Origin of the sequence: Streptomyces albus subsp. albus, from assembly GCF_000725885.1 — a bacterium.
Taxonomy (GTDB): Bacteria; Actinomycetota; Actinomycetes; order Streptomycetales; family Streptomycetaceae; genus Streptomyces; species Streptomyces albus.
Genome location: NZ_JODR01000010.1, coordinates 170,854 through 225,966 on the forward strand (window position 1 = coordinate 170,854; position 55,113 = coordinate 225,966).

Sequence of the window (55,113 nt, forward strand, 5' to 3'; positions counted from 1 at the left end):
TGGTCGATCCGGACGACCCCCGCCGGTCGAGCCGCCCGGTGGAGGGCACGTTCCGTACGGCACCCGCACGCCGGCACGGCGTACGGTTCCTGTGGTCGGGCGATCTGGCGGGACAGGGCTGGGGCATCAACCCGGACCGGGGCGGCTACCCGATCTTCGACCGGATGCGGAGCCTGGACCCGGATTTCTACCTCAACAGCGGCGACGCCATCTATGCCGACTCCCCCATCCAGGAGCGGGTGACGCTGCCGGACGGCAGTGTGTGGCGGAACGTGACGACGGAGGAGAAGTCGAAGGTCGCCGAGACGCTGGCGGAGTTCCGCGGCAACTTCCGCTACAACCTGCTGGACCAGAAGCTGCGCCGGTTCAACGCGCAGGTGCCGTGGATCGCGCAGTGGGACGACCACGAGGTGCTCAACAACTGGTATCCGGGCGAGATCCTGGACGACGACCGGTACACCGTCAAGGACGTCTCCACCCTCGCGGCGCGCTCCCTGCGGGCGTTCAGCGAGTACTTCCCCATCAGCACCCTGCCGCCGAAGGACGAGGAGGGCCGGGTCTACCGGGTGGTGCGGCACGGTCCGCTGCTGGACCTGTTCGTGCTGGACATGCGCACCTACCGCAACGCCAACTCACCGGGCCGGCAGCCGGACGACACCCGGGGCATCCTCGGCCGACGGCAACTGGGGTTGCTCAAGCGGGAGTTGAGCCGCTCGCGCGCGGTGTGGAAGGTCATCGCCGCGGACATGCCGCTGGGGCTGGTCGTCACGGACGGGAAGACGGATTTCGAGGCTGTCGCACAGGGCGACCCCGGCGCGCCGCTGGGCCGGGAGCTCCAGATCGCCGAGCTGCTGCGGCACATCAAGCACCGCCGGATCACCGGCACGCTGTGGCTGACGGCGGACGTGCACTACACCTGCGCGCAGCGCTACGACCCGGACCGGGCGGCCTTCAAGGACTTCGCGCCGTTCTGGGAGTTCGTCTCCGGGCCGCTGAACGCGGGCGGTTTCGCCGCGCTGAAACTGGACGGCACCTTCGGCCCGGAGCAGAAGTTCGTCAAGGCCCCCACCCGGGCCAACACCCCTCCCACGGAAGGGGGACAGTACTTCGGCCAGGTGGACATCGACGGCACCAGCGGCGAGCTGACGGTACGCCTGCGGGAGGAGAGCGGCAGGGTGCTCTTCACGCAGGTGCTCCAGCCCGGAAGGGTCGGCCAGTAGCGGGGTCCGCGCTCTGAACGGGTCCCCTCCCGGGCGGGAGGGAGGGGGTCCTCGTCGTGTCCACGTTCCGCTCGATGTCGGCTGCGGTTGCCCGCCGCTCCATCGTTCCCGGGCGCCGTCATGCCCGCCAGGCGAAGCCGGAACCACCGGATGGGTTCTCCTCTGCCCCGGTGCTGCCCGGCCGCGGCCCGACCGTCCTCGACCGCCGGGGAACCACCCCCGCTTCGATGCCGGGGAATCACCCCCGCTTCGACGAAGGGGTCGCCTCCGCGGAGAGACGGGGCCCGGCCGCCGGTGGTGCGGACCGCAAACGGGCGGATCCGGGACAGGGCCCGGGGCCCCGCGTACCCGGCGCCGGGCCGTCGCGGGGATACTGCCGGGCGTGACCAGCGAGCACTCCCGCGGCCCCGCCTTCACCTACTCCCCCGTCGGGCAGACCGCCCACCGGGTGACGCCGCCCGGGTTCAGCGGGCTGCGGGTGTGCACCGAGCTGGGGTCGGGGCCCGGCGTGTTCGCGGCGGCGTCCCGGGCGCTGCTGGAGTGGCGGATGCACCGTGCCATGGGCGTACGGATGACGTCCGACGCCGCGCGGGCCGCCCCCGGGGTGCGGGTGACGGTCGGGCTCGGTGTGGGCCGGCTGCGGGTGGAGGGACCGTGCCGGGTGGTGTGGACGGTCGAGGAGGAGCGCCGCGCCGGGTGGGCGTACGGCACCCTCGCGGGACATCCCGAGCACGGCGAGGAGGCGTTCTTGGTGGAGCACGCGCACGACGGGCGGGTCCGGCTGACGGTGTGGGCGTACAGCAGGCCCGCGGCGTGGTGGGCCCGGGCCGCCGGTCCCCTGGTGCCGGTCTTCCAGCGGCTGTACGCGCACCGGTGCGGACAGGTGCTGCGCCGGCTGGCGCGCGGCTGAGTCCGTCCGGGGAGCGCAGCCGCGCCCCGCAACATGACCGAAACCGGATGTTTGACCTCCAGGTGCTCCTTTTACGCACCTGTCACGCGACGTTCGTGGCCAGGCAACGCCGGTCCGCGAGGGTGGCGGTATGGCTGACGACGCTGCCGCGAAGACGACCCGCCCCTCGACCGTGGTGCCCCGCCCCCTGCGCCGGGCGGTGCTGGCCGCCCGGACGAGGTGGCAGGCCTGCCGCCCCCACGGCACGCCCGGCGCGCCGCTGCCGCCCGCCGGACCGGACCCGGACGCCGGCCGCCCCACCGGGCAGCCCGGCCCGGCCGCCGCGACAGCCCTGTGGCGGGTGCGTACCACCGTGCGGGAGGAACCGGGTTCCCTCGCCCGGGTGTGCGCGGCGCTGGCGGCCGGCCAGGTGGACATCCTCGCGCTCCAGACCCACCCCCTGGGCGACCGCACCGTCGACGAGTTCCTGCTGCGCACCCCGGCGTCCCTGGCACCGGACGAGCTGCGGCGGATGCTCACCGCCGCGGGCGGCAGCGCCACCTGGGCCGAACGCGCAGACGCACACGATCTGGTGGACACCCCCACCCGGGTCCTCGGGCTGGCGGCCCGCACCGCCGTCGACAGCGCGGAACTCCCCCTCGCGCTGCGCCGGTTGCTGGGGCGCTGCACCATCCGCTCGGTGCCCGGGGACACTCCACAGGCAGGCACACTGGAGGGTACGTCGCTGCGTCTGCCCGACCCCGCCGGAGGAGAGATCGTCGTGGAACGGCACCATGTGCCCTTCACCCCCACCGAGTACGCGCGCGCCCAGGCGCTGGTCGAACTGGACGCCCGGCTGGGCCGGCGCGCTCCCCGGGACCGGGACGCGCTGCTGCTGCCCGCCGGACAGCCGGTGACGATCCGCCGCGCCGGCGAGGAGGACCTGGAGGCGGCGCTCGCCATGCACTCCCGCTGCTCGCAGCGGACCCTCGGCAGCCGCTACCACGGCCCCGTCAAGGACGCCGACGGCTATCTGCGGCACCTGCTCTCCCCCCGCTTCGGCCGCACTCTCGCCGTGGAGTCGGCCGCCGGCGAACTGGTCGCCCTCGGCCATCTGCTGTGGGACGGCGACGAGACGGAGGCGGCCCTGCTGGTCGAGGACGCCTGGCAGCGGCGCGGCATCGGCTCCGAGCTGCTGCGGCGGCTGACCGGTATGGCGCGGGAGGCCGGCAGCGAGAGCGTCTACGCGGTCACGCAGGCGTCCAACACCGGAATGGTCGCGACCATGCGCGGCCTGGGCCTGCCCCTCGACTACCAGGTGGAGGAGGGCACCCTGGTGGTGACCGCCACCCTGACGCCGGCCGCCGTGGCACCCCACTGACCCGCGCACGCCCCGGCCCGCACACGGCCCGGGCCGCCCGGCGTGTCCGCGGCCTGTTCGCTGCGGGCGTTGCCGCCCGGCTGACGACGAGGGGCCCCGCGTACGAGGATGGGGCCCATGTCCGATGCGAACACCTCAGCGTCCAACGGTCCCCTGCCCCGCCAGGTGGCCGACACCTATGTCGACGCCCTCGTCGACCTCGACCCGATCACCGGCACATACCTCGGCGTGCCGGAGAGCCACGGGAAGCTGCCCGACTTCTCCCCGGGCGGGCAGGAGGCGCTGGCCACCCTGTGCCGCACCACTCTGGAGGAGCTGGCCGCGGCCGAGGCACGGCCCGGCGGGGAGCGGGACGAGGAGCGGCGCTGCGCACGGCTGCTCCGCGAGCGGCTGACCGCGGAGCTGGCCGTCCACGAAGCGGGCGAGGGGCTGCGTGCCGTCAGCAACCTCAGCTCCCCGCTGCACTCGGTGCGGAGCATCTTCACGGTCATGCCGTCCGAGACGGAGGAGGACTGGGAGAAGGTCGCCGCGCGGATGCGGGCCATGCCGGTGGCGCTCGACGGCTACCGGGCGTCACTGGCCGAGGGGCTGTCCCGGAAGCTGTACGCGGGCCCCCGCCAGGTGTCCACGGTTCTGGGGCAGCTCGCCGAGTGGCTCGGCGAGAGCGAGGGCGCCGACCGGCGCGGCTGGTTCGCGCAGTTCGCCGCCGAGGGGCCCGAGGCGCTCCGCACCGAACTGGAGGGCGCCGCGGCGGAGGCCACCCGCGCCCTGGGCGAGCTGCGCGACTGGCTGCGCGACGTGTACGCGCCCGGTGTCACCGGCGCCCCAGAGACGGTGGGCCGCGAGCGGTACGCGCGCTGGGCACGCTACTGGAACGGCGCCGACCTCGACCTGGACGAGGCCTACCACTACGGCTGGGAGGAGTACCACCGGCTGCTGGCCGAGATGCGCACCGAGGCGGAGAAGATTCTGCCCGGCGCGAAGACGCCCTGGGAGGCGCTGCGCCACCTCGACACCCACGGCGAGGCCGTCGAGGGCGTCGAAGAGGTGCGGGTGTGGCTCCAGGGGCTGATGGACCAGGCGATCTCCGAGCTGGACGGCACCCACTTCGAACTGTCCGAGCAGGTGCGCCGCGTGGAGTCGCGGATCGCACCGCCCGGCAGCGCGGCGGCGCCCTACTACACCCAGCCGTCGCTGGACTTCTCCCGCCCGGGCCGCACCTGGCTGCCCACCATGGGCGAGACCCGCTTCCCGGTCTACGACCTGGTCACCACGTGGTACCACGAGGGTGTGCCGGGCCACCATCTCCAGCTGGCCCAGTGGACGTACGTCGCGGACAAGCTCTCCCGCTACCAGACGACGGTCGGCATGGTCAGCGCCAACGCCGAGGGCTGGGCGCTGTACGCGGAGCGGCTGATGGACGAGCTGGGCTACCTGACGACGGCCGAGCGGCGGCTGGGCTATCTGGACGCCCAGATGATGCGGGCGACCCGGGTCATCGTGGACATCGGCATGCATCTGGAGCTGGAGATCCCCGCCGATTCCCCGTTCCACCCCGGTGAGCGGTGGACCCCCGAGCTGGCGCAGGAGTTCTTCGGGATGCACAGCGGCCGGCCCGCGGACTTCGTGGAGAGCGAACTGGTGCGGTACCTGGGCATGCCGGGCCAGGCCATCGGCTACAAGCTGGGCGAGCGTGCCTGGCTGGAGGGCCGGGCGGCGGCCCGGCGGGCCCACGGCGCGGCGTTCGACGCGAAAGCGTGGCACATGGCCGCGCTCTCCCTCGGCTCCCTCGGCCTCGACGACCTGGTGGCCGAACTCTCCGCCCTCTGAGGGCCACTCTCCCGGGGAACGAGGGGGTGGGTGCCTCGTTCCCCGGGGCGGGAGGGCCCGACCGGCTCAGGCCGCGGCGGGCGCCGTGTGGTGGCGGAGCGCGGAGCCGGCGCGGGACTTGACGATCTCCAACTGGGTGGGGACGCGCTGCCGCAGATCGGCGACGTGGCTGACGATGCCGACGCAGCGGTCCCGCTCCCGGAGGGAGTCGAGCACGTCCAGCACCTCGTCCAGCGTCTGCTCGTCCAGGCTGCCGAAGCCCTCGTCGATGAACAGGGTCTCCAGCCGGGTGCCGCCGGCCTCCTCCGTCACCACATCGGCCAGGCCGAGCGCGAGGGCGAGGGAGGCGAAGAAGGTCTCACCGCCCGAGAGGGTGGCGGTGTCCCGTTCGGCGCCCGTCCAGGCGTCCACGACGTGCAGCCCCAGCCCGGATCTGCCGCGCCCGGAGGCCCGTTCGTCGGAGTGCACCAGCGTGTAGCGGCCCGAGGACATCCGGGCGAGCCGGGCGGAGGCGGCTGCGGCGACCTGTTCGAGACGGGCCGCCAGCACATACGACTCCAGCCGCATACGGCGTTCGTTCTCCGCGGAGGTGCCCGCGGTCAGGGCCGCCAGCCGGGCCACCCGGTCGTACTCCTCGCGCAGCGGCGCGAGGCGCAGCGCGCGCTCGCGGGCCCGCTCGCCCAGCTCGGTGAGCGCCGCCACCCGCTGCCGTGCCGCGTGCTGCTGCGTCTCGGCCGTGCGCAGGCGCTGCTCGGCGGCCTCGGCCGCCGCCCGCGCGGCCTCCGGTTCGGCCTCCGGCAGCCGCGCCGCGGCGGCCAGCGCGGGATCGGCCAGTTCTTCCCGTACGGCGGCCTCCTCGGCCTGCCGCCGTTCCAGCCGCCCGCGCAGCTGGCGCTGTTCGGCCTCGGGCACGACGGCCGCCGCGGCGTCGTCGGGCGAGGCGAAACCCGCGCGCTGGGCGGCCTCGGCCAGGTGCGTTTCGGCTTCCGCGAGCCGTACGGCCGCGCCCTGTGCCGTCTGCGCCGCCTCGGCGGCCTGCGACAGCAGCGTGATGCGGCGCTCCAGCCGGGTGCAGCGGGCGGCGACGCTGGGCGCGTCGCCCCTGGCGCGGTCGAGCCGTTCGGTGAGGGACGTCAGTTCGCGGTGGAGGGCTTCACGGGTGGAGGCGCGGGCGGCGGCGCGCCGCTCGGCTTCCTGACGGACGGTACGGCGCTCTTCGTACTCGCGTTCGGCCGCGGCCAGGGCCTCGTGCGCCGCATGGGCGGCACCCGCCTGGGCGTGGGCACGGGCGTGCTCGTCCTCCAGCCGCTGGACGGCAGCGGCGAGCGCCTCGGTGCTGCTGCCTCCGGCGTCCGCCTGGCCCGCGGCCTCCCCTTCGCCGGATCGCGCCCGGTCTTCGCCGGATCGCGCGCCGTCTCCCGCCTCCCCTGCGGCGGCTTCGACTGCTGCCTCGGCGTGGCCGGCGCGGAGGGCGGCGAGCCGCTCCTCCGCCGCCTGCCTGCGCTCTCCGGCTTCCTGGGCGGCGGCGGCAGCGGCTTCCTCGGCGGCACGGTCGACGTGATCGGCCTCCTCCCTGGCCGGCGCGGGGTGCTGCTCGGAGCCGCAGACGGCGCAGGGTTTCCCGTCCGCCAGGTCGGCCGCGAGTTCTGCGGCGATGCCGCGCAGCCGCCTCTCGCGCAGGGACAGCCAGTGCTCCTTCGCCTCCGTCGCCTCCTCACGGGCGTGCTGGAGCTGGGCTGTCGCGCTGTCGATCTCCGCGGCCAGCCGGTCGCGGCGGCGGGCGGCCTGGAGGCGGGCACGCGCGGGGTGCAGCAGCCCGGCGAGGCGCTCGGCGCGCATGGCCGCGTCCTGCGTCTCGGCCACGCGCCGTTCCAGCGCGTGGTGCTGCTCCTCCCAGCCGGCCAGCCACTCCTGCGTCTCGTGCAGCAGTTCCTCGTCGGCGTGGGAGTCCGCGTCGAGGCGGCGCAGCTCGGACTCGATCCCCGCGAGCCGGGGCTCCTCCTCGCGGGCGGCGCGCAGAGCGCCGAGCTCCTGCCGCATGTCGCCCTCCGCGGCGGCCAGTTGCGCGTGGCCGGCCGTACGGAGGTGATCGGGCAGGGCGGCGCGGGCCTGCTCCTCCGCTGCCTGGGCACGGGCGTGCTCCTCGCGGGCGGACCGGTGCAGTCGCAGGGCCGGTGCGACGGCTTCGGCGGCCTGCGCCCGCTCCAGCCGCCGGCGCAGGGCGTCGTGTGCGGCCTGCTCGGCTTCGAGCGCGTCGGCGCGGGCCCGGGCGCGCGCGTGCCGCTCCTGGGCACGGGCGAGTTCCCGGGCCTCCTCCAGCTTCCGGACGGCGTCGATGTGCTGTTCGCGCGCCGTCTCGGCGGCCAGCGCCGCGGAGGCGGACCGTTCGTGCGCGTAGCCGCGGGCCTGCGCAGCCCAGGCCAGTACGGCGTCGGCGAGGCCGGGGTCGCCGGGGGCGAGGCGGGGGCGCGCCGCCCCGTCGGTGTCCCGCGGGCGTCCGGCCGCGGTGGCGCGGGCGCTCCCGCGGGTGGCGCGCTTGCCGTCGGCCGCCGCCCCTGGACGCTGGCCGGGGAGCGTCCCGGCACCGGGCCCCGGCGCCGGGTCCCCTTCGGGGGTGTCGGCCGGCCCCTCCCCCAGTTCCGCCGGGTCGTCGCCGACCGCCTGCCGCATCCGGTGGGCGAGGGCCAGCAGTTCCTCGTCGGCCGTCACGACCTGCTGCTGGGCGCTCTTGCGCATGCGTGCCAGCTCTTCCTCCACGGCCGCGAACCGGCCGGTGTCGAAGAGCCGGCCGAGGAGTTTGGCCCGGTCCTCGGCCCCGGCGCGCAGGAACCGCGCGAAGTCGCCCTGCGGGAGGAGGACGACCTGGCAGAACTGGTCCTTGCTCATGCCGAGTGCCTGGCCGATCTCCTCACCGATCTCCTGGTGGGAACGGCTGAGGCCCTGCCACTGCCCGGTCGCCGGATCCCAGGCGCGCAGCTCGCAGCGGGCCCGCTCGCGGGTGAGCCCGGTGCCGCGTGCCTTGGGACGCATCTGCTCGGGCGAGCGGGTGATCTCCAGTCGCCGCCCGGCGACGGTGAGTTCGAGGACGACCTGGGTGAGGGTGCCGGGTGCCGCGTGGTCGCTGCGCAGCGTGCCGCCGGGCTGCTGGCGGGCGCCGGGCACACTGCCGTAGAGGGCGAAGCAGACGGCGTCCAGCACGGAGGTCTTGCCCGCTCCGGTGGGGCCGTGCAGCAGGAAGAGCCCGCCGGAGGAGAGGGCGTCGAAGTCGACGGTGTGGGTGCCGCCGAAGGGGCCGAAGGCGGTGAGGGTGAGGGTGTGCAGTCTCATCGGACCGCCTCCTGCCCGGCGGGTCCGGCGGCCGGCGCATCGGCGGTCCGGGCGGATGCCGGCGTACGGGGCGCTGCCACGGGCGTGTGCGGTTCGGTCTCGGCGACGCGTACGGCGTCGAGTGCCCGGCCGAGCATGTCGCGTTCCTCGGGGGCCGCGGCCCGTCCGGGGCGGACGTGGCCGACGAAGTCCTCCGCGATCTGCCGGTCGGTGCGGTTGCGCAGCCGAACGGCGTAGGAACGCCGGTCGTCGGTCTCCTCCCGTTCCGGCGCGAAGACGAGGCTGACGATGTGCGGGAAGCGCTTCTCCAGCCGGGCCATGGGGTCGTGCGGGCGGGCCGGGTCGGTGAGGGTCGCCTCCACCCAGGAATCGGTGTGCTCCTCGTGGGCGGGGTCGGTGAGCAGTTCGTCGAGGGTGCCGCTCAGCCGGGCGAGGGGCCGGGGGACGGGACAGTGCAGCCGTTCGGCGGTGACGCCGCCGTCGGGCGCGAGGTCGACCAGCCACATCGACTTGGGGTGCCCGGCCTCGGAGAAGGAGTAGGCGAGCGGGGTGCCCGAGTAGCGCACCCGCTCGGTGATGGTCTGGCAGTTGTGCAGGTGCCCGAGGGCGGCGTAGTGGACGCCGTCGAAGACGGAGACGGGCACGGAGGCGACACCGCCCACGGTGATGTCCCGTTCGCTGTCGGAGGCCGCGGCGCCGGTGACGAAGGCGTGTGCCAGCACGACGGCGCGGGTGCCGGCGGGTCTGGCGGCGAGGTCGGCACGGACGCGGTCCATGGCGGCGCCGAGGACGGCGGTGTGGCTGCCGCCGGTGGCGCCGAGGGTCTGCCGCACGAGTGCGGGCTCCAGGTAGGGGATGCCGTAGACGGCGACCTCACCGCCCCTCTCGTCCGGCAGCAGCACGGGCGTGCCGCACGCGCCCGGGTCGGTGCGCAGATGGACACCGGCGCGGTCCATGAGTGCGGCGCCGACGCCCAGCCGGCGGGGCGAGTCGTGGTTGCCGGAGATCATGACGGTGGGCACGGCGCGTTCCGCGAGGCGGTGCAGCGCGTGGTCGAACATCTCGACGGCGGCCAGGGAGGGCACCGCCCGGTCGTAGATGTCACCGGCGACGAGCACGGCGTCCACCGCGCGTTCCTCGACGGTGGCGACCAGATGGTCGAGGAAGGCGCGCTGGGCGTCCAGGAGGCTCACGCGATGGAAGCTCCGGCCCAGATGCCAGTCCGAGGTGTGCAGCAGACGCATGGTCAACGACCTTAAGGCCCGCCACTGACAGCCGGTTGCGGCCCCCGGGCCGCACCGTCCCCGCCGCACCCACCCGGCACGGCACGCGGCCGGACCGGTGGCCGGTGGTTGGTGGCCGGGCTGCCGACCGGTGGCCCGGCCGGTAGCCGGGCCGGTGGCTGGTGGCCGTCAGACGGTGCCGAACGCCTCGCCGCCCAGCTCCAGCCGCGCCTCCCCGGACGTCGCGTCGGCGAGCCAGCCGCGGAAGGCGGGCACGTCGGCGTCGGGCAGTCCCAGCTCGATGGTGACCTCGGCGCCGTAGCGCACGTCGCGCACCTGGCGTCCGGTGGCGCGCAGGTCGTTCTCCAGCCGGCCGGCCCGCTGGTGCCCGACCGTGACGGTCACCAGCCGGAAGCGGCGCCGGGTCACGGTGCCGAGGGCGTCCAGCGCCTCGCCGACGACGCCGCCGTAGGCGCGGATCAGCCCGCCGGCGCCGAGCTTCACACCGCCGAAGTAGCGGGTGACGACGGCGGCCACGTAGCGCACCTCGCGGCGCAGCAGCATCTGGAGCATGGGCACCCCGGCGGTGCCGCCCGGTTCGCCGTCGTCGCTGGCCTTCTGGATGCCCGCGTCGGCGCCGATGACGTACGCCCAGCAGTTGTGGTTGGCCCCGGGGTGCTCGGCGCGGATGCGGGCGACGAACGCCTGGGCGTCGGCCTCGGTGGCCGCGGGGGCGAGTGCGCACAGGAAGCGGGAGCGGTTGATCTCGGTCTCGTGCACGCCTTCGGCGGCGACGGTCACGTACTCCACGGGTCCGGTGGGCTGGTCCTGCTGCATCCCGCCACCCTATGGCCCCGGCGACGGGAATCCGCGCGGGGTGGTGACGGTTGCCCCTGGCAGTGGGCCACAGCCGGCAGTGGTCCGCAGGAGACGGCACGAGGAGACGGATGATGTACGGCGACCCGGCGACGGTGCGCGAGATCCTGACGCGGCTGGGCGACACCTGGGCGGTGGTGGGGCTGTCCACGAACACGTCGCGGCCGGCCTACGGGGTGGCCGAGGTGCTCCAGCGGTACGGGAAGCGGATCGTTCCGGTGCACCCGAAGGCGGAGACGGTCCACGGGGAGCGCGGCTACGCGAGCCTGGCCGAGATCCCTTTCCCGGTGGACGTGGTGGACGTCTTCGTCAACTCGGCCCTGGCGGGTCAGGTGGCCGACGAGGCGGTGGCGGTGGGCGCCGAGGCGGTCTGGTTCCAGCTGGGCGTGGTGGACGAGGCGGCGTACGCACGCACCACGGCGGCCGGGCTCAGCATGGTGATGGACCGCTGTCCGGCGATCGAGATCCCCCGGCTGGGGCGCGGCGGAGTGGGCTAGCGTCCAGTGCATGGCTGATACACGGACCGCGCGGGTGCGCCGGGCGACGGCGCGGGACGCGGAGGAGATCGTCCGGCTGCGCAGGCTGATGTTCACGGCGATGAACGGCACGGACGAGCCCGGCGACTGGGAACGGGAAGCCGTACGGGTGGCCCGGCGGCAGCTGGCACAGGAGCCGTCCCCGCTGCTCGCGCTGGTGGTGGACGGCGAGCGGACGGGGCTGGCGGCGTGCGCGGTGGGCAGGGTCGAGGAGCGGCTGCCCGCGCCGGGACATCCGAGCGGCCTGTTCGGTTTCGTGTTCAACGTGTGCACGGACGAGGCGTACCGCGGGCGGGGATACGCGCGGGCGGCGACGGAGGCGCTGCTGGCGGAGTTCGCGCGCCGCGGCGTCACGCGCGTGGATCTGCACGCGACGCCGGAGGCGGAGGCGATGTACCGGTCCCTGGGCTTCGCGGAGCACTCCATCGCGCTGTCGCTGGACGTGAGCGGTCAGCGCCGCCCGCACGGCTGAGCCGGCCCGTCCCCCGTTCCGCGCCGCGTGCCGGGGCCCAACCCCTAGATCCGCTGGCCGAGCTCTTCGACGACCTCGGCGCCGGGCAGCGTGGCCAGCGCCTTGCCCGGCAGGATCAGCTTGCCGCGGCGGCTGCCGCTGCCGACGAGGACCCAGGGCAGTTCGGCGACGGCGGCGTCGATCAGCAGCGGCCAGTCGCCGGGCAGTCCGACGGGCGTGATCCCGCCGTACTCCATGCCGGTCTCGCTCACGGCCGTCTCGTGCGGCGCGAACGAGACCTTCCGCGCGCCGAGTTCGCGCCGGGCCGCGCCGTTGACGTCGAGCCGGCAGGAGGAGAGGACCACACCGGCGGCCAGGGTGCGCTCCCCGCCGCGCTTGGCGGAGATGACGACGCAGTTCGCCGAGGTCTCCAGGAGGTCCTTGCCGTAGGTCTCGACGAAGACGGCGGTGTCCGCCTTCTCCGGGTCGGTCTCGACGTACAGCAGCTGGTCGGCGGGTACGGGGCCCGCCCAGCCGCGGACGGCCGCGGCGACGGGTGCGGTGAGCCGGTCCAGAACCTCGGGGGCCGGCCAGGCGTTGTCGAAGTCTCCGATGGGTGCTCGCATGCGGGCACTTTAGCCACTCGCGCGGCGGTCGTCAGCGCGGCTCGGGAACCGAGACGGCCATGGTCATCTCCACGGGTTCGGTGCCGTCGTTGCGGTAACCGTGCGGGACGTGGGAGGAGAAGCACGCGGAGGTGCCGGCGGGCACGGTGTGGTCACTGCCGTCCACCTGAAGGGTGAGGGTGCCGGTCGCGACGTGGACGAGTTCGGTGGTGCCGGCCGGGTGCGGGTCGGAGAGGCTGGCGTCGCCGGGCATCAGCCGCCAGTGCCACAGCTCCAGCGGCCCGGGTGCCTCGGTGCCCGCCAGCAGGGTGCTGTGGCTGCCGGACTCGGTGGACCACAGCCGGATGGCCTGCTCGGGCGGCACCAGTCGGACCTGCGGCCCCTGCTCGTGGTCGAGCAGGGAGGTGATGCTCACCCCGAGCGCGTCACCGATCTTGACGACGGTGCCGACGCTGGGGTTGGTGCGCGCCTGCTCGATCTGGATGAGCATGCCCCGGCTGACCCCCGCCCGTGCGGCGAGCGCGTCCAGGGTGAAGCCCCGTTCGGCACGCAGGTGTCTGAGGTTGCGGGCAAGGGCCTGGGTGAGCTGGTCGAGGTCCGTCACGGCGTTCCGCACCATCCAAAATAATCAATGACAGAGTGCACTGTGGTGAACTACGGTGTGCTGCACTTGACCGTTCACCACACTGTACTGCGAGGGTTCACGAGATGACCGCTGTGTTCGCGCTGGCCACCAGTCTCCTGTGGGGGCTGGCCGATTTCGGGGGCGGCATGCTGAGCAAACGCCTGCGCGAGCTGACCGTTGTCGTCGTCTCCCAGGGCGCCGCCTGCCTGGTGCTCGGCGGCATCGTGCTGGGCACCGGCGCCTGGAGCGAACTGGACGCCCGGCTGCTGTGGTGCGCCGTGGCGGCGGGCGCCATCGGACCGGTGTCGATGCTGTGCTTCTACCGGGCGCTGGCCGTCGGACCGATGGGGGTGGTCTCCCCCGTCGCCACCCTCGGCAGCGTGGCGGTGCCCGTCGCCGTCGGCATGGTGCTGCACGGCGAGCGGCCCGGCCTGATCCAGGCGGCCGGCAGCCTCGTCGCGGTCACCGGCGTCGTACTCGCCGGCGGCATCGGCGGCGGGGGCGCACCGGTACGGCAGCGGACGATCCTGCTGACGCTGGTGGCCGCCTTCGGCTTCGGCGCCACGATGAGCCTCGTCGCCGAAGCGTCCATGACGGTCACCGGCCTGTTCCTCACCCTGTTCGTGCAACGGCTGGTCAACGTCGTCGTCGGCGGCGGCGCCCTGTTCGTCTCGGCACGGCGCGGCACCCCCGCCCTGCCCGAGGCGGGGATGCGCGCCGTGTGGGGCTCGCTGCCCGCCCTCGCGTTCGTCGGGCTGGCCGACGTCGCCGCCAACGGCACCTACGCGGTGGCCGCCCAGCACGGTCCGGTCACCGTCGCCGCCGTACTCGCCTCCCTGTACCCGGTGGTCACCGCACTGGCCGCGCGCGGCGTCCTGCGGGAGCGGTTGCAGGGCCTCCAGACGGCCGGCGCGGGGCTCGCGCTGCTCGGCACGGTGCTGCTGGCCTCGGGATGACGGCCGGTGCCCGGTCCTCACCCCTCGCCGCCCGGCTGCTGGGGCAGTTCGGCCAGCGCGAGCAGTTCCTGCGGAGTGACCCCCTCGGGGACGGGCACCGGCGGCGGGGTGCGCAGCGGCGGCTGCCACCCCTTCTCGGGGTCGAGCCGGCGCACCACCTTCGCGGGCGCTCCGGCCACCACCGCGTGGTCGGGCACCCGGCCCCGCACCACGGCGCCGGCCGCCACCACGACGTTCCGGCCCAGTGTCGCCCCCGGCAGGACGACCGCTCCGGCACCGATCCAGCTGCCCGGCCCGATCTCCACGGGCGCGGTGCGCGGCCACTGCTTGCCGACGGGGCGGGCCGGATCGTCGTAGGAGTGGTTCGTGGAGGTGATGTACACGTACGGGCCGCAGAAGACGTCGTCTCCGACCTCCACCCGGGTGTCCGCGATGATGTGGCTCCCGCGGCCCAGCACCACGCCGTTGCCGAGCCGCAGCACGGTGTCGGGACCCAGGTCCAGGTCCGGCATCATCCCCGCGGTCAGCGTGACGTCCTGGCCGATGACGCAGTGGTCGCCCAGCTCGATCCACGGGGTGCCGAAGACCGTGCCCTGCGGGAAGGCCAGCCTGGTGCCGGTACCGATACGGCGGAAGGCGTACGGGCCCGGGCGCCGCGCGGTGACGGCGCCGGCGCTCTGGACCCGCCGCCAGATGCCGTGCAGGGCGCGGGAGCTGAGGGACGAGAACGTGTTCCTGAGGGATGGCACGCGGTCACGGTAGCGCCCGCGGCGTCCGCCGCTCCCGGTGAGGTTCCTCACGAGTAGCTTCCGGGCCCGCGCCCGGGGCGCACTGCCCGCCGTGCGTCAGGAACCGCCGTGCGTCAGGAAGTGGCGGGCCGGCCGTCCGTGGACGCCTCGCGGTGCCGCTGGGCGAGTTCCATATAGGCGAGTGCGTTCAGGCGCACGCCCTCGCGTTCCTCGTCGGTCAGCTCGCGCCGCACCTTGCCGGGCACGCCCGCGACGAGGGAGCCGGGCGGCACGACCATGCCCTGCGGCACCAGTGTCTGGGCCGCCACGAGGGAGCCGGCGCCGATGTGGGCGCCGTTGAGGACGGTGGCGCCCATCCCGATGAGGACGTCGTCCTCGACGGTGCAGCCGTGCAGCACCGCGTTGTGGCCCACGGTCACCCGCGCCCCGACGGTGACGGGAAAGCCGGGATCGCCGTGGACGGTGCAGTTGTCCTGCACATTGCTGTCCTCACCCAGCACGATGGGCCCCGCGTCGGCGCGCAGCACCGCGCCGTACCACAGGCTCGAACCGGCGGCCATGGTCACCTCACCGGCGACGACGGAGGCCGGCGCGCGGAAGGCGCCCGCGTCCAGCCGGGGCGCGTGTCCGCCGACGGTGACGACCAGTCCTTGTGCTGTCATTGCCGCGCTCCGCTTCCGCGCCCTTCGTCCGGGGCGCTGTCCGTCGTCCGACGCGCTGTTCGACCGGTTCGTACGGGCCGTACCGCCCGCCGCCTCAATCCCCGGCGGGTGCGGGGGCCGGCCCCTCCTCCTGGGCGGCCACCCCGGCCGGTGCCGGGCCGCGCCCCGCCCCGTCGGCCGGCGGGACGACCGTCGCGGAGTCCGCCGCGGAGTCCGCCGCCGCGTGAGCCGTCTCCGTCTCCTCGGAGGCCGCCGCCTTCCCCGCCCGGCGCTTGACGATCACCATGGAGGCGAGACCGATCAGCACGGCGGCGACCAGGCCCAGCCAGGAGAACCGCTTGAGCCAGGCCTCGGCCACGATGCCGACGTAGTAGATGACGGCGGTGGTGCCGCCGGCCCAGACGACACCGCCCAGCACGTTCGCGGTCAGGAACTTCCAGTAGGGCATCTTGAGCACCCCGGCCAGCGGCCCGGCGAAGATGCGCAGCAGTGCGATGAAGCGGCCGAAGAAGACCGCCCACATGCCCCACCGCTGGAAGGACCGCTCGGCCGTCGCCACATGGCTGGGCCCGAAGTGCTTGGGGAACTTCCGGCCCAGCCATTCCAGCAGGGGCTTGCCGCCCTTGCGGCCGATGCCGTAGCCGATGGAGTCGCCGATGATGGCACCGGCCGTGGCCGAGGCCCCCAGGACGACCGGGTCGATGTGGCCCTGCTGGGAGGCCAGCAGCGCGGAGCTGACCAGCACGATCTCGCCGGGGAGCGGGATGCCCAGGCTCTCCAGGCCGATGACGACCCCCACCAGGAGGTACACGCTGACGGCCGGGACGCTCTCCAGCCACTCCTGGATGTGCAACTACGGCTTCCTCTCACGGCATTCGGGCTCGGTCTCGGAAGCCTACTCGACATGCCGCGCAGGTGTGCGCACGGGCCGCTGCGGGCCGGCCGGGGCCTCAGTCGTTGGGCCGCAGGGTCCACACGATGGTCATCTCGCTGGTGACGACGCCGTCGGGGCGGGTGAGGGTGACCTTCACCGGGAATTCGGGGCGCTCCCCGCGGTCCAGTTCGGCGACCACCTCGGCGGCCGGGCGGCCCAGCCGGGCGGTGGCGGTGACGACGCCTTTGGCGATCTTCTTGAAGTCCAGTTCCACGTGCACCGGCAGTGGCACCGCACGGGAGAGCTGGTCGGCGAAGGCGGCGAGGGTGATCGCGCCGCTGGCCGATTCGGCGAGCGTGAACATGGCACCCGCGTGCGGGCCGCCGACGTGGTTGTGGAACGCGCTCTGATCGGGCAGGGCGACGACGACCCGTTCGGGCGAGGTCTCCAGGTACTCCAGGTTGAGGGTGCGCGCCATCGGCACGGCGGCCGTCATCATCGCGCCGATGTCCGGCTGTGACTCTGTCGTCATGCCCGCACGTTACCACCCAGTAACCGGAGTGGGGAGGGCCCCTCTTTCCCGCTTCCTTCCCGCTTCCTTCCCGCTTCGGCCGCAGTCGTGTAGCGGGTCCGTACCGATCCACGGACGGCCGTGGCCGGGGCACCGGACGCACCATAGGGTTATCGGCCATGTGGCCAGGACAGCAGCAGCCCGGGGGCGAGCAGAACCCTCAACAGCCCAACCCGTACCAGCAGCCGGGTTATCAGCAGCCGAACCCGTACCAGCAGCCCGGGTACGGACAGCAGCCGACAGGCGGGCAACCGGGATACGGGGAGCAGCCCGCGGCTCAGCAGCCCGGGTACGGACAGCAGCCGACGGGTGGTCAGCCCGGGTACGGACAGCCGGCGGCGGGGCAGCAGCCCGGGTACGGACAGCAGCAGCCGGCGGGCGGGCAGCCGGGTCAGCCCCCGTTCCCGTACGGCCAGCAGCCCGGCGGCCCCGGCCCGTCCGGGCAGTGGGGCCCGGCGGGGGTGCCGGGCAGCCCGCAGTCGCCCAAGGGCGGGGGCGGCGGTGGCCGGAAGAAGACGGTCGTCATCTCCGTCGTCGCGGCCGTCGCGGTGGTCGCCGCCGCGGTGACGGGCTTCGCCGTGTTCGGCGGCGGTGACGACGACGGGAAGAAGACGAAGGCCGACAAGTCGACGTCGCCCGACGTCGGGAAGAAGTCCCCGGAGCCGGAGAAGTCCGGCGGGACCGAGCCGGGCGGCGGCGGTGCAGAGAAGGACTCGAAGGACCCGTCCGAGCCGGTGGTCAAGGGCTGGCAGACCGTGACCAACCCCAAGTGGTACTCCGCCTTCGACGTGCCCAAGTCCGAGGACTGGACGGTCCGCTCCCCCGGCACCATCACCGGTTTCGAGGACGACAAGGGCAAGGTCCTGGTCGCCATGTCGGCCCCCGCCTACTACAAGGACAACTGGTGCAAGGAGTCCAGCCGGGCCGCCGTCGGCACCAAGGGCGGCCAGGGTTCCAAGAGCACCAAGGAGGCCGCGAAGATAGCGGCGGGCAACTTCGCCATCGCCGGCTTCGACCAGAAGCGGAAGGGCACCCTCAAGGTCTCCGAGGCCAAGCCCTTCGAGAACAAGCACGGCATCAAGGGCCACACCTCGACCGCCACCGTCAGCGGAGTGCCGACCGACGACAAGTGCGCGCCCAGCGCGGGCAAGGTGGTCACGGCCTCGTGGATCAACAGCAACGGTGACCTGGCGATCTGGGTCCTCTACACCGACGCGGGCGTCAAGGACGAGGTGCCGGACGCCACCATCAAGAAGATCATGGGCAGCCTGCGCAACTACGAGTCGTCCGGCGACCAGAACGAGCCCCGCGGCTGACCCGTCCCGCCCCGGCGGACAACCGGAACCCGGACGACCGGAACGACGGCGCCTTCAGCCGATGCCGAAGGCGCCGTCGGGCGGTTCGGGGGACGGCACGGCCGAGGCGTCCCCCACCGGGGAGGCACCGCGCAGAAAACGGTCCAGGGCGCTGCCGTGCTCGACCCGCGCCGGGAACGGGTCGGCCGAACAGCGCCGGGCCAGCTCCTCCAGCGGCGGCTCCCGGCGGGAGGCCAGCAGCACCACGTTCCCGAACCGCCTGCCCCGCAGCACGGCGGGCTCCGCGACGATCGCCACGTACGGGAAGACCTCGGCGAAGGTCGCCAGCTGCGAGGCGAGGAAGCGGAACGGGGCGGCATCGGCCAGATTGGCCGCGTAGACGCCGTCCGTCCGCAGCACCCGCGCCGCCTGCCGAGCGTACGGCAGAGTGGTCAGATGCGCCGGGATGCGCGACCCGCTGTACACATCCGCCAGCAGCACATCGGCACTGCCGTCCGCGGCTTCCTCCAGGGCGGCCCGCCCGTCGGCCGCCACCACCGTGACACCGGCCCCCTCCGGCAGCGGCAGCACTTCCGTGACGAAAGCGGTCAGTTCCGCGTCCGGTTCGGCCACGTACTGCCGGGACCCGGGCCGGCTCGCCGCGACGTAGCGCGGCAGGGCGAGTGCCCCGCCACCCAGGTGCAGTACGTCCAGCGGGGCACCGGCCGGTGCCGCGGCGTCCAGCAGATGGCCGACCCGGCGCGCGTACTCGAACTCCAGATGTTCCGGCTCGTCCAGATCGACGTACGACTGGGGCGCGCCCTCCACCGTCAGCAGCCAGGCCCGTTCGCGGTCGATGTCCGGTATCAGCCGGGCCTCGCCGCCCCGGACGGCTCTGATGCGGGGTATCCGCTCCCCGCCGGCCTCGGTGTCCACCGCCCCATTGTGCGGGTACGGCGGCGCGGGCGGGGACAGCCCCGTGAGGATCACCCGGCGTGACTGCGCGGGCCCGGGTGTCCCCGCTCGCACTCGGGCAGCGGTACGTACGTGTCGACGGCGTCCAGCAGCGCGTCGATGGTGCCTCGCCAGCGCGGTTCGCCCGCCAGGGCGCGGCCGGCGGAGACCCGTACGGCGGGCAGCGTCTCGCCGTTGTGGCCGTGCGCCGTCAGCAGCGTCCGCACCTCGGCCTCCACCCTTTCCGTCAGTACGTCGTGGCCCTCGTCCGCCATGGTGAGGGCCACGACGAGCGGGGCGAGGCCGATCCTGCGGGCGAGGGCGACGTGCTCGACGGTGCCGGGCCGCACCCCCTCCAGGACGGAGACGGCCAGCACCGCACCATCCAGCCGGTCCGTGGCACGGGCCGGATCGAGCACCGTGTAGCGGCGGGTGTCGGTGGCGCACCGGAATCGTCGTGGGAGGCCCGACAGCGCGGGGGACGGCACCGGATCGCCGGGAACCGGCCCGGCCGGGCCGCCGCCGGCGCCGCGGGGCACCGAGAGCGCGCGGGCGAGCGTCGTCTTGCCGTGCCCCTGATGGCCCAGCGTGCCGATGGTCAGATGCGGAACGGGGTGCGGATGCGCGGACATGGGTGCCCTCCTGGACCGGTTCGGGACGTGAAAAGGCGGGACCCCTGAGGAAGACCGACCCTTCCCCGTGGGGTCCTCGGTCAGCCCGGGAAGGGTCGGCGTCGGCGGTCGGCGGCGCCACGGGGAACAGGGCGGGCGGACGTGCCCGGGATCAGGAAGACGGCAGCCGGGGGCCCGGCCGCGACCACGGCCGGAACGGGATGGGGGGACTGCCGGAGCACCGACCGATCATCCCCCGCCAACTGCTGCCCGTCGAACGGTTTTCGGCAGCGCCGCCCGCCCGGCCCCGCCCGCCGGCTCCGTCGCAGGTGGAAGCCGGGATGACCGGCAGAAGAACACCTCGTCGCACCGGTACCTTTCGGGCTTTCCGTACGACTTCGAACGGCGGAAGGACCGGTTCGTCGGTTACGCTCCCAGCGTGCCCGTCCCCGCCACGCAGCCAGACGGACTCCCCGGCCGTCTCGCCCAGACAGTGCTCTCCCCCTGGTGCCGCCTCGCCCTCCTCGCCCTGCTGTTGTGCGGCGCGGCCACGGCGATGCTGCTGTACGAGCCCCAGCGGCTGCTCGCCCACGGCTGGCCGCCGCAGTGGGGCGGAGGGACAGCCGTCGCCCTCTTCGGTGCGGCCTACGGCCTGTGCACGGCGGCGTTCGTACCGCGCCCCGTCCTCAACGTCGCGGCCGGCGTGCTCTTCGGCGCCCAGGCCGGTACGTTCTCGGCCACCGTGGGCACGGTGATCGGCGCGGGCATCGCCTTCGGACTGGGCCGGCTGCTGGGCCAGGACGCGCTGCGCACCCTGGTGCGCGGCCGGTGGATGGCCGCCGCCGACCGGCAGTTGAGCAGGCACGGTTTCCGCTCGATGCTGGTGATCCGGCTGCTGCCGGGGGTCCCCTTCGCGGCCTCCAACTACGGCGCCGCCGTCTCCCGGATGCGCTGGAGCGCCTTTCTGGGCGCGACCGCGCTGGGCTCTCTGCCCAACACCGCCGCGTACGTGATCGCGGGCTCCAGCGCCGCGACCCCGACCTCGCCGGTCTTCCTCGCCTCGTTCGGCTTCATCGCGCTCTCCGGGCTGGCAGGGGCCGTCTTCGCCTGGCGCAAGCGGGCGCAACTGCGCGGCGCGGGGCGACGGACGGAGCCGGCCGTATGCCACGGGTGCGGCTCACCGGCCTGCGGGCGGCCCGTCCCCGCCGTCCGCGAGCGCGCGCTGACCGCCCGCGGCGCCGCGGACCGCAGATGACACCGACCACCACACAGGACGAGCCCCTCCGCGATGTCTTGGTTTGAATCCTTCGTCCTCGGCCTCGTGCAGGGGCTGACCGAATTCCTCCCGATCTCCTCCAGCGCCCACCTGCGTCTGGTGGCGGCGTTCGCCGGCTGGAAGGACCCGGGGGCGGCGTTCACCGCGGTCACCCAGATCGGTACCGAGGCGGCTGTCCTCATCTTCTTCCGCAAGGACATCGGCCGCATCCTGGCGGCGTGGTTCCGCTCCCTCCACAACCGTGAGGCGCGGCACGACCCCGACGCGCGTATGGGCTGGCTGGTGATCGTCGGCTCCGTACCGATCGGCGTGCTGGGACTGGCCTTCAAGGACCAGATCGAGGGGCCGTTCCGCGATCTGCGGCTGATCGCCACGACACTGATCGTGCTCGGCGTCATCCTCGGCATCGCCGACCGGATGGCCGCGCGGCAGACGAAGGGCGGCCGGCACCGGGTCCGGCGGGAACCCAAGTCACTCGAACAGCTGACTGTGCGGGACGGGCTCCTCTACGGCTGCGCCCAGGCCCTGGCACTGGTGCCCGGCGTCTCCCGTTCGGGCGCCACCATCAGCGGCGGCCTTTTCATGGGGTACCGCCGGGAGGCGGCTGCCCGTTACTCCTTCCTGCTGGCGGTGCCCGCCGTACTCGCCTCGGGTCTCTTCGAGCTCATGGACATCGGCGAGGGCCATGTCGCCTGGGGGCCCACCCTGTTCGCCACCGCACTGGCGTTCGTCGTGGCCTACATGGTCATCGCATGGTTCATGCGCTTCATCTCGACCCGCAGCTTCATGCCGTTCGTCCTCTACCGCATCGCCCTGGGCGTGGCCCTGTTCGCGCTGGTGGCCGCCGGAGTCCTGGACCCCGACGCGGGCCCGACCGGCGGATGAGCGCGCATTCGCGCCCCTCCTCCATGCCGCGGCGCTGTCCCGACGACGCAGGTCCGGCGGTCTCACGAACCTGAGCGGCACGCCGCACAAGGCGGGCGCCGGGGCCCGGCCTCACTACGGGGAGGGATGCGGCGGTGGTGCCGTCACCCGTCGCGCGCAGCGAGCCGTGCGGCGATCTCCTCGTCGGCGACGGCGATGGCGGCGTCGGCCCGCTGATACCAGATCTCACGCCGCGCCGGGGCCAGCCCTGCCCACGGATGGCGCTCGGCGCTGTGGCCGAGGGTGCTGTACAGGGCCCTCGCGTACCGCTCGCGGCGGGCGTCCTGGTCGGTCACTCGGGGGATCCTCCGTGTCGTGTCGTCACCGCGGACCGGTGGCGGCCGGGCCGCGCATCCGGGGCCGCCGGCCCGGGTGCAGGCTACATCGGTCACTGGGGAACGCATTGGGCGCGGGCCGCCACCCCGTCGCCGGGGCTCAGCCGATCCCGCGGGTCCGCGCGTTGGCCAGCAGGGCTTCGACACCGGCGAGGTCGAACGGGGTGAGGCGGCCGGCCTCAGCCGCGCGGTAGCCGCCGTTCGGGCTGCACATCAGGGGTCTGACCCCCGCGCTCGTGGTGACGCACTCGTACGCCGCCGCGGTGCCGTCGCCGTCCAGATCGCGATTGGGATGGTCCAGTCCCAGCGCGTGCAGCAGTTCGTGCGTCACGGTGTTGGCCAGGACGTGGGGTTCGATGTGGTACGTGCCGTCGAAGTACTCGCTGTCGATGGCCACGAGCCCGCCGCGGCCCAGTCCCCGGGGCTGGTGGGGGCAGGGAGCGCCCTGGCTCCAGCCGGGGGTGCCGGTCGGCCGGTACATCTCGGTGAACTGGATGTGGTAGGCCGGGCCGCACCTGCGCGGGTCGCCCGGCTCGACACCGCCGATCCGCAACCGGAGGCCCACCGCGGCGAGCTGCCGTACGGCCGTGCCGAGGTAGGGCGCGTACCGCTCACGTATCGCCTCGGTCCGGAAGGTGACCGTGTAGGTCCTGACGGGTGACACGCTGGTGATGCCGACGATCTCGGCGGCCTTCCAGCCCTCCCCCTCGGTCCGCACGCCGGCGGCGCCCGCCTGGGAGGTGGTCAGGACCGTCGCGGTGGCCACGGCCAGGGCGATGGCGGTCAGCGGTCTGCGCACGGGGACTCCTTGTTCAGTTGTGGGGGGTCACGCCGTGTGGACGTGCTGCGTCTGGGTTTTCACCAGTCAGACACACGAACGCACGGAATGGTTACCTCCTCAACCGCGTTTTTCCCGGCCCCGGGCGGCGCGCTCCTGCGCGCGGCGGCGGCGCAGCACCACCAGATCGACGGCGGCCCCCAGCGCCAGCAGCCCGCAGACCGCCGCCAGCACGCTCAGCGCCCGGTCGCTCGGGGAGTCGTGCGGACCGGAGGCGGTGGCCCACCAGGCGAGCGCCGCCGCCGCGGCGGCGAAGAAGGGCAACCCGACGGACGAGAGCAGGGTGCGCAGCCACAGGTCGCTGCGTGCGGTGACCGGTTCCGTACCGGAGCGGGGGCGGCGGTGGCCGGGGTCGTCGTCCCGGTGCGGGCCGGTGCTGGGGGGCTGGGACACGGGATCGCCTTTCGCCGGGTGGGCCTTCGCGCGAGGGGCCTGTGCACCATGGTGGCCACCGCGCCGGGTGAGGGCGTCGACGACGCGCCAGATCCGTGCGGCAGGCGGGGGCTGTCACAGCCCCGGCAGCGGGTCCTGTTCGACGTCGCGCACGGGCGGCGGCGGGGCGGTGCGCAGCGCTAGCTTGTGCCGGCAGTCCGGGCCCAGGCCCCACAGTCGGGAGGCGCGGTCGCGCAGCGGCTGGCCGCACATGCGGCACAGCACCCGGCGGCCCGGGGTGGCTTCACCGCCGGGGAGCACGGCGGACTCGGCCTCGTCCTCCCGGCCCGCCGCCTGCGCCGCGTCGTCCCCGGTCATCCGCCTTGCCCCCTTCCGTGCGCCGGCAGGCACCGTACCAGCGTGGCACTCGCCCGGAGTAGTCCGAAATGCGCTGCCTGTGCCGACCCACACACCGTGGAGGTGGAGACAACAGCTACCTTTCATGGGAGCGAACATGCGTATTCGTACCGCTGTCGCAGCCGGCGCCCTCGGCGCCATGGCCCTGTTCGCCGGGACGGCAGGCACCGCAACGGCCACAGAACGGGGTGGTGACCCCCACCCCCAGCACATCCACAACGACCCGGACGTGGTGGATGCCACGCTCTGCGGCAACCAGATCATCGCAGTGCTGGCCAACGCCACAGGCGTCTGCAAGAACAACAACTGATCCGGACATCCGGCTCGTCGGCCGTCGGACCCCGCCGCCCGTTGCCAGCGGGCGGCGGGGTTCCGTCGGTCCGGAGCGGCACCAGCCGGCGGCCGGGCCGCCGGGACGGCCGTACCGGCGGGGCGACCGCCGTGCCGGGCGGGACCCCCGCTGCCACACTGGCCGCATGGAGAACTTCTACCGTGGCCCGGCGATCCTGCTGACCGGCGCCGCCGAGGTCCCCGTCGACGCGGCGCTCTACACGGAGACGACCGGCCCCGGGACCGCGTGGTCCGGCACCATCAGACCGGAGGGCAGTCAGCCGCTGTGGGTCGAACTGGAGGGTGACTCCGCACGGCTGCGGCTCGCCGACGGCCGCGTCGGCCGTATCACCATCCTGGGCAGCGGCTTCGGCACGGTGCAGGTCAACGGCGAAGGGCCCCTCCCGGCCAACCCCGCCTGAACCGACCGGCCTTGCCGGTGCCCTGCGGCACGACCATGGTCGAGGAGGGACGTCACCTCCCAGGTGGAAATCCACGCCCGGCGTACTCCCCTGGGGGTACGGAAAGACGCTCCCGCCAGGTGACGACAGACGTCCGCCGATGCGGAATCGTGAGGGCATGAACACGATGCCCGACCCGGACCCGGCGGCCCGGACATGAGTGCGCTCACCGCGGCGGTGCTGTTGTCGCTGGTCTCCGCCGTCAGCTACGCCCTTGCCGCGATCGTGCAGGAACGGCTCGCCGCCACGACGGCGCCCAGCCGGTGGGGACTGCTGCGCTCCGGCACCTGGTGGACGGCCGCCGTGCTGCAAGGCGTCGGCGCGCTGCTGCACGTGGTGGCGCTGGGGCTGGGGCCGCTGACGGTCGTCCAGCCGCTCGGCGTGCTCACCCTCGTGCTGGCCGCGCCGATGGCGGCCCTGCTGGTCCGCCGTCCGGTGACCCCGGCGGCATGGCGCGGCATCGTCCTGGTGTCGGCGGGGCTGGCCGGCATCCTCCTGCTCACCGGTGACGCGGGCGCCGGCACCCTGAGCGGCGACGGCCAACTCGTCCTCGCCGCAGCCGTCCTGGGCTCCCTGGCGCTGCTGGTGGGCACGGCGGCCGTGGCCCGGCGCACCGGGCACGGCAGTCCGGGCCGGCGGGCCCTGGCGCTGCGGAGCGTGTCGCTGGCGCTGGCCGCCGGTGTGGCCTACGGCGCCGGCTCGGTCTTCATGAAGACGCTCGCCGGCAGCTGGATGTCGTCCCCGCTGACGGCCACGGTGCCGCTGACGGCGCTCACGGTGCTGCTGGCCGCGGCCGGCCTCGCCACCTCGCAGGCCTCCTACCGGGACGGCGGACTGGCGACACCGCTGGCCACGGCCACCGTGGCCAATCCGGTGGTCGCGGCCCTGGCCGGTATCGCCCTGCTGGGCGAGGGTTTCCGGTACGGCACGACGGGTGGGGTGCTGGCGCTCCTGGCGAGCACGGTGGCCACCTGGGGACTGGTCGTGCTGACGTTCGACGGTGTACGGCAGAAGGCGGCCGACACCTCGCCCGCCACCCGCTCCCGGGCCCACGGCCGGCGCGGCGTCTCCGAGCCGGAAGAGGCGGGCGCCGCCGTACCCGAGCAGGGCCGCGGAAAGCGGACACCGAGCCCGCGGGCCCCGGAGCCGTCCGAGCGGCCCGGCCCCAAGACCACGGAGAACACGGAACCGCCCCGGCGCACGGGCGGGTACGGGGAGCCGGGCCGCCCGCCGGGCCCGGAGTTCGCGATACGGCGGGCGCCGGAGGCGGAGGCCCGGCCCTCCGTGCCGCCGCTGCCTCGCTGCGGGAGCGTCCCGGTGGGAAGCCGTCCGGTGCCCACCCCCTGACCCCCCGTCCGGACTCGACCGCTGACCTGACTCCCCATCGGGACTCGGCCGCTGCCCTCTCCTGCGACCCCGGCGAGGAACACGGCACGCGCGGCGCGAAGCACGCGACTCGGCACGCGCGGCCGGTCACAGCACGAGCGGCCGGGCACAGCACGCGCGGCCCGGCACGACCGTCGGACACCGGCAGCGTCTCCCCGGGCGGCAATGCGGCGCACTCCGCCGGGACCGCCCTGCCCGGGTGCGGCGCGCGCGGCGCACTCCGCCGGACCCCGTGCGGCGCACGCGGCGGATGGCGGAACGTGCCGTGCCCGTCCCGTATGCCCCCTCGCCCCCTCGCGCGCCCTGCTTCACACTGGTGGGCGGAGTTCCGGATGAAGGAGGCAGGGCATGCGCCCGTTGCCGGATTCCCGCTGGGCACGCTGGGTGCTGCCCGTGCCGGCGGGTGCCGTGCCCGTGCTGGCGTTTCCGGCACCGTCCCTGTGGTGGCTGGCGTATGTCGCGCTGGTGCCGTGGCTGCTGCTGTTGCGCGCGGCCCCCACTCCGCGGGCCGCCGCGCTGAGCGGCTGGCTGGGCGGTACGGGCTTCATGCTGGCGATGCACCACTGGCTGATGCCGAACCTGCATGTGTTCATCGTCGTGCTCGCCGCACTGCTGGGGCTGTTGTGGCTGCCGTGGGGCTGGCTCGTCCACCGGCTGCTGGCGGGGACGCCGGGTGCCGGGCGGCTGTGGGCGGCCGTGCTGCTGGTGCCCTCGTGCTGGCTGCTGGCGGAGCTGGTCAGATCGTGGGAGTACCTGGGCGGGCCGTGGGGGCTGCTGGGGGCGAGCCAGTGGCAGGTGGCGCCAGCGTTGCGGCTGGCGTCGGTGGGCGGGGTGTGGCTGCTGAGCTTCCTGGTGGTGGCGGTGAACACCGCGCTGGCCGCGCTGCTGACCACGCCCCACGCCCGCAGGGGCGCCCTGGTGGCGCTGCTGGGCGCCGCCGTCCTCACGGGTGCGGTGTGGACGTGGGCGCCCCGTCCGCAGCCGGACGGCAGCGCACGGATCGCGGTGGTGCAGATCGGGGAGACCGGCTCGCGCAAGGAACGGTTCGAGCGCGGCGAGGAGCTGACCCGCCGTCTGGCCGGCCGCGAACCGGACCTGATCGTGTGGGGAGAGAGCAGCGTCGGCTACGACCTGCGCAGCCATCCGTCGCTGGAGCGCCGGCTCACCGCGCTGTCGCGGCTGACGGGCGCGCCGCTGCTGGTGAACGTGGACTCCCGGCGCAGCGACCGGCCCGGCATCTTCAAGAGTTCGGTGCTCGTGGACGACAACGGGGTGACCGGGCAGCGGTACGACAAGATGCGGCTGGTGCCGTTCGGCGAGTACATCCCCGCCCGGTCACTGCTGGGCTGGGCCACCTCGGTCGGACGGGCCGCCGGTGAGGACCGGCAGCGCGGGCAGCGGCCGGTGGTGATGCGGGCCGACGGGCTGCGGTTCGGCCCCCTGATCTGCTTCGAGACGGCGTTCCCCGACATGAGCAGGCACCTCACCGACATGGGCGCGCGGGTGCTGGTGGCCCAGTCGTCGACCTCCACCTTCCAGCACAGTTGGGCGCCTCAGCAGCACGCCTCGCTGGCGGCGCTGCGGGCGGCCGAGACGGGGCGTCCCATGGTGCACGCGACGCTGACGGGGGTCAGCGCCTCGTTCGGGCCCGAGGGGGAGCGCGCGGGGCAACCGCTGGGCACGGACGCCAGTGCGGTACGGCTGACGAAGGTGCCGCTGGCGACGGGGACGACGCTGTACGTGTGGTTCGGGGACTGGCCGCTGCTCGCGGCGGTGGCCGCGCTGGTGGTCTACGCGGCGCTGGAGGGGTCGCGGACGGTGCGCGGCCGACGGCACGCCGAGCGGGTGAGTACGGTCAGCGTGTCCGTTCCCGTACATCGGTGACGATCCGTTCGCACAGCTCGTGGGTGCGCAACGCGTCCTGCGCCGAGAGGGTCCGGCCGTCGCGTACGGCGTCCAGAAAGGCCAGGACGCACTGTTCGATGCCGCGCTGACGGGCGACGGGCACCCAGTCGCCGCGGCGGCGGACACTGGGCTGCCCCTTGTGGTCCACGACCTCGGCCAGGTCCCGCACCTCGCGTTTGGTGTCCTGCCCGGAGACCTCCAGCCGCTCCTCGGCCGACCCGGACAGCCGGTTCATGATCCCGATCGCGGTGAAGCCGTCACCGGCGAGGTGGAGCACCAGGTGGTGCAGCAGCCCGTCGGCCACGCGGGCGGTGACGTCGATGTGGTCCGGCTGCCCGGGAGCCAGGAAGCGGAGGGTGTCGACGACGTGGATGAAGTCGTCCAGGACCATCCGGCGCGGTTCCTCGGGAAGGCCGACCCGGTTCTTCTGGAGGACGATCAGATCTCTCGGGTGCTCCAGGCACTGGGCGTAGCCGGGGGCGTGGCGCCGGTTGAAGCCGACGGCGAGGCTGGTGCCGTGGCGCTCGGCGCGTTCCACCAGGTCCCGCGAGGCGGCCAGGTCGTAGGCGAGCGGCTTGTCGACGTAGGTGGGTATGCGGGCGTCCAGCAGTCTGCGCACCAGTTCGGGGTGGGCGTCGGTGGCGGCGTGCACGAACGCGGCGTCGGGCCGGGCAGCCAGCAGTCCGTCGAGACCGGTGTGCCGGTGGGCGGCCGGCACCCGGTGGGCGGCGCCGACGGCCTCCAGAGTCGCGGGGTTCCGGGTCACGAGGTGCGGCTCCAGGCCGGGCTGGGCCATCAGGACCGGCAGATACGCCTTCTTGGCGATGTCACCGAGTCCGATCACACCGATTCTCATCCGGCCCTCCCTCGTCGCCGCAACGTCGACCGCGCGTGCGCAGCATACGTGCGCCGCACCGGGCATCGGGCGGCGCTCCCCCTCCGGTACGCGCCCGGTCGCCGGCGACGGACGTGCGGTGTCCGCTCGTGGCAGGGGATGCGGGAGGGCGCCGGTGAGCGGTGGCTGGGCAGCGCCGGGACGTACGGACGGCTGCCTGGGGGTTGGCCCCTCGCCGCGCTCGGCGGCAGGATGACCGGATGGTTTCGGAAAACGGACAAGCAAACGCCGGACCCCCTATGACCGCCAGCGGCCTCCCGATGCCCGGTGGGACGGGCGGTGAGAGGGAGTTGCTGAAGCAGTGGCTCGACCTCCACCGCGCCACCCTGGCGGCCAAGTGCGAGGGGCTGAGCGACGAGCAGCTGCGCCGCACCTCGGCGCCGCCCTCCGGTCTGACGCTGCTCGGCCTGGTGCGCCACCTGGCGAATGTGGAGCGCCATTGGTTCCGGCGGATGTGGAGGGACGAGGACTCGGCGCCCCTCTACTGCACCGAGACCGACCGCGCGCTCGGCTTCGTGGTCACCGAGGCCGACACCGGTGCGGAGGCGCTGGCGGTCTGGCGCCGCGAGGTGGACCGGGCGCGGAAGGCGGCGGCGGAACGGGCGTTGGACGAGGTGGCGGTCCACCCGCGGCGCACCGACTGGCAGACCTCGCTGCGCTGGATGTATCTGCACATGATCGGGGAGTACGCACGGCACAACGGCCACGCCGACCTGCTGCGGGAGCGCATCGACGGGGCCACCGGATTCTGACCCCCAAGGGGTCAGCCCCGGGCCGCCGCGATCACTCCTGCGGGGACTTCACAGCGCGACCGGGACTGGGAAGAGTTGCCGGGGTGTCACGGATGACGAAAGCCATGGCAGTCGCCGGGGTGGCGCTCTCGGCCGCGACGGGATGCATGACCGTCTCAGGAGACCCGGGGTCACCCGGTCGCGGGCCCTCGTCCCACCACTCCCCCGCCTCCGAGCACGGCGAGGCACCACGCCGCGAGGGGCGGTCCCCGGCCAGGGACTCCCTCCCGCCCGGCGGTGCGGGAAAGGACGCCGACCGGCGCGGCGACGCCGGCGCGGGGAACGGGAACGCTCCGCACACCCGGAAGGAGGCGCCCGCTCCGGACGGTCCGGCCGCGCGCCCGGGTGCGGGTACGGCGCCGCGGCAGGCGCCGCTCCCCCGGACACGGCGTCAGCCGCCGCACGGCACGCAGCCCGGCCAGCCGGGCGGACGCCACGGCCCCGAGGACGGTGGCGGCGCGCGCGAGCGCCATGGGCGCGGGCTGGGTCCGGGGACCGATCCCCGCCTGTGTGAGCTGGGCCGGGCGTGGGGCCGATGGGACGCCGACAGCGCGGAGGCCAGGCTCTGCCGCTCCGCCTACGGCAGATGACCGGCGCCGCCGTCGCCGTCGAGGGGTCCGCCCGGGGCGGCGGCGCCGTCGGAGAGCTGCTTCTCCAGCCGTTCGACGGCCGCGCGGACGCCCTGCCCGTAGGCGTCTGCGGCGAGCGCTGCCAGCTTCTCCCTGGCCCGTGCCAGCGCGCTGCGGGCCGCGTCCTCGTTCCCGAGCCGGGCGTGACCGGCGGCGACGTTCAGGTGCAGTGACGGGTAGAGGGAGCGGACGGCGAGCTGGTGCTCACCGCCTTGCCGGTGACCGTCGTGCAGGGCGTCGGCCGCGGCGAGGGCCCGCAGGTCCCATGCGAGCTCGTCGGCCGGGTCGTCCTGGGTGTCGGCCATGTAGTGCGCGATGGTGCACCGGTGGAAGAGGTCGGCGTCCGGGTCCGTCTCCTGCCACAGGGCGGCGAAGCGGTTTCTGGCCTCCTCCCGGTCGCCGCCGCGGTGCAGCATGATGGCCTGGCCGATTCTGACCATCGTCGCGTCCTCCGCGCCGTGGGGCGCGTCCTGCTGGGGCTCCGCCACGAGGGCTCCTCCCGTTCGCCGTGTCTCCGTCGCCGCTCCGGCCGCGCCGCCACGTTCGGCCGTGCCGCCGGGGGTTTCATCAGGTTTTGTCCAATGACGACGCTAGCGGCAGGCACCGACAATGGCGGTCACCCCGGGAGGAGCCCGGCGCGGCTCAGCCCAGATCGGGGATGCGCCAGTCGATCGGGGTGTGGCCCTGCGCGGCGACGGCTTCGTTGATCTGGGTGAAGGGGCGGGAGCCGAAGAACCGCTTGGCCGACAGCGGCGAGGGGTGCGCACCCTGCACCACCGCGTGCCGCTCGGTGTCGATGAGCGGCAGCTTCTTCTTCGCGTAGTTGCCCCACAGCACGAACACCGCCGGGTCCGGGCGGTCGGCCACGGCGCGGATGACCGCGTCGGTGAACTTCTCCCAGCCCTTCCCCTTGTGCGAGTTGGCCTCGCCTTCACGCACCGTCAGCACCGCGTTGAGCAGCAGCACCCCCTGGCGGGCCCACGGCATCAGATAGCCGTTGTCGGGGACCGGGTGGCCCAGCTCCTCGCGCATCTCCTTGTAGATGTTCCGCAGCGACGGCGGCGTCCGCACCCCGGGGCGGACCGAGAAGCACAGGCCGTGCCCCTGCCCCGGACCGTGGTAGGGGTCCTGCCCCAGGATGAGCACCTTCACCTGGTCGTACGGCGTGGCGTCGAGGGCGGCGAACACCTCCTCGCGGGGCGGGTAGACCGGCCCGCGCTCCCGCTCCTGCTCGACGAACTCCGCCAGCTCCTTGAAGTAGGGCTTCTCGGTCTCCTCGCCGAGGACGCCCTGCCAGGACTGGGGCAGCATCTCTTTCACGCGCTGTACCTCCGCTGCGGTGGTGCTCGTTGGGGGCTGTGCCCGATTACCGCACCGAAGGTACCGCCCGCCACTGACAGCCCAGGACGGGCGTTCGCACCGCTACCAGCTGGACTTCTTGTACAGCTCCCACATCCGCATGATGACCGAGGAGTCCACGGCCCATTCGATGCCCGCCACGTCCTTCTCGGAGGCGATGTAGACCTTGCCCTGCCACAGCGGCAGCAGCCGCGCGTCCCTGGCCATCCGCCGCTGGGCCTCCCCCAGGGACTGTCCGGCGGCGCCCCTGTCGCTCTGTTTGCGGGAGGTTGGCAGCAGCCGCCCGGTCAGCTCGCGGTCCCGGTAGGGGGTGCCCATGGCGTTGTGGTCACCGACGAACGGCGCGATGTAGTTGTCCGCGTCGGGGAAGTCCGCCGACCAGCCGCGGCCGAAGACCGGGTAGGCGCCCTTGAGGTAGCCCTTCTGGAACGACGCCCACGAGCGCGACCGGAGAGTGATCTCGAAGAGCCCGGAGCGCTCCAGCTGCGCTTTCAGCTCGGCGAACTCCCGCTGTGTGGTGTCCCCGTACCGGTCCCGCGCGTACCACAGGGTGAGGGGGACGGGGGTGGTGATGCCCGCCTGCTGCAACATGGCGCGGGCCTTGTCCTCGCTGGGCTGCCCGTAGCGGTCCAGGAAGGCGTTGGTGTGTCCGGTCACGCCGGTCGGGACCATCGAGTAGAGCGGGTCGGCCGTCCTGTCGTGGACGTCGCGCACCAGTTCCTTGCGGTCCACGAGCTGGGCGACGGCGCGGCGTACGGCGGGCTTCGCGGCCTGCGCGTCCTTCGGGTTGAAGACCAGGAAGTGGACTTCGGACCCGGTCATCTCGCTCAGCTGGACGGCGTCGTCCCCGGCGCTGCCGGCGTCCTGGAAGGCACTGATCTGCCGCGGGGTCAGCCCGCGGTAGGTGAGGTCGATGCGGCCGGCCTTCAGATCGTCGACCATGCGGCGGGAGCTGGTGTAGTACCGGATGGTCACCGAGTCGTTGCGCAGCTCGGCCGGCCCCTTGTAGTCGGGGTTCTTGACCAGGAGGGCCTCTTTCCCCGGCCGGTAGCTGCGCAGGGTGTAGGGACCCGAGCCGGTGGCGGTGTCGTCCGGGTGCAGGGTGGCGCCCGGGTATTCCTGCGGGTCCACGAGGGAGGCGGCGGGGGTGGACAGCACGAACGGGAACGTCGCGTCGGGCTTCTTCAGCCGGAAGACGACGGTGCGCTTCCCCCGCGTCCTGACCTCGTCGAGGTTGTCCAGCAGGGCCGCCGGTCCGGAGGGGGACTTGATGGAGGTCGTGCGGTCGAAGGAGTGTTTGACCGCGTCGGCGTCCAGCGGTCTGCCGCTGGAGAACTTCAGCCCCTCGCGCAGTACGCAGCGGTAGACACGGCTGGCCGCGTCGCTGAACCGGCAGCTGCGGGCGGCGTCCGGCTCCGGTGAGGTGCCGGTGTTGGGGACGGCCATGAGGGTCTGGTAGATGTTCCGGTACAGCTCCCACGAGCCGTCCCAGGCCGCCGCCGGATCGAGGGAACTGGGCGCGCTGGTGGTGCCGACCACGATGCGGTGCTTCTCCTGTGAGCCGCTGCCGGGCAGTGCGCCGCACCCGGCGACGAGTGCGAGCGGGAGGATGGTCGCCGCGGCTCTCCGCAGCCCGTTCCGGTCGAACACGTGCGCGCTCCTCAGTCGGCGGTGCCAGTACTGGTGGTGCGGTGCTCAGGACTGCGCCCACGCCGGGGCGCGCCCACAGTGGGGGAAGGCGCACCGACATTACCCCAGTCACAGCCGTATCGGAGCCCCAACGACCGTCCGGGTGGCGGGGATTGAGGTCCGGCAGCCGGACAGTGGCCGCCCGCGTCCCCCGGACAGTGGCCGCCCACCGTCCCGTCGGTACCCGTCCGGCGGGGGAACGCCTGCGCGCCGGGACCGCGGCAAAAACCCGTGTCCCGGCGCGCTGCCCTTCTCGGGGCGGCTGCTCGGTCGCCCGCGCTGCCGCTCGGCCGCCCGCGCTGCTGTTTCGACGTCCGTGCTGCTGCTCGGAGGTGCGCTTTGCTGCTCTAGACGCCCGCGTTGAGGAAGAGACCGCCGTCCAGGGTCAGTGTCTGGCCGGTGACCCACGCGGACTCGTCGGACGTGAGGAACGCCGCGGCCCCCGCGATGTCCTCCGGCGCCCCGAGCCGCCCCATCGGGTAGCGGGCCACGACCTCCGCCTCGCGCCCCTCGTACAGCGCGGCGGCGAACTTCGTCTTCACCACCGCGGGGGCCAGCGCGTTGACCCGCACCATGGGCGCGAACTCGTGCGCGAGCTGAAGGGTCAGATTGATCATCGCCGCCTTGCTCATGCCGTAGGCGCCGATGAACGGGGAGGCCGTCACCCCCGCGAAGGACGCGATGTTGACGATGGTGCCGCCGTGCTCGCGCTGCCAGGCCGCCCAGGTCCGCTGCGCGAAGCCGAGCGCCGAGAGCACATTCGTCTCGAACACCTTGCGCGCCACATCCGCGTCCAGCTCGGCCATCGGCCCGAAGACCGGGTTGGTGCCGGCGTTGTTGACCAGGTGGTCGAGACGGCCGTACGTCTCCATCACCCGCTCCACGGCGACGGCCTGGTGGTCGGGGTCGTGCGCCTTGCCCGCGACGCCCATCGCGCGGTCGGGGCCGAGCCGTTCGACCGCGTCCTTGAGGGCGTCCTCGTTGCGCCCGGTGATGCACACCCGGTCACCGCGCGCCACCAGCGCCTCGGCGATCCCGTAGCCGATGCCGCGGCTGGCGCCGGTGACCAGCGCCACCTTGCCGGTACCGGACTGCCGGCCGTCCGCTGCTCGCTCAGCCATTGACGTTCTCTCCTCGCACTCGTCCGCTCGCCGTCCGCCCTCAGTCCAGCGGTCCGCCGGCGACGTACAGCACCTGGCCGGAGACGTAACCGGCCTTCTCGTCGGTGAAGAACGCGACGGCGTTGGCGATGTCCGCCGGCTCACCCACCCGCTGGACCGGGATCTGGGTGGCCGCCGCCGCCTTGAAGTCCTCGAAGTTCATGCCGACGCGCTCGGCGGTGGCGGCCGTCATGTCGGTGGCGATGAAGCCGGGGGCCACCGCGTTGGCCGTGATCCCGAACTTGCCCAGCTCCTTGGCGAGGGTCTTGGTGAAGCCCTGCATACCGGCCTTGGCCGCCGAGTAGTTGACCTGGCCGCGGTTGCCCAGCGCCGAGGAGGAGGAGAGGTTGACGATGCGGCCGAAGCCGGCGTCCACCATGTACTTCTGGCAGGCCCGGGACATCAGGAAGGCACCGCGCAGGTGCACGTTCATGACCGTGTCCCAGTCCTCGTCGCTCATCTTGAACAGCAGGTTGTCCCGCAGTACGCCGGCGTTGTTCACCAGCACCAAAGGCGCCCCCAGCTCCTGGGCGACGCGGGTGACAGCGGCCTCGACCTGCGCGGAGTCGGACACGTCACAGCCGACGGCGAGAGCCTTGCCGCCCTGTTCGGTGATCTGCGCCACGGTGCCCGCACAGGCGGCCTCGTCGAGGTCCAGGACGGCGACGACAAAACCCTCGGTCGCCAGGCGGACGGCGGTGGCGGCGCCGATCCCCCGGGCCGCGCCCGTGACGATGGCGACTCGCTGCTCGGTGCTGGACATGCTGGTCTCTCCTCGGCCTCGACTGGATGAGCTGGACGAACGGGGTGAGCAACCGCTTAGTACCCACGGCAGACGTGACGCTATGAGGCGGGCAACGCCGTGTCAACGGGGGCCGGCGCGGCCGGCGCCACACCGCACCCCGGCGCGACACCACCACCGCCCGGCGCCCTCATGCGGGCACGCGCCGGCGCGCGGAGTCCCGGGTCAGCGCACCAGCAGATCCAGCAGCCGTTCGCTCTCGGCCTCCGGGTCCGCCGTCAGCCCGGTGTGCACCGGTCCCGGCTGCACGACGGTGCTCCGCGGTGCCACCAGCCACCGGAACCGCCGCCCGGCGTCGTCCCCGGCGGCCTGTCCGGCCCTGACTCCCCCGTCGCAGACGTTCTCGACGGCGCGCAGCGCCGCCCGCACTCCCCTGACGTCCGCGCACGGATCGAGGGCATAAAGCCGGTCCTCGTCCAGATGGGTGCGTGCCGCGAGGAATGAGCGGGCGCGGCAGTAGACGAGCACGCCCGCGTTGATCAGCTCACCGCGTTCGACGTGCGGCACGACGCGCAGCAGCGCGTATTCGAACACGTCGAGGTCGCCGCGCGCTCCGGTCGTGGTGTTGGTGCGCGTCACTTGGCATCGCCACCCTTCCCGGTGAGCCACCCCGGCGCCTGCGAGGGCCGGTCCTTGCTCGGCTCCCCGACCGTGATCCGCTCATGGATCGTACGGGCCCGGGCCGCCAGCACCCCGGTGTACGCGGCACGTACCGCGTCCGGGTCGGCGAAGCCCGCCTCGTCCGCCAGCCACTCGTCGGGGATCTCGGCGGCGCACTCGGCCAGCAGCCCCTCGGTGACCCGCGGCGCCAGTTCGGCCGCCGCCTCCTCGATCCGCGGGCCGAAGGGGGCCAGCGCGTGGTCGGAGGCGTCGTACGGGCGCTCGGCGGCGGCCTCGGCCCCGGCCCAGTTGTGGTGGAAGATCAGCGTGGCCCCGTGGTCGATCAGCCACAGGTCACCGTGCCACACCAGCATGTTCGGGTTGCGCCAGGACCGGTCCACGTTGCCGACCAGCGCGTCGAACCACACCACGCGGCCCGCCTCGGCGGCGTCCACCTCGTAGGCGAGGGCGTCGAAGCCGAGCGAGCCGGGCAGGAAGTCCATACCGAGGTTCAGCCCGCCGCTGGCCTTGAGCAGCTGCTGGACCTCCTCGTCCGGCTCGGAGCGGCCGATCACCGGGTCCAGCCAGATCCGCACCAGGTCGGGAACCCGCAGCCCGAGCCGCCGGGCGAGCCCCGCGCACAGCACCTCGGCCACGAGCGTCTTGCGCCCCTGACCGGCTCCGGTGAACTTCATGACGTAGGTGCCCAGGTCGTCGGCCTCGACCAGACCGGGGAGCGAACCGCCCTCGCGCAATGGCGTGACGTAGCGCGTGGCTGTGACTTCGGGGAGCATATTGCCAGGTTATACGCCCGTGCGCCCTTGGGATCGACGGCGAGTTGCCGAGCCCCTCCGGCCCGACAAGCCGTCCCGAGCCCCTGGTGAGAACCGGGGGAGTTTCAGCTCCGGCGGCGCTCCCGCTCCCCCAGCCGTCGAAGAGCGCGTCGACGGCGTTCCGTCGCCGGTCTCCGGCCTCCGGCGTGAAGTGCGCGTAGTGGTCCGGCGTGATGGCCGGTGACGAGCGACCCGGCCGTCGCGCGAGCGTGACCACGGACTCCCCCGCCTCCAGCGTGATCGACTGTCTGCTTCGATCACTGCCGCTTGGCCGCCGACGACTTCTCTGTCGAGTTGGGCAGGGTGGACTGCTTGGCTTGAGGGCACGGGGAGAACGAGACGCCGCCGCGGTTCAGCCCATGCGGTGGTTGCGCGGACCACAGGCAACCACGGCCGCCTCGGCGGCTGAGACGAACCGTGGGACGATCTCGGGGCCCGAGCCGGGGGGCCTACGCTCGACGCCAACCGGAAGTGAGAGGTAGTCCGGCCAGAAGTCCCGGTGGACCGGCAGCGGTTCGCCCGTCGCCGGCGGATCGGCGCCATATCCCGTGTCAGTACCCCCTCCCGTGATCAGTACCCCTCGATACCGTCACCGGCCATTGACACGGTCCGATCCTTGACCGGTGAGAGGGCGCAGCCCGGTCACAGGACAGGCCCCGGGCTTCCGAGCATGCCCCCGAAGCGCGTTCCCCACGGTCTCGGGGCATCGACCGACTCGCCGGTGGCTGAACCTGTCCCAGGTGGGCACCGCGCTCGGCACGGCGGTCGAGGCCCTGCTGCAGTCGTCGCCGCCGAGGCGGCCATCATCAACCGGGACGTAGTGAGGACGGACTCGTCCATGACGCGCTTGCGCGCCGGTCTCGCCCAGCACCGCCCGGACCTGTCGCACGCCGTACGGTGCGGCGCATTCGCCGATCGAAGGGAGGCTCGGGAAATTTACATCGTTTGACATAGCTATATGTATAGAGCCATACTCCTCGCATGCCCGATACCAGTGCGTCCGCCCAGGACATCGACCGCGTAGCCGTCGGGCTCGCGGCATGCCTGCCCGCACTGGCCCGCGCCTTGGAGCGGCGGATCGGCTCGGAGTTTCCGCACCCGAAACCGCCGGAGGCGCAGCTCGCGCTCCTGCGTCACGTCGAGGCCCATGACGGCGTCACTGTCCGCAGGGCGGCGGAAGCTCTGCTGATGAAGCCCAACAACGTCAGCGCCCTGGTCACGCAGCTGACCGAGCAGGGCCTGCTGGAGCGTCGGCAGGACCCGGAGGACAAGCGCATCGCGCATCTGCACCTCACCGCAGCCTCGCGGCAGCAGCTGACGGAGGTCCAGCGCCTCATGGTCGACCAGATCGCCCGGGTGCTGCACACCATGACCGACGGCGAGCTCGGCGCCCTCGGCTCGGCGCTGTCCTCCCTGCAGGAGCTGAACGCGCGCCTCCACCCGGTCATCGGCTGACCGCGCGTACGGCTTCCGTCCGTACGCGGCGCCGGCGGCACCCCACTCCGCCTTCTTCCGCCCTTTTCCCTCCCGGCTGTGTCCGGCCGCACCCGCGCCGGACACAGCCGTCCCTGCGCGGACGCGCACAGGCGTCCGCCGCTGTCCGCCCCTTCATCTCCTCCTGCCTGAACGAGGAATCACACCCGTATGTCTTCCGAAGTCCTGAACTCCCCGGCTCCGCCCGATCACTCGGCGCGGACGGCCGAACCGCACGGCCGACGCGCAAACCCGTGGCTGACCCTCGTCGCCGTCGCCTTCGGCCTGTTCATGGTCGGTCTGGACGGCTCGGTCGTCTCGATCGCCAACCCGGAGATCGGCCGGGACCTGAACGCCTCCACCGCCGACCTGCAGTGGGTCACCAACTCCTACCTGCTCGCCCTCGCCGCCGCCCTCATCCTGGGCGGCAAGCTCGGTGACCGGTTCGGCCGCCGCACCTTCTACCTGATCGGCGTGGCCGGCTTCACCCTCGCCTCCGTGGCCATCGGCTTGGCCGGGTCCATCGAGGGCGTCATCGCCTTCCGCGCCTTCCAGGGCTTCTTCGGGGCGCTTCTGATGCCCAACACCCTCGGCATGCTGCGCGCCGTCTTTCCGCCCAGGAAGTTCGGCATGGCCGTGGGCATCTGGGCCATGGTCTCGTCGGTGTCGACCGCGCTCGGACCGATCGTGGGCGGTCTGCTCGTCGAGCACGTCAACTGGGAGTCGGTCTTCTACATCAACGCGCCCATCGGCATCATCGCGCTCCTCTTCAGCATGTGGGTTCTGCCGCAGAGCAAGAACACCGCGGCGGCGCAGGAGAGGTTCGACATCCCCGGCGTCGTCCTGCTCGCGCTCGGCCTGCTCGCCGTCGTCTTCGGTGTCGTCAAGGGCGAGACGTGGGGCTGGACCTCGGGCGGCACCCTGGGCTCCATCGGCGCGGGTGTCGTGATCCTGCTGCTCTTCGGCTGGTACGAGACCCGCGTGGCGCACCCGCTGCTGCCCATGCGGCTCTTCCGCAATCCGGCGCTGACCATCGGCACCGTCATCACCGCCCTCAACTTCTTCATCCTGCTGGGCGTGATCTTCTTCGTGATGCTGTACCTGCAGAACGTGCGGGGCTTCACCCCGGTCGAGGCCGGCGTACGCACCCTGCCGCTCAGTCTCGCCTCCGTGATCGCCTCCCCGCTGGGCGCGGCGCTCACCGAGAGGTTCGGCCCCCGCCTGACGATGCCGCTCGGCATGGCCCTCCAGGCCGCCGCCTGCTTCACGATGCTCGGCTGGAGCGCACACTCCTCGTACGCCGTGATGTGGCCCCCGTTCATCGCGCTCGGCCTCGGGGTCGGCATGGTGATGGCGTCCTCGTCCGATGCCATCGTCGGCAACGCGCCGGTGAAGGACGGCGGTGTCGCGGGTGGCCTGCAGGCCACCTCCCTGCAGGTCGGCGGCGCGCTCGGCACGTCCGTCCTGGTCTCCCTGATCAGTAGCCTGGTCGGCTCGACCCTGAACGGGGAACTGGTCTCCTCCGGTGTGCCCGCTCCAGCGGCCGACGGAGTGTCCGAGGCGAAGGACGCGGTGGCCATGGGTGTCGCCCCGGTCTCCGACGACATGCCCGCTTCTCTCAAGACGGCGGTCGTCGAGGGCAGCCACCAGGCGTTCATGAACGGCGTCCACAGCGCCGTCCTGGTGTCCGGAGTCCTGTGCGTGCTGGGCGCCCTGCTCGCTGTCGCGGGCGTACGGCGCACCCCCGAGCCGGTCCGTCACTGAAGGCACGACGGCAGCCGCCCGGCCGAGGCGAGCGGGCACCCTGCGAGGACATCTGCTTGCCCGGCACCGCCTCGGCCGAGCAGCCACTTCCGCGCTAGTTCTTCTGCAGGGTGCGGGTGACCCCCGCGATGACGGCTGTCGTCAGCACCCAGCCGAAGGCGATCAGCAGGTAGGCAAGCCATTGGAGGCTGCCGTCCGACCAGTACCAGGAGGTGCGCTGCCCCAGGCCGCCGATGGGGATCAACAGGTCGAGTGTGTAGACGAGGGGCTGGAACGGGGCGGCTTCCCCGGGTTTGACCGGAGTGGGGACGTGCGTGCCGAAGGAGAGTGTGCCCAGCAGGGTCAGGGCGAGGAGCCAGACGCCGGCCAGCCAGGGGCGGTACCCGTAACCGACGGTCATATCGAGCAGGTGTCCCCAGACGCGCGCGAGCACGGACAGCGTGCGGCGTCGGTGGCGCTGTTTCGCCAGGAGTACCCGGCGGGCGTCGTCGTCATGGCCGACCGACCGGTACCAGCTCGCCAACTGCTCGTACGGCTGCGGGCTGTAGCCCGGGCTGCGCCGGATCCACGCCAGGCGGTCGGCCACGGACCGCACCTGCCCCGCGGCATCACGCGGCTCGCCCGACTCGGCCACCTTGACGGAGCCGTAGACGAAGCCGTCCAGCTCCACCACCTCGGGCCAGCTGCGCTCGCTCTCGTGGAGGTAGGACACCTGCGCGGCTCGCAGATCCACCGAGCCGGACGGCGGACGGGCGGGAAGGAAGTCGAAGTCGACCGCTCGCATCAGCGTGGCGGTCAGGGCCGGGCGCCGGCCTTCGGGCGGCCCGTTCAGCACAGCCCCTTGGAAGGACACATTGTCCGAGACCTGGGCACCGCGCAGGTGCACGGTGCCGTTCGCGGTGAACCCCCCGGTGAAAAGAAGCACTGACGCGACGGCATTGTCCAGCGCGAGGACCACACCGCGCGGGCCGGGGTGCTCCACAAGTGCGCCCTCCATGTGCAGTCCCCCCGGCAACTGTGCGCCCATGAGACGGATTTCGCCGTGCGCGACGAATCCGTCCTTGCAGTAGACGCCGCCCTCAGCGACCAGTCCGCCGGCGGAAACGGCCCACTCCCCGGGCGCGACGACCTCGGCGGCGTTGAGGGTCACGGCCCCGCTCACGTGGGCGTTGATGAGCGACAGCGCGGTGGTCCTGCGGTGGAAGGGCGAGGGAGAACCGCTCTCCAGGCGGGAACGCCGCAGGTCCAGACGGCCCTCCATACGGATCATCCCGGCTTCCACACCCGGCACCCGGCTCCCCACGATCGCGATGGACTGGGTCGATGCCCCGGAGAGGTCCACACCCTCCTCGAACCAGCAGTCCTCCAGCCAGAGTGCGTGGGCGACCTGTGCGCCGGCCAGGTTCAGATGGCCGGATATCCGCGCCCCGGCGAGCCGCAGAACAGCGACAGCGCCCGGCTGCGCGGTGTTCGCGCCGAGCAGGAGCGCCGCGATCACGGCGGCCCGGACCGTCCGACCGGTGCCCCACTGCGCGCCCTCGGCGACCCGGTCCTCCCCGGGTGATCCCGTACGCAGGTCCACCCGTCGCCCCTCGGGGAACGCGTCCCACAGCGCACGCTCAGGCGGGGTCAACTCGTCGTAGGAGAGCACTCGTACACAGTAGTGAGCCCGGCCGGGCCGTTCCCTGGCGGACGCAGGCGGGCTGCTCCCCCTGTCCGTCGGTCTTTCGCTGCCTTCTCGTCATGCTCCGGTGAACGTTCCGCCTGCCGAAGGCGGGGTCCGGTCAGGCGCCTCAGCGCCACGCGTGGCGGATCCTCAGCCGGCCCAGCCCCATGCTCCCGGAGATGCGGATCTCCGGGCCGCCGGGGCGGGACCGCCGACGGGGCTTGTAACGCAGGTCCTTCCACCCGGTCTGCACTCCCTCGACATCGACGGTCGCGTCGCGGGGCACCGTGATCCTGGCCCCGCCTGTGCCCAGTTGCAGTTCGATGTCGACAACCGGGTGCTCGATGACCGCCCGGGACAGGTCCAGGCGCACCCTTCCGTACGCGGACCCGACCTTGAGGACCCGGGGCACCCGCCATGCGCCTCGCCGCCGGATCCGCCCGCCGGCGGCGGCGATCGTGGAGGTGGTGTCCGGGCGCTCCGGCGGGAGGGACGCCAGAGCCGGCGCGAGCTCGTCGTGTGTCCTGGCGGTGAGCACTTGGTCGAGGCGGGCGTCCAGCTCCTCGTGCGGGAGGTGCCCTTCGCTGTACGCCTCACGCAGACGCCGCACGGCCGCATCGCGATCGTCTTCACTGAGCAGCGGCGACGAGTCTTCCGATGAAGTGGTCACCGTTTCACCCTACTGCCGTGCCGTCGGCCACGTGGCGAGGCGGAGCGGGAGCGGGAGCGCGGGCAGGAGGGACCACCCGTCCGGGCCGCGGGAGGTCCTCATTCCGTCCAGGCGGCCAGCAGCGCCGAGGTGTCGGTGACCGTCGCAACGAGCGCCAGGGTGTGCCGGACCATCTCGGCGGTGTAGGAGGCGGGGACGCCGGCGATGGCGTCGGCGGGCACCACCGCGGTGTAGCCGAGATTGACGGCGTCGAAGACGGCGTTCGGCACGGCCACGTTCGCCGAGACACCGGTGATCACGACTGTGCGGATCCCGAGGTTGCGCAGCAGCGGGTCGACGTCGGTGCCCGCGAGCGGGGAGAGGCCGTGCAGCCGGCGGACCACCAGGTCCGCATCGGTGACCGGCACCGGGTCGGCGACCTGGACGGCGGACGAGCCGCTCAGCTGCCGCACGGGCAGCTTCTCGGCCGCGCGGAACAGACGGGCGTTTCGGCCGGAGCCCCGCCCGTCGGGGCGGCGTTCGGCGATCGCGTGCACCACTTGCACGTCCGCCGCGTGTGCGGCGGCGACCAGCCGTGCGACGCGGTCCAGCGCGCCGGACTCGCGTACCTGCTCGGCGAGTTCGGGGAGCGCGCTGTCGGGGCCGACGACACCGCGCTGGCATTCGACGGTCAGCAGCGCGGTGGTGGCCGGATCGAGCTGGGCGGCGAGCCGGTCCGGGTCTCCCATGCGGTACTCCCCTCCTCGTCAGGGCGCCCGCAGGATAGGCGGCATTGCGCGAGACGGGAAGAGCCCTCATGCTTTGCTGACGCTCAGTCAGAATTGCGGCGGGAGCAGACGGGAGGCCGTGGGCATGGCCGTCACACAGCAGCGGCGGGGGCGCCGGATCATGATGACACCCGAGGAACGTGACGCTTTCCTGCGCACCCGGCGCACCTGCCGGGTCGCCACGGTGGGGCCCGACGGCGCCCCGCACGTGGGCGCCCTGTGGTACTGCTGGGACGGCACCGCGCTGTGGCTGTACTCGGTCACCCGCAGCCGTCGCTGGGCGCAGCTGCGGCGGGATCCGCGGATCGCGGTCGTGGTGGACGACGGGGTGGAGTACGGCGAACTGCGCGGAGTCGAACTGTCCGGACAGGTGGAGTTCGTCGGTGAGGCCCCGCGCACCGGCGAGCCGTGCCCCGAACTCGACGCTCCAGAGCGCGAGTTCGCCGCCAAGTACTTCGGGATGGAAGAGATGCCGCACGACGGCCGCCACGCCTGGCTGAGGCTGATGCCGGAGGCCGTGGTCTCATGGGACTTCCGCAAACTGGGCGGCGGCGGGCGGTGACACCGCCCGCTGTCCGGCGTTCCTCCGGGGACGGGACACCGGGCCCCGGCTGCGCGGCTCAGCCGTAGCGTCCGGCCTCGCCCGGGGTGAGCGCGGAGGCCACGTCCCGGGCCAGGCGGTCGATGTGCTGTGCGGTCAGCGGTGAGACCGTCAGCCGCACCCCGGGCGGGGACGCCAGCCGGAAACGGGCGCCGGGGGCCACGGCCCAGCCCGCCTGAAGCAGCCGCGCCACCGTGCCGGTCTCGTCCCGCACCGGCACCCACACGTTCATGCCGCTGCGCCCGTGGGCCGGCACCCCATGCGCCGCGAGCGCGTCGAGCAGGGCCGTACGGCGCGCCGCGTACGCGCCGGCCACCCGCTCCGGCTCGACCGCGCCGGAGCGCCACAGGCGGACGACGGTGCGCTGGAGCAGATGGCTGACCCAGCCGGGCCCCAGGCGCTGTCTGCCGCGTACCCGGTCCACGGTCAGCCGGTCGCCGGTCAGCACGGCCAGCCGCAGGTCCGGGCCGTACGCCTTGGCGGTGGAGCGGACCAGGGCCCAGTGGCGGGTGGCGCCGGCGAGGGGGTGGAGCGGGAGGTCGACGATGCCGTGGCCGTGGTCGTCCTCGATCAGCAGCACCTCGGGCCGTCCCGCGAGCACGGCACGCAGGGCGTGGGCGCGTCCGGCGGTCACGGCGGCGCCGGTCGGGTTCTGCGCCCGGCCGGTGACGACGACCGCGCGGGCTCCCCGCGCCAGGGCCTGTTCGAGAGCTGCGGGCAGCGGCCCCTCGTCGTCGAGCGGGACGGAGAGCGGGCGCAGTCCGAGGGCGGGCACCAGGTCGAGGAGGGCACCCCAGCCGGGGTCCTCGACGGCGACGGCGTCGCCGGGGCGCAGATGGGCGCCCAGGACGCGTTCGACAGCGTCGAGGGATCCGGAGGTGACGGCGAGCGGCCCCTCGGGCACCCCGTCGGCGTCGAGGGCCGCGCGGGCGAGTGCGGCGAGTTCGGGATCGGCGTCCGGTGCGCCGTAGAGGACGGGCGCGGCGGCCGTGCTGTCGGCGGTGGCCGCGAGGGCGGCGCCGAGCGGGGGCAGCAGGGCGGGGTCGGGGTTGCCGGTCGAGAGATCGACACCGCCCTCGGGTGCGGTCACCCGGACCGCTTCGCGGGGCGCGGTGGCGGGCCGCGCGCGCACCCGGCTGCCCCGTCGGCCCGCCGTCTCGATCACGCCGCGCTCGCGCAGGCTGCGGTAGGCGGCGGCGACGGTGTTGGGGTTGACGCCCAGTTCGGCCGCCAGTTCCCGCATGGGGGGCAGGGCGTCCCCGGGTGCGAGGGCGCCGCTGCCGACGCCCTGTTCGACGCTGGCCGCGATCTCCGCTGCGCCACGGCCCTGGATCCGGTAATCTCCTAGCACAAACAACATTATGCACTAGTGCAATAGGAGATGTTCATGGGGAGCCCCGGCGACACCACCACCCCCTACGTGCCGACGCCGCGCACCACACCCACCCGGGCACGGGAGCGCGTCAGCTACGACCGGGAACTGGTCCACTCCGTCCTGGACGCCGGCTACCTGTGCCACCTCGGCTTCGTCCGCGACGGGGCGCCGGTGGTGCTGCCGACGCTGTACGCGCGGGCCGGCGAACGCCTCTACGTGCACGGCTCCACCGGGTCCCGGCCGCTGCGCGACGCCGGCCGCCCCGAGGTCCGGGCGGACGGGGGCATGCCGGTGTGCGTGACGGTCACGCACGTGGACGGACTGGTGCTCGCCAAGTCCGCCTTCCACCACTCGGTCAACTACCGCTCGGTGGTGGTGCACGGCCGCGCCGTACAGGTCACCGACCACGAGGAGCGACTGCTGGCCCTCGACGCACTGGTGGACAACGTGGTGCCGGGCCGCGCGGCGGACTCGCGTCCCGCCGACGCCAGGGAACTGGCCGCCACCGCCGTGCTCCGCGTCGAACTGGCGGAGGTCTCCGTGAAGGTGCGCACGGGCGGCCCCAAGGACGAGCCGGAGGACCTCGGCCTGCCCCACTGGTCCGGCGTACTGCCCGTCGCCCCGGTATACGGCACCCCCGTACCGGCCGACGACCTGGCGCCCGGCATCCCCGTACCGGGTTACCTCACCGCGCGCTGACGCCCTCCTCCGCGCCGGCCCCCGTCGAACCGGCGACCGGCGCGGAGGCACCCGGCCGTGCCTTCGGCGTGGAGCGCTGCGCGATGAAAGCGCCGGCCAGCACCACAGCGCCGCCCAGCAGCTGCACCGCGCTCAGGTGCTCGCCGAGCAGCACCCAGGCCAGCACCGTGGCGATCACCGCCTCCAGGCAGGCGACGACGCCCGCCACCGGCGGCGAGAGCAGCCGCACGGCGAGGACTCCCGTCAGATACGCCGTCGCGGTCGCCACCAGGACGATCCACACCAGCAGCAGCGGGGCGGCGACCGCCGTGCCGTTCAGCTCCGCGCTACGGCCCAGCACCGCCCAGTCGGTGCGCCACGGGCGGGCGACGACGGTCAGGGTGAGCGCCCCGATCAGCAGCCCGTAGGCGATCACCCCCATGGGATCGGCCGGCTTCCTGGCGCCCTCCCCCTCCTCGGCGGTGCTGCCGTGGTCCGAGAGGACGAAGTAGCCGACCTGGCAGCAGGCCGCCCCCAGGGCGAGCAGCAGCCCGAGCCCGTCCAGCCGGAGTCCGGCCCACACCTCCACGACACAGCTGAGGCCGCCGACGGCCAGCACCATCCCCACGGCTGCCGCCCGGGTGACCGGCCGCCGCTGGACGAACCGCACCCACACCAGCACCAGCGCGGGCGCCAGGTACTCGATCAGCAGGGCGACGCCCACGGGGATACGGGACAGTGCCGTGAAGTAGAACGCCTGCACCCCCGCGACGGCGAGCAGCCCGAACCCGAGCAGCAGCCAGGGGCGTTCGCGTACCAGCGCCCGGTGCCGCCAGGCGAGCGGCAGCAGCACGAGCGCACCGCCCGCCGCTCGCAGCCAGGTGACGTGCAGCGGTTCCAGCCCCGCTTCGATGAGCGGTTTCGCCGCCACCCCCGAGCTGCCGAACGCACAGGCGGAGACGAGGGCGAGGGCGAGACCCGAAGTGCGGGCACGGGAGGCGTCACGGAGGGACGAGTCGGCGTGCATCGGCGCATCATCGCAGGCCCGCACGGGAGTGTCACCCTCTGTTGTCCGTTCCGCGAGACCGCCGAGCCCGGCACGCGGGGGCGCGCCGCACGGCACTGCTTCGGCCCCTCGCCCCAGCCCCGCCTCCGGGCCCTCGTTCCTCCGGGGGGGCCGCACCGCTACGGGGCGTCAGGCGGGGTCGGCGCCCCTCAGCCGCTCGGCCAGCCGCTCCACGTCGACGCCGGCGCGGCGCAGCACCTCCACACCGCGGCACTCCGGGTCGGCCACCAGTCCGGCGAACAGGTCGAGGCCCTCCGCGACCTCCCTGCCCCGTCGGCGGGCCCGCTCGGCGGCCAGCTCCAGCGCCGCCCGGGCGCTGGGGGACCAGCCGGGCACTCCCCCGGGCTGTTCGGAGACGGCGGGTACGGCACCGGAATCCTCGACGGTGCTCTGCCAGCGCAGCCCGTAACCGATGCTGCGCTGCACGAGATAGCCGAGGAGCTTGCCGACCTGGGGGCTGCCGCCGTCGAGCAGCTCCCAGGTGCCGCTGTCGGATTCCAGCAGGCTGTGCAGCAGATGCGCCGTGTCGATCTGCCGGTCGCCGTCCCGGGCCGCACGGCGGCGCGCGGTGGCGAGCATGGCTGCCAGCGCATCACTGACCGGCGGGTCGACGCTGTCGTCGGCTCCCGTGTCTGCTGCTCGACTGGACGGTGTAGGGCTGTGCACAGGACCACCACATCACACACATCCTGTGCGATTCATCGGCACCCCGTGGCATATACACGTCCCCCGGAGGGTGGGCGTGAGGGGGCGGCGCCTCCTCCTTCGGGAGGAGACGGAACACGCCGGTCCGCTCGCGGGACCGGCGGCCCTCCGGCCCCTTCCGGCCCCTCCGCCGGGCTGGCCGCCTCCCGCCGCCCCGGGGATCATTCCTCTTCCGCGAGGATCAGATACAGGCTCTTGCGGGCGTCGTTGACCACACGCAGCGCCTTCTCGCGCTGCTCGGCCGTACCGGTGGCCCACACCTGCTGGAAGGCCGCCGCCAGGCCGCCGGCCGCGGCCCGCACCTCCTGCACCGCCTCCCAGTCGACGCCGCGGCCCACCTCTTCCCAGGGGGCCTCGGCACCCTGCTCGGCCTCGGCCCGGCCCGCGTCGGTGAGCGAGAAGTGCTTCTTGCCGCCCTCGCTCTCGCTGACGATCAGCCCCTCGTCCTCCAGCAGTTGGAGAGTCGGGTAGACGGAGCCCGGGCTGGGCTTCCAGGCGCCACCGCTGCGCTCGGCGATCTCCTGGATCATCTCGTAGCCGTGCATGGGCCGGTCCTTGAGCAGCGCCAGGATCGAAGCGCGCACGTCCCCGCGCCGGGCCCGGCCGCGCGGACCGCCCCGGCCGGGACCCCGCCCCCCGAAGGGCCCGCCGGGACCTCCGCCGAACGGCGGCCCGAACGGACCGAAGGGGCCGAAACCCGCGCGACCCCGACCGTGCCCCGGCCGGTGCCCGTGCCCGCGCGGTCGCCCCTCCCCCGGCCCCTCGGGCCCGTACCCGGGTCCGTACCACCGGGCGCCGGGCTCCGCACCCGTCTCCGCACCACGCACGGCGCCGGGCCCCATACCGCGGCCCCGGCCCCGGTTCATTCCGAAGGGATACATCGCTGACTCCTTCCATCTGACATCGTTGAGCGATCACTGAACGATCGCGATGCTTCAACGATATATCGGCAACTAGCTCACGACAAGCCCACGCCCTGTCCTTCTGCGGTCGTCCCGCCCGACAGAGATCAGCGCGCAGCTGTGCCGACTGCGCTTCGACACGACGACACGACGGCACGACGGCAGGCAGAAGCGTCGGCACGGCACGCCCCGACCGCTTCACCGGCCGGGCGGATAGGCGGGCTTCCCGGTTCAGCGCGCTTCAGCTGCGCCGCGGGGCGGGCGAAGAAGCGGTGCGGCTGTCAGGAGCCGGCGCTGGCGGCGTTGGCGGTGATCTGCGTGAGCAGCTTCCTGAGGGTCACGACTTCTGCGTCCGTGAGTCCGTGACCGAGTAGATCATCGAGTTCGGCGACTCGGGTGTCGGCGAGCCGGAACAACTTGCTGCCCTGAGGCGTGAGCCGCAGCTCGCCGGGACGCGCCCACCCGCACCCGGCCCGGGCGGAGGGCCGACCGGCCCGGGGCGCCGGACGCGGTCCGCGCTCGGGGTGCCGGTCGCGGTCCGCGCTCGGGCTGCCGACCGAGGCCACCACGTTCACCGTTCCCGGCCTCCTGATACTGCACGTCCGGGACGGACTGATCACGCGCGTGCGCGATTACATGGACGGCTTGGGCGTCGTCCGTGCCAGAAGGTGACAGCCGGCCGGGAACAGGACAACCCCTGCCCTCCCCCGCGCCCCCGCGCCATAAGGTCCCGGCCATGCGCGTCCGTACCGGCGACGCCTTCGCCGCCCGCCCCGTACACCGGCAACCCCGCCGCCGTCGTGCTCCTGGACACCGCCCGGTGCCCCGAGCCGCCGGACCGCAAGGAGCTGACCGGCCTTCAGGTCTCGCCGCGCTCCGGGCTGGTGCGTACGCCACCGGCACGGGACGGCGCCCTGCGGAACGGCGGCGCCGTCACCGTGCGCGACACGGTGCTGCACGCGCCGCTTCAGGGCGGTACCACTCCCCCCGGGCCGGAAACCGGGTCCGGGGTCAGGCGGGCGGAGTGGGCAGCCAGTCGACCTTCCCGGCCAGCAGCGAGTAGCCGATGAAGGCCACGATGTCGATCAGCGCGTGCGCCGCCACCAGAGGACCCACCCGCTTCCAGCGCCGGTACAGCAGTCCGAAGATCAGCCCCATGGCCACATTGCCGAGGAATCCGCCGATGCCCTGGTAGAGGTGGTACGAGCCGCGCAGTACGGCGCTGGCCACCACGGCGCCGGCCACCGGCCAGCCCAACTGGCCGAGCCTGCGCAGCAGGTAGCCGACCACGATCACCTCTTCGAGCACGGCGTTCTGCACCGCCGAGGCGATCAGCACGGGATACTTCCACCACACGTCGGGCAGCGACTCCGGCTCGACGGTCAGATTGAAGCCGCTGGCGTGCGCCAGCAGGTAGAAGCCCATCCCGCAGCCGCCGATGCACGCGGCGACCACGGCGCCCCAGCCCAGGTCGAAGGCGGGGCGGCGCCGGTCGAAGCCGACCGCCCGCAGCCCGCCGACACCCTCCCGGGCGAGCAGGTGCGCCACGAGCGCCACGGGCACGAGGGCGGTCGAGATGCCGAAGAGCTGCCAGGCCAGGTCGAGCCAGGGCCGGCCGGGGGCCTGCGAGGAGTTCAGATGCGCCGCCTGGTCGCCCAGCCCGCCCGGCTTGGTGAGCGCCCCGACGAAGCTGATCAGCGAGGACACGCCGCTGGCGCCCAGCGAGAGGGCCAGCACGAGCAGTACCTCGCTGCGGAGCGTACGACGTGACAGCCCGTCCGGGGAGAACGCCGCCGGGGCGGGCGGCGGGTTGTCAGGCGCCTGTGCGCGCACACGAACCTCCTGTTGGCCTTGCACTGACTTCGCTCCAGCGGTCGCGCCGGGACCGCTGCGCCGCCCCCACGCCCACGACACAGCTTGCCCCACGCCGGTCACGCTCCCGGCGCGCGGGGCCCGGCTGGGCGCGCCCGGGGCCCGACACCGGGGGTGGGCGCCCGCAGCCCTTGCTCGCGGACGCCCACCGTGCGGGACGGGTCAGGGGCCGTTGTCCCAGGTGTGCACGGCCGCGCCGGTCGCGGCCCGGTCGCAGTAGGCGCGGGTGACGGCGGCCAGCGCCTTCTCCCTGTCGAGTCCGCCCTCCAGAGCGCGGCGGTAGGCCGTCGCCTGCCAGGACGCGCCGTTGACCCGCAGCCGGCACCGCTCCTCGATGACGGACAGACAGCGGTCGCGGTCGGCCGGCTCGACGCCCCAGGCATCCAGCCCGGCGGCGGCCAGCGGCAGCAGCTCGTCGCGCACCAGCCGGGTGGCGGGCAGCCGGACGAGACCGGTGCCCCGCCCGGCACGCGGCCACCACAGCTCGGCGTCGATGCCGTACCGGCAGGCCGCCTCGAAGTTCCGCTCCGCGTAGGCGAACGGCATCCGCTGCCAGACCGGGCGGGCCTCGTCGGCCAGCGCCCTCACCAGGCCGTAGTAGAACGCCGTGTTGGCCAGTACGTCGGTCACGGTGGGCCCTGCGGGCAGCACCCGGTTCTCCACCCGCAGGTGCGGCGCGCCGTCCATCACCCCGTACACCGGCCGGTTCCACCGGTAGACGGTGCCGTTGTGCAGCGTCAGCTCCGCCAGGGTCGGCACCCCGCCCGAAGCCAGCACCCGGCCGGGGTCCTCCTGGTCGCAGACGGGCAGCAGCGCGGGGAAGTAGCGCACGTTCTCCTCGAAGAGGTCGTACGCGGAGGAGATCCAGCGCTCCCCGAACCAGGTGCGGGGGCGCACGCCCTGCGCGCACAGCTCCGGGGTCCTCGTGTCGGTGGCCTGGAGGAAGAGCGGGATCCGCGATTCGCGCCACAGCTCGTGCCCGAACAGGAAGGGCGAGTTGGCCCCCATGGCGATCTGTGCGCCGCTGACGGCCTGCGCCGCGTTCCACACGTCGGCGAACCGTCCCGGGGTGACCTGGAGGTGCAGCTGGACGGAGGTGCAGGCCGACTCGGGCGCTATCGACTCCGAGGTGGTGCGCAGGTGCTCCACGCCGTCGATGTCGAGGACGACGTCCTCGCCCCGGGCCGCCATGATCTGGTCGTTGAGCAGCCGGTAGCGGTCGTCCTCGGTGAGGTTGGCGGAGGTCAGGTCGTGCGGGGTGAGTGTCGGCAGCGTACCGATCATCACGATGCGCGCATCCGCCTTGCGGGCCTGCCGGTCCGCGTACGCCAGGCCGGTGCGGAGTTCCTCGGCGAGTTGGTCGAGAACCCTTCCGGAGAGGGCGTGCGGCACGATATTCACTTCCAGATTGAACTGCCCCAGTTCCGTCTGGAAATCCGAGCTCGCGATGCGCCGGAGCACCTCGCCATTCACCATCAACGGCTGGCCCTGGGCGTCCGCGAGATTCAGCTCGATCTCCAGCCCCATGAGATTCCTGGGCCGGTCGAACCTCTTCTCCTCCAGAAGCTGCCGCAGTCCCTCCAGGCACTGGTGCAGCTTCTGCCGGTACCGCCGTCGGTCGGACAGGTCGAACCTGTCGGCGACGACCTTCTCTCCCATAGGGGGTTTCCTCCCTGCTCGGGGCTGGGGCCGGTACGTGCTGGCCGAGCGTGCACCGATGATGCCCCATCGCGCCGAAGATGACGCCTGGCGCGGCTGACTGAACGGGTAACTGCCGCTACCCTGGCGGATGCCGAGCGGCACATTCACTCGGCATACGGCGCTTCGGACAAGGTCGCACACACGGGCGATAATCACCGGCGACATCAGGCCGACCGCGTTTCGAGCCGTTTCCGAGGTCATGGCCGTCTACCCCGCGTCAGCGCAGGTGAAAACCCCTGGGATTCGGCTGGTTGCGGCCTTTCGGAAAACACCGGCGCACGTTAGCGGAAACCCTCTTCGAACACATCTCGTATAAACTGCGCGAACGAGGCAGTGACTTGGCGTTCCCGGCCCGCCCCTGTCAACTCCTCCCGCCGCTCGTGCGGCCATCCCCGCGCCGACACAGTCGTCCGCGCCCCCGCCAGCACCGTGTGTCCCCAGGAGAGGCGACCCGCCATGCCGCTGCACGTATCACCGGCCCCGGCCCCGGCCCTGCGCACCGTTGTGACCGCCCTCGGCTCGCCGAGCGCGATCAGAGCGGCCTCCGCCCCCGCGGCGCTGCGCACGGCCCAGGGCCCCCTGCGCCCCGAACTCCCGCTGCCGACGTACGAGATGGCGCGCGTCGCGCCGCGCTCCGCCGACCACGCCGGGACGGCCGAGTCCGGCCCCCGCACCCGGCTGACCGGCTGGCGCTTCCTGCTGCGCGACGAGGGCGCCACCGGTGAGAGCCCGGGCGCCGCGGCCTGGGCGGGCACCGCCGAGGCCGTGCCGACCGCCGACGGCTGGGCCTTCGGCCAGTTCCGGCAGGGCCCCTACGTGCTGTCCACGGTGCGGGCCGTGCGGCAGGCCGAGGCCCTGTCGGTGCCGTACCAGCCCCGGCTGCTGTCGGTGCCCGAGCTGTACATGCTCACCCTGTGGCTCCACCGGGACGTCGCCGCCGACCCGGCCGAGGGCGTACCGGACCCGGCCGACCTGCTGATCCCGCTGGCCCCCGCACCGCCGGGCATCGCGCCCCACAAGACGCACCGGGTCGACGCGCTGCTGCCGCTGCTGGTCCGCAGACTGGTCACGGCTCCCGGCCGCGCACCGGGGGCGACGGCGGCTTCCCTGCTGCGCACGTCGGCGTGACGGCGGCGCCCGCCCGCCCGCGTGGTGGCGTAGCGGGGTTCCCCCGGACGTACTAGTCCTCGCCGCGCGTGCCAACCCCCCGAAAGGACCGCCCCGTTGGGCGCAACCGCCCAGCGGGGTGACGCGTCTGAGCCGTTGGGTACGAGCGACGTGAAATCCCTGCGGATCCGGGCCGGCAGCGGAACACTGGGGGCGACCGGACCGCACGGAGGAACCGGGGGGACGGTCATGCAAGGCGAACGCCGCAGGACAGACGCCATCACTCGACGGAAGACGACAACGACCATGTGCCAGCACCAGCCACCGTGCCCGACAGCCGACTCCGCCGACAGGGAGGCCGCGCAGCCCGTGGCCCACCACCCCGAGCAGGGGTGGAGCCTGCTGTGCAACGGCGTCCTCCTCTTCGAGGACACGGGGGAACTGCTGCCGGACGGCCAGATCATCGCCCCGCACCGCCCGCTGGGCACCCGGCACGTCACGACGGCGGCCTGACCGCCTCCGGGGCCGCCGCCACCGGCAGCGGCCCCGGGAAAGTCCGCGGTGGCGGCGCGGCGGCACACCGCCGGGCGTGCACGGAACGGCACAGGGCCGGTACTGCGCAGCTGCGCAGTACCGGCCCTGACGCATGCCGGGCCCGGCCCGGGTGCCGGACGCATGCGGGCCCGCGGCCGGTGCCTAGCCGGCGTCGTACTCGGCCACCGGCGGGCAGGAGCACACCAGGTTCCGGTCGCCGTAGGCGCCGTCGATGCGGCGCACCGGCGGCCAGTACTTGTCGGCGGCCTTCACCCCGGCCGGGAAGACGGCCTCCTCACGGCCGTACGCCTGCTGCCACTCGCGGCCGAGCATGGCGGCGGTGTGCGGAGCGTTGCGCAGCGGATTGTCGTCGGCGTCCCACTCGCCCGAGCCGACCTTGTCGATCTCCGCGCGAATGGCGATCATCGCCTCGCAGAACCGGTCCAGCTCCGCCAGATCCTCGCTCTCCGTCGGCTCGATCATCAGCGTCCCGGCGACGGGGAAGGACATCGTCGGCGCGTGGAAGCCGTAGTCGATGAGCCGCTTGGCCACGTCGTCGATGCTCACCCCGGTCTGCTTGGTGAGCGGGCGGACGTCGATGATGCACTCGTGCGCCACCAGCCCGTTGGGCCCGGTGTAGAGCACCGGGTAGTGCGGCTCCAGCCGCTTGGCGATGTAGTTGGCGCCCAGCACCGCCACCTGCGTCGCCCGGCGCAGCCCCTCGGCGCCCATCAGCCGCACGTACGCCCACGAGATCGGCAGGATGCCGGCCGAGCCCCACGGCGCGCCGGAGACCGGCCCGATACCCGTCGCGGGGCCCGCGGCGGGCTGGAGCGGGTGGTTGGGCAGGTAGGGCGCCAGGTGGGCGCGCACGCCGATCGGCCCGACACCGGGCCCGCCGCCGCCGTGCGGGATGCAGAACGTCTTGTGCAGGTTCAGGTGGGAGACGTCGGCGCCGAAGCGGCCGGGCCGGGCCAGGCCCAGCAGGGCGTTGAGGTTGGCCCCGTCCACGTACACCTGGCCGCCCGCGTCGTGCACGGCGGCGCACACATCGGTGATGTGCTCCTCGAACACGCCGTGTGTCGAGGGGTAGGTGACCATCAGGACGGCTAGTTCGTCGCCGTGCTGCTCGATCTTGGCGTGCAGATCGGCCACGTCCACGTCGCCGTTCTCGCTCGTCTTGACGACCACGACCTTCATGCCCGCCATGACGGCGCTGGCCGCGTTGGTGCCGTGCGCGGAGGAGGGGATGAGGCAGACGGTGCGCTGCTCCTGGCCGTTGGCGCGGTGGTAGGCGCGGACGGCCAGCAGCCCCGCCAGCTCGCCCTGGGAGCCCGCGTTGGGCTGGAGGGAGACCTTGTCGTAGCCGGTGACCTCGGCCAGCCGCTCCTCCAGCTCCCGGATGAGGGTCAGATAGCCCTCCGCCTGCTCGGCGGGCGCGAACGGGTGCAGCCCGCCGAACTCCGGCCAGGTGACCGGCTCCATCTCCGTGGTGGCGTTCAGCTTCATCGTGCACGACCCGAGCGGGATCATGCCCCGGTCCAGCGCGTAGTCGCGGTCGGCCAGCCGGCGCA

At 73.4% G+C, this 55,113-nt stretch carries 55 protein-coding genes and 1 pseudogene (2 of these 56 cut by a window edge); 21 read left to right on the forward strand and 35 right to left on the reverse strand.

The genetic code is table 11. From position 1 onward, the window contains the following. From IO40_RS0113425 to IO40_RS0113440, 4 genes are all read left to right on the forward strand, one after another. Positions 1-1,220, forward strand: partial view of an alkaline phosphatase D family protein gene (locus tag IO40_RS0113425; protein ID WP_031175467.1) — the 3' portion only. Its footprint begins 367 nt before the window's first position; 1,220 of the gene's 1,587 nt are visible here — the last part of the coding sequence; the start codon falls outside the window, past its left edge; its stop codon occupies positions 1,218-1,220. A gap of 382 nt (positions 1,221-1,602) precedes the next feature. Then, positions 1,603-2,130, forward strand: coding sequence for a DUF1990 family protein (locus IO40_RS0113430; protein ID WP_031175468.1), 528 nt, complete (start codon positions 1,603-1,605; stop codon positions 2,128-2,130). A 130-nt stretch (positions 2,131-2,260) separates the two neighbouring features. Beyond that, positions 2,261-3,490 (forward strand): GNAT family N-acetyltransferase, encoded by a 1,230-nt coding sequence (locus IO40_RS0113435; protein ID WP_030408099.1) that lies wholly within the window; start codon positions 2,261-2,263, stop codon positions 3,488-3,490. Positions 3,491-3,607: 117 nt separating this feature from the next. Beyond that, entirely contained in the window at positions 3,608-5,320 is a 1,713-nt protein-coding gene (locus IO40_RS0113440) for a DUF885 domain-containing protein (protein WP_016467481.1), read from the forward strand. 66 nt (positions 5,321-5,386) lie between these two features. Here IO40_RS0113440 and IO40_RS0113445 read toward each other — a convergent pair whose 3' ends face one another. From IO40_RS0113445 to IO40_RS0113455, 3 genes are all read right to left on the reverse strand, one after another. Then, positions 5,387-8,647 carry an AAA family ATPase gene (locus tag IO40_RS0113445; protein ID WP_016467482.1) on the reverse strand — a complete coding sequence of 1,087 codons (3,261 nt, stop codon included), beginning with the start codon at positions 8,645-8,647 and terminating at the stop codon, positions 5,387-5,389. Next, positions 8,644-9,891, reverse strand: a complete 1,248-nt coding sequence (locus tag IO40_RS0113450) for an exonuclease SbcCD subunit D (RefSeq protein ID WP_016467483.1) — start codon at positions 9,889-9,891, stop codon at positions 8,644-8,646. The genes IO40_RS0113445 and IO40_RS0113450 overlap by 4 nt, the downstream gene beginning before the upstream one ends. A gap of 168 nt (positions 9,892-10,059) precedes the next feature. Next, positions 10,060-10,707 (reverse strand): YigZ family protein, encoded by a 648-nt coding sequence (locus tag IO40_RS0113455; protein ID WP_016467484.1) that lies wholly within the window; start codon positions 10,705-10,707, stop codon positions 10,060-10,062. A 113-nt stretch (positions 10,708-10,820) separates the two neighbouring features. Between IO40_RS0113455 and IO40_RS0113460 the strand changes: the two genes are divergently transcribed. Together IO40_RS0113460 and IO40_RS0113465 are read left to right on the forward strand one after the other, a co-directional pair. Continuing rightward, on the forward strand, positions 10,821-11,243 hold the full coding sequence (locus IO40_RS0113460) for a CoA-binding protein (RefSeq protein ID WP_016467485.1): 423 nt from the start codon (positions 10,821-10,823) through the stop codon (positions 11,241-11,243). A 10-nt stretch (positions 11,244-11,253) separates the two neighbouring features. Further along, the gene (locus IO40_RS0113465; protein ID WP_030408103.1) at positions 11,254-11,754 is read left to right on the forward strand and encodes a GNAT family N-acetyltransferase; all 501 of its coding nucleotides are present in this window, start codon (positions 11,254-11,256) and stop codon (positions 11,752-11,754) included. Between the two features lie 44 nt (positions 11,755-11,798). Here the strand turns inward: IO40_RS0113465 and IO40_RS0113470 are convergent, their stop codons facing one another. Together IO40_RS0113470 and IO40_RS0113475 are read right to left on the reverse strand one after the other, a co-directional pair. Continuing rightward, positions 11,799-12,359, reverse strand: coding sequence for a YbaK/EbsC family protein (locus IO40_RS0113470; protein WP_030408104.1), 561 nt, complete (start codon positions 12,357-12,359; stop codon positions 11,799-11,801). Between the two features lie 31 nt (positions 12,360-12,390). After that, on the reverse strand, positions 12,391-12,963 hold the full coding sequence (locus IO40_RS0113475) for a helix-turn-helix domain-containing protein (RefSeq protein ID WP_031175469.1): 573 nt from the start codon (positions 12,961-12,963) through the stop codon (positions 12,391-12,393). Positions 12,964-13,067: 104 nt separating this feature from the next. Here IO40_RS0113475 and IO40_RS0113480 point away from each other — a divergent pair, with 104 nt between their 5' ends. Then, positions 13,068-13,940, forward strand: a complete 873-nt coding sequence (locus IO40_RS0113480; RefSeq protein ID WP_016467489.1) for a DMT family transporter — start codon at positions 13,068-13,070, stop codon at positions 13,938-13,940. Between the two features lie 17 nt (positions 13,941-13,957). Here IO40_RS0113480 and IO40_RS0113485 read toward each other — a convergent pair whose 3' ends face one another. The 4 genes from IO40_RS0113485 to IO40_RS0113500 form a co-directional block, all read right to left on the reverse strand. Next, complete coding sequence (locus tag IO40_RS0113485; protein ID WP_030408106.1) at positions 13,958-14,689, reverse strand: acyltransferase; 732 nt, start codon at positions 14,687-14,689, stop codon at positions 13,958-13,960. Positions 14,690-14,802: 113 nt separating this feature from the next. After that, positions 14,803-15,351, reverse strand: coding sequence for a gamma carbonic anhydrase family protein (locus IO40_RS0113490; RefSeq protein WP_030408107.1), 549 nt, complete (start codon positions 15,349-15,351; stop codon positions 14,803-14,805). 94 nt (positions 15,352-15,445) lie between these two features. Beyond that, positions 15,446-16,204 carry a DedA family protein gene (locus IO40_RS0113495; protein WP_016467492.1) on the reverse strand — a complete coding sequence of 253 codons (759 nt, stop codon included), beginning with the start codon at positions 16,202-16,204 and terminating at the stop codon, positions 15,446-15,448. Between the two features lie 97 nt (positions 16,205-16,301). Next, complete coding sequence (locus IO40_RS0113500) at positions 16,302-16,757, reverse strand: DUF4442 domain-containing protein (protein ID WP_031026816.1); 456 nt, start codon at positions 16,755-16,757, stop codon at positions 16,302-16,304. A gap of 158 nt (positions 16,758-16,915) precedes the next feature. Here IO40_RS0113500 and IO40_RS0113505 point away from each other — a divergent pair, with 158 nt between their 5' ends. Then, positions 16,916-18,112 (forward strand): DUF8017 domain-containing protein, encoded by a 1,197-nt coding sequence (locus IO40_RS0113505; RefSeq protein ID WP_016467494.1) that lies wholly within the window; start codon positions 16,916-16,918, stop codon positions 18,110-18,112. A 54-nt stretch (positions 18,113-18,166) separates the two neighbouring features. Here IO40_RS0113505 and IO40_RS0113510 read toward each other — a convergent pair whose 3' ends face one another. Both IO40_RS0113510 and IO40_RS0113515 read right to left on the reverse strand, forming a co-directional pair. After that, entirely contained in the window at positions 18,167-19,027 is an 861-nt protein-coding gene (locus IO40_RS0113510; protein ID WP_030408110.1) for a spermidine synthase, read from the reverse strand. A gap of 50 nt (positions 19,028-19,077) precedes the next feature. Then, a complete protein-coding gene (locus IO40_RS0113515; protein ID WP_016467496.1) occupies positions 19,078-19,677 on the reverse strand; it encodes a GTP-binding protein in 600 nt (199 codons plus the stop codon). A gap of 418 nt (positions 19,678-20,095) precedes the next feature. Between IO40_RS0113515 and IO40_RS0113520 the strand changes: the two genes are divergently transcribed. Continuing rightward, a complete protein-coding gene (locus tag IO40_RS0113520) occupies positions 20,096-20,911 on the forward strand; it encodes a TVP38/TMEM64 family protein (protein WP_078565616.1) in 816 nt (271 codons plus the stop codon). A gap of 33 nt (positions 20,912-20,944) precedes the next feature. Then, positions 20,945-21,817 carry an undecaprenyl-diphosphate phosphatase gene (locus IO40_RS0113525; RefSeq protein ID WP_016467498.1) on the forward strand — a complete coding sequence of 291 codons (873 nt, stop codon included), beginning with the start codon at positions 20,945-20,947 and terminating at the stop codon, positions 21,815-21,817. A 143-nt stretch (positions 21,818-21,960) separates the two neighbouring features. On the opposite strand, the gene IO40_RS0113530 is transcribed toward IO40_RS0113525, so the two are convergent. The 4 genes from IO40_RS0113530 to IO40_RS0113545 all read right to left on the reverse strand — a co-directional run bounded on the left by IO40_RS0113530 (position 21,961) and on the right by IO40_RS0113545 (position 23,779). Further along, entirely contained in the window at positions 21,961-22,152 is a 192-nt protein-coding gene (locus tag IO40_RS0113530; protein WP_016467499.1) for a hypothetical protein, read from the reverse strand. A 139-nt stretch (positions 22,153-22,291) separates the two neighbouring features. Next, positions 22,292-22,990 carry a zinc metalloprotease gene (locus tag IO40_RS0113535; protein WP_016467500.1) on the reverse strand — a complete coding sequence of 233 codons (699 nt, stop codon included), beginning with the start codon at positions 22,988-22,990 and terminating at the stop codon, positions 22,292-22,294. Between the two features lie 99 nt (positions 22,991-23,089). Beyond that, the gene (locus IO40_RS0113540) at positions 23,090-23,422 is read right to left on the reverse strand and encodes a DUF6343 family protein (protein ID WP_016467501.1); all 333 of its coding nucleotides are present in this window, start codon (positions 23,420-23,422) and stop codon (positions 23,090-23,092) included. Positions 23,423-23,536: 114 nt separating this feature from the next. Then, positions 23,537-23,779 (reverse strand): DUF6011 domain-containing protein, encoded by a 243-nt coding sequence (locus IO40_RS0113545; RefSeq protein ID WP_016467502.1) that lies wholly within the window; start codon positions 23,777-23,779, stop codon positions 23,537-23,539. Positions 23,780-23,915: 136 nt separating this feature from the next. Here IO40_RS0113545 and IO40_RS0113550 point away from each other — a divergent pair, with 136 nt between their 5' ends. Both IO40_RS0113550 and IO40_RS0113555 read left to right on the forward strand, forming a co-directional pair. Then, positions 23,916-24,128 carry a hypothetical protein gene (locus IO40_RS0113550; protein ID WP_016467503.1) on the forward strand — a complete coding sequence of 71 codons (213 nt, stop codon included), beginning with the start codon at positions 23,916-23,918 and terminating at the stop codon, positions 24,126-24,128. Between the two features lie 166 nt (positions 24,129-24,294). Next, complete coding sequence (locus IO40_RS0113555) at positions 24,295-24,570, forward strand: hypothetical protein (RefSeq protein WP_016467504.1); 276 nt, start codon at positions 24,295-24,297, stop codon at positions 24,568-24,570. Positions 24,571-24,686: 116 nt separating this feature from the next. Here IO40_RS0113555 and IO40_RS39800 read toward each other — a convergent pair. Then, a pseudogene (locus IO40_RS39800) lies at positions 24,687-24,767 on the reverse strand (SWIM zinc finger family protein); the annotation flags it as partial. Between IO40_RS39800 and IO40_RS33530 the strand changes: the two are divergent. Together IO40_RS33530 and lnt are read left to right on the forward strand one after the other, a co-directional pair. Then, positions 24,766-25,956, forward strand: coding sequence for a DMT family transporter (locus tag IO40_RS33530; RefSeq protein WP_016467505.1), 1,191 nt, complete (start codon positions 24,766-24,768; stop codon positions 25,954-25,956). The pseudogene IO40_RS39800 and the gene IO40_RS33530 overlap by 2 nt on opposite strands. A gap of 387 nt (positions 25,957-26,343) precedes the next feature. Then, positions 26,344-27,879 (forward strand): apolipoprotein N-acyltransferase, encoded by a 1,536-nt coding sequence (gene lnt, locus IO40_RS0113565; protein WP_016467506.1) that lies wholly within the window; start codon positions 26,344-26,346, stop codon positions 27,877-27,879. Here lnt and IO40_RS37975 read toward each other — a convergent pair. Further along, positions 27,851-28,756 carry a Gfo/Idh/MocA family protein gene (locus tag IO40_RS37975; RefSeq protein WP_016467507.1) on the reverse strand — a complete coding sequence of 302 codons (906 nt, stop codon included), beginning with the start codon at positions 28,754-28,756 and terminating at the stop codon, positions 27,851-27,853. The two genes, lnt and IO40_RS37975, sit on opposite strands and share 29 nt — an antisense overlap. A gap of 278 nt (positions 28,757-29,034) precedes the next feature. On the opposite strand from IO40_RS37975, the gene IO40_RS0113575 reads away from it, so the two are divergent. After that, entirely contained in the window at positions 29,035-29,547 is a 513-nt protein-coding gene (locus tag IO40_RS0113575) for a DinB family protein (RefSeq protein WP_031175471.1), read from the forward strand. 616 nt (positions 29,548-30,163) lie between these two features. Here the strand turns inward: IO40_RS0113575 and IO40_RS0113580 are convergent. The 7 genes from IO40_RS0113580 to IO40_RS0113610 all read right to left on the reverse strand — a co-directional run bounded on the left by IO40_RS0113580 (position 30,164) and on the right by IO40_RS0113610 (position 36,619). Then, positions 30,164-30,703: a hypothetical protein gene (locus IO40_RS0113580; protein ID WP_016467509.1), complete on the reverse strand. Its 540-nt coding sequence runs from the start codon at positions 30,701-30,703 to the stop codon at positions 30,164-30,166. A 154-nt stretch (positions 30,704-30,857) separates the two neighbouring features. Continuing rightward, positions 30,858-31,535: a uracil-DNA glycosylase gene (locus IO40_RS0113585; protein ID WP_016467510.1), complete on the reverse strand. Its 678-nt coding sequence runs from the start codon at positions 31,533-31,535 to the stop codon at positions 30,858-30,860. A 102-nt stretch (positions 31,536-31,637) separates the two neighbouring features. Then, on the reverse strand, positions 31,638-33,224 hold the full coding sequence (locus IO40_RS0113590) for an ABC transporter substrate-binding protein (protein WP_031175472.1): 1,587 nt from the start codon (positions 33,222-33,224) through the stop codon (positions 31,638-31,640). A 386-nt stretch (positions 33,225-33,610) separates the two neighbouring features. Beyond that, complete coding sequence (locus IO40_RS0113595; RefSeq protein WP_016467512.1) at positions 33,611-34,384, reverse strand: SDR family oxidoreductase; 774 nt, start codon at positions 34,382-34,384, stop codon at positions 33,611-33,613. 40 nt (positions 34,385-34,424) lie between these two features. After that, positions 34,425-35,186, reverse strand: a complete 762-nt coding sequence (gene fabG / locus IO40_RS0113600) for a 3-oxoacyl-ACP reductase FabG (RefSeq protein ID WP_016467513.1) — start codon at positions 35,184-35,186, stop codon at positions 34,425-34,427. A gap of 204 nt (positions 35,187-35,390) precedes the next feature. After that, complete coding sequence (locus tag IO40_RS0113605; protein ID WP_016467514.1) at positions 35,391-35,804, reverse strand: DUF3037 domain-containing protein; 414 nt, start codon at positions 35,802-35,804, stop codon at positions 35,391-35,393. Next, positions 35,801-36,619 (reverse strand): HipA family kinase, encoded by an 819-nt coding sequence (locus tag IO40_RS0113610; RefSeq protein ID WP_016467515.1) that lies wholly within the window; start codon positions 36,617-36,619, stop codon positions 35,801-35,803. Before IO40_RS0113610 ends, IO40_RS0113605 begins: the two co-directional genes overlap by 4 nt. 1,020 nt (positions 36,620-37,639) lie before the next feature. On the opposite strand from IO40_RS0113610, the gene IO40_RS0113615 reads away from it, so the two are divergent. Together IO40_RS0113615 and IO40_RS0113620 are read left to right on the forward strand one after the other, a co-directional pair. Further along, positions 37,640-38,113, forward strand: coding sequence for a MarR family winged helix-turn-helix transcriptional regulator (locus tag IO40_RS0113615; RefSeq protein ID WP_016467516.1), 474 nt, complete (start codon positions 37,640-37,642; stop codon positions 38,111-38,113). A gap of 189 nt (positions 38,114-38,302) precedes the next feature. After that, on the forward strand, positions 38,303-39,895 hold the full coding sequence (locus tag IO40_RS0113620) for an MFS transporter (protein WP_016467517.1): 1,593 nt from the start codon (positions 38,303-38,305) through the stop codon (positions 39,893-39,895). 94 nt (positions 39,896-39,989) lie between these two features. On the opposite strand, the gene IO40_RS0113625 is transcribed toward IO40_RS0113620, so the two are convergent. The 3 genes from IO40_RS0113625 to IO40_RS0113635 all read right to left on the reverse strand — a co-directional run bounded on the left by IO40_RS0113625 (position 39,990) and on the right by IO40_RS0113635 (position 42,959). Then, the gene (locus IO40_RS0113625) at positions 39,990-41,546 is read right to left on the reverse strand and encodes a hypothetical protein (protein WP_016467518.1); all 1,557 of its coding nucleotides are present in this window, start codon (positions 41,544-41,546) and stop codon (positions 39,990-39,992) included. A gap of 142 nt (positions 41,547-41,688) precedes the next feature. Next, on the reverse strand, positions 41,689-42,231 hold the full coding sequence (locus tag IO40_RS0113630; RefSeq protein ID WP_016467519.1) for a DUF1707 SHOCT-like domain-containing protein: 543 nt from the start codon (positions 42,229-42,231) through the stop codon (positions 41,689-41,691). A gap of 98 nt (positions 42,232-42,329) precedes the next feature. Next, positions 42,330-42,959: a cysteine hydrolase family protein gene (locus IO40_RS0113635; protein WP_016467520.1), complete on the reverse strand. Its 630-nt coding sequence runs from the start codon at positions 42,957-42,959 to the stop codon at positions 42,330-42,332. Positions 42,960-43,083: 124 nt separating this feature from the next. Between IO40_RS0113635 and IO40_RS0113640 the strand changes: the two genes are divergently transcribed. Continuing rightward, complete coding sequence (locus tag IO40_RS0113640; RefSeq protein ID WP_031175473.1) at positions 43,084-43,560, forward strand: pyridoxamine 5'-phosphate oxidase family protein; 477 nt, start codon at positions 43,084-43,086, stop codon at positions 43,558-43,560. A gap of 58 nt (positions 43,561-43,618) precedes the next feature. On the opposite strand, the gene IO40_RS0113645 is transcribed toward IO40_RS0113640, so the two are convergent. Next, entirely contained in the window at positions 43,619-44,959 is a 1,341-nt protein-coding gene (locus IO40_RS0113645; protein ID WP_016467522.1) for an aminotransferase class I/II-fold pyridoxal phosphate-dependent enzyme, read from the reverse strand. 27 nt (positions 44,960-44,986) lie between these two features. Between IO40_RS0113645 and IO40_RS0113650 the strand changes: the two genes are divergently transcribed. Further along, entirely contained in the window at positions 44,987-45,673 is a 687-nt protein-coding gene (locus IO40_RS0113650) for a pyridoxamine 5'-phosphate oxidase family protein (protein WP_016467523.1), read from the forward strand. On the opposite strand, the gene IO40_RS0113655 is transcribed toward IO40_RS0113650, so the two are convergent. From IO40_RS0113655 to IO40_RS0113680, 6 genes are all read right to left on the reverse strand, one after another. Then, a complete protein-coding gene (locus tag IO40_RS0113655) occupies positions 45,660-46,679 on the reverse strand; it encodes an EamA family transporter (protein WP_016467524.1) in 1,020 nt (339 codons plus the stop codon). The genes IO40_RS0113650 and IO40_RS0113655 overlap by 14 nt on opposite strands. 168 nt (positions 46,680-46,847) lie before the next feature. Further along, positions 46,848-47,297 carry a Clp protease N-terminal domain-containing protein gene (locus IO40_RS0113660; RefSeq protein ID WP_016467525.1) on the reverse strand — a complete coding sequence of 150 codons (450 nt, stop codon included), beginning with the start codon at positions 47,295-47,297 and terminating at the stop codon, positions 46,848-46,850. Between the two features lie 287 nt (positions 47,298-47,584). Next, entirely contained in the window at positions 47,585-48,265 is a 681-nt protein-coding gene (locus tag IO40_RS0113665) for a PadR family transcriptional regulator (protein ID WP_078659778.1), read from the reverse strand. 341 nt (positions 48,266-48,606) lie between these two features. Further along, positions 48,607-48,900: a hypothetical protein gene (locus IO40_RS37980; RefSeq protein ID WP_031175475.1), complete on the reverse strand. Its 294-nt coding sequence runs from the start codon at positions 48,898-48,900 to the stop codon at positions 48,607-48,609. 436 nt (positions 48,901-49,336) lie between these two features. After that, on the reverse strand, positions 49,337-50,158 hold the full coding sequence (locus tag IO40_RS0113675; RefSeq protein WP_031175476.1) for a CPBP family intramembrane glutamic endopeptidase: 822 nt from the start codon (positions 50,156-50,158) through the stop codon (positions 49,337-49,339). Positions 50,159-50,359: 201 nt separating this feature from the next. Continuing rightward, a complete protein-coding gene (locus tag IO40_RS0113680; protein ID WP_016467529.1) occupies positions 50,360-51,856 on the reverse strand; it encodes a glutamate-cysteine ligase family protein in 1,497 nt (498 codons plus the stop codon). 498 nt (positions 51,857-52,354) lie between these two features. On the opposite strand from IO40_RS0113680, the gene IO40_RS0113685 reads away from it, so the two are divergent. Beyond that, positions 52,355-53,026 (forward strand): hypothetical protein, encoded by a 672-nt coding sequence (locus tag IO40_RS0113685; RefSeq protein WP_031175477.1) that lies wholly within the window; start codon positions 52,355-52,357, stop codon positions 53,024-53,026. A 285-nt stretch (positions 53,027-53,311) separates the two neighbouring features. Further along, positions 53,312-53,518, forward strand: coding sequence for a DUF5999 family protein (locus IO40_RS0113690; protein WP_016467531.1), 207 nt, complete (start codon positions 53,312-53,314; stop codon positions 53,516-53,518). A gap of 183 nt (positions 53,519-53,701) precedes the next feature. Here IO40_RS0113690 and gcvP read toward each other — a convergent pair whose 3' ends face one another. After that, positions 53,702-55,113, reverse strand: partial view of an aminomethyl-transferring glycine dehydrogenase gene (gene gcvP / locus IO40_RS0113695; RefSeq protein ID WP_016467532.1) — the 3' end only. The gene runs 1,492 nt beyond the window's last position; only the last 1,412 of its 2,904 coding nucleotides appear in the window; its start codon lies off the right edge, out of view; the stop codon is at positions 53,702-53,704.

What these genes read in the sequence shown, in the direction of transcription:
- IO40_RS0113680 (WP_016467529.1), bottom strand. Translation starts at nt 51,856, where the DNA reads ATGGGAGAGAAGGTCGTCGCCGACAGGTTCGACCTGTCCGACCGACGG.
- IO40_RS0113660 (WP_016467525.1), bottom strand. Translation starts at nt 47,297, where the DNA reads ATGCTCGCCACCGCGCGCCGCCGTGCGGCCCGGGACGGCGACCGGCAG.
- IO40_RS0113545 (WP_016467502.1), bottom strand. Translation starts at nt 23,779, where the DNA reads ATGACCGGGGACGACGCGGCGCAGGCGGCGGGCCGGGAGGACGAGGCC.
- fabG (WP_016467513.1), bottom strand. Translation starts at nt 35,186, where the DNA reads ATGTCCAGCACCGAGCAGCGAGTCGCCATCGTCACGGGCGCGGCCCGG.
- IO40_RS0113635 (WP_016467520.1), bottom strand. Translation starts at nt 42,959, where the DNA reads ATGGGAGACCCGGACCGGCTCGCCGCCCAGCTCGATCCGGCCACCACC.
- IO40_RS0113665 (WP_078659778.1), bottom strand. Translation starts at nt 48,265, where the DNA reads ATGGGGCCCGGCGCCGTGCGTGGTGCGGAGACGGGTGCGGAGCCCGGC.
- IO40_RS0113645 (WP_016467522.1), bottom strand. Translation starts at nt 44,959, where the DNA reads ATGTTGTTTGTGCTAGGAGATTACCGGATCCAGGGCCGTGGCGCAGCG.
- IO40_RS37975 (WP_016467507.1), bottom strand. Translation starts at nt 28,756, where the DNA reads ATGAGAATCGGTGTGATCGGACTCGGTGACATCGCCAAGAAGGCGTAT.
- IO40_RS0113525 (WP_016467498.1), top strand. Translation starts at nt 20,945, where the DNA reads ATGTCTTGGTTTGAATCCTTCGTCCTCGGCCTCGTGCAGGGGCTGACC.
- IO40_RS0113685 (WP_031175477.1), top strand. Translation starts at nt 52,355, where the DNA reads ATGCCGCTGCACGTATCACCGGCCCCGGCCCCGGCCCTGCGCACCGTT.
- IO40_RS0113460 (WP_016467485.1), top strand. Translation starts at nt 10,821, where the DNA reads ATGTACGGCGACCCGGCGACGGTGCGCGAGATCCTGACGCGGCTGGGC.
- IO40_RS0113655 (WP_016467524.1), bottom strand. Translation starts at nt 46,679, where the DNA reads ATGCACGCCGACTCGTCCCTCCGTGACGCCTCCCGTGCCCGCACTTCG.
- IO40_RS0113620 (WP_016467517.1), top strand. Translation starts at nt 38,303, where the DNA reads ATGTCTTCCGAAGTCCTGAACTCCCCGGCTCCGCCCGATCACTCGGCG.
- IO40_RS0113470 (WP_030408104.1), bottom strand. Translation starts at nt 12,359, where the DNA reads ATGCGAGCACCCATCGGAGACTTCGACAACGCCTGGCCGGCCCCCGAG.
- IO40_RS0113515 (WP_016467496.1), bottom strand. Translation starts at nt 19,677, where the DNA reads ATGTCCGCGCATCCGCACCCCGTTCCGCATCTGACCATCGGCACGCTG.
- IO40_RS0113615 (WP_016467516.1), top strand. Translation starts at nt 37,640, where the DNA reads ATGCCCGATACCAGTGCGTCCGCCCAGGACATCGACCGCGTAGCCGTC.
- IO40_RS0113555 (WP_016467504.1), top strand. Translation starts at nt 24,295, where the DNA reads ATGGAGAACTTCTACCGTGGCCCGGCGATCCTGCTGACCGGCGCCGCC.
- IO40_RS0113610 (WP_016467515.1), bottom strand. Translation starts at nt 36,619, where the DNA reads ATGCTCCCCGAAGTCACAGCCACGCGCTACGTCACGCCATTGCGCGAG.
- IO40_RS0113450 (WP_016467483.1), bottom strand. Translation starts at nt 9,891, where the DNA reads ATGCGTCTGCTGCACACCTCGGACTGGCATCTGGGCCGGAGCTTCCAT.
- IO40_RS0113595 (WP_016467512.1), bottom strand. Translation starts at nt 34,384, where the DNA reads ATGGCTGAGCGAGCAGCGGACGGCCGGCAGTCCGGTACCGGCAAGGTG.
- IO40_RS0113575 (WP_031175471.1), top strand. Translation starts at nt 29,035, where the DNA reads ATGACCGCCAGCGGCCTCCCGATGCCCGGTGGGACGGGCGGTGAGAGG.
- IO40_RS0113640 (WP_031175473.1), top strand. Translation starts at nt 43,084, where the DNA reads ATGGCCGTCACACAGCAGCGGCGGGGGCGCCGGATCATGATGACACCC.
- IO40_RS0113690 (WP_016467531.1), top strand. Translation starts at nt 53,312, where the DNA reads ATGTGCCAGCACCAGCCACCGTGCCCGACAGCCGACTCCGCCGACAGG.
- IO40_RS0113650 (WP_016467523.1), top strand. Translation starts at nt 44,987, where the DNA reads ATGGGGAGCCCCGGCGACACCACCACCCCCTACGTGCCGACGCCGCGC.
- IO40_RS0113550 (WP_016467503.1), top strand. Translation starts at nt 23,916, where the DNA reads ATGCGTATTCGTACCGCTGTCGCAGCCGGCGCCCTCGGCGCCATGGCC.
- IO40_RS33530 (WP_016467505.1), top strand. Translation starts at nt 24,766, where the DNA reads ATGAGTGCGCTCACCGCGGCGGTGCTGTTGTCGCTGGTCTCCGCCGTC.
- IO40_RS0113505 (WP_016467494.1), top strand. Translation starts at nt 16,916, where the DNA reads ATGTGGCCAGGACAGCAGCAGCCCGGGGGCGAGCAGAACCCTCAACAG.
- lnt (WP_016467506.1), top strand. Translation starts at nt 26,344, where the DNA reads ATGCGCCCGTTGCCGGATTCCCGCTGGGCACGCTGGGTGCTGCCCGTG.
- IO40_RS0113480 (WP_016467489.1), top strand. Translation starts at nt 13,068, where the DNA reads ATGACCGCTGTGTTCGCGCTGGCCACCAGTCTCCTGTGGGGGCTGGCC.
- IO40_RS0113490 (WP_030408107.1), bottom strand. Translation starts at nt 15,351, where the DNA reads ATGACAGCACAAGGACTGGTCGTCACCGTCGGCGGACACGCGCCCCGG.
- IO40_RS0113455 (WP_016467484.1), bottom strand. Translation starts at nt 10,707, where the DNA reads ATGCAGCAGGACCAGCCCACCGGACCCGTGGAGTACGTGACCGTCGCC.
- IO40_RS0113445 (WP_016467482.1), bottom strand. Translation starts at nt 8,647, where the DNA reads ATGAGACTGCACACCCTCACCCTCACCGCCTTCGGCCCCTTCGGCGGC.
- IO40_RS0113440 (WP_016467481.1), top strand. Translation starts at nt 3,608, where the DNA reads ATGTCCGATGCGAACACCTCAGCGTCCAACGGTCCCCTGCCCCGCCAG.
- IO40_RS0113500 (WP_031026816.1), bottom strand. Translation starts at nt 16,757, where the DNA reads ATGACGACAGAGTCACAGCCGGACATCGGCGCGATGATGACGGCCGCC.
- IO40_RS0113465 (WP_030408103.1), top strand. Translation starts at nt 11,254, where the DNA reads ATGGCTGATACACGGACCGCGCGGGTGCGCCGGGCGACGGCGCGGGAC.
- IO40_RS0113435 (WP_030408099.1), top strand. Translation starts at nt 2,261, where the DNA reads ATGGCTGACGACGCTGCCGCGAAGACGACCCGCCCCTCGACCGTGGTG.